Source organism: Muricoccus nepalensis (assembly GCF_006438825.1).
Taxonomy (GTDB): domain Bacteria; phylum Pseudomonadota; class Alphaproteobacteria; order Acetobacterales; family Acetobacteraceae; genus Roseomonas; species Roseomonas nepalensis.
Genome location: NZ_RCZP01000018.1, coordinates 2,501 through 55,480, shown reverse-complemented (window position 1 = coordinate 55,480; position 52,980 = coordinate 2,501). Strand labels below are relative to the sequence as shown.

At 70.6% G+C, this 52,980-nt stretch carries 62 protein-coding genes, 2 tRNA genes and 3 rRNA genes (2 of these 67 only partly in view); 26 read left to right on the top strand and 41 right to left on the bottom strand.

Annotation, left to right across the window (positions count from 1 at the left end):
- The 16 genes from EAH89_RS17325 to EAH89_RS17265 all read right to left on the bottom strand — a co-directional run.
- Nucleotides 1-1,011 carry the 5' portion of a phage portal protein gene (locus EAH89_RS17325; RefSeq protein ID WP_140884965.1) on the bottom strand. Its footprint begins 582 nt before the window's first position, so only the first 1,011 of its 1,593 coding nucleotides appear in the window; its start codon is at nt 1,009-1,011; the stop codon falls past the left edge of the window.
- 10 nt (nt 1,012-1,021) lie between these two features.
- Nucleotides 1,022-1,243: a hypothetical protein gene (locus EAH89_RS17320; RefSeq protein ID WP_140884964.1), complete on the bottom strand. Its 222-nt coding sequence runs from the start codon at nt 1,241-1,243 to the stop codon at nt 1,022-1,024.
- A 3-nt stretch (nt 1,244-1,246) separates the two neighbouring features.
- On the bottom strand, nt 1,247-3,316 hold the full coding sequence (locus tag EAH89_RS17315) for a terminase gpA endonuclease subunit (protein ID WP_161993651.1): 2,070 nt from the start codon (nt 3,314-3,316) through the stop codon (nt 1,247-1,249).
- A gap of 31 nt (nt 3,317-3,347) precedes the next feature.
- Nucleotides 3,348-3,905, bottom strand: coding sequence for a hypothetical protein (locus tag EAH89_RS17310; protein ID WP_140884962.1), 558 nt, complete (start codon nt 3,903-3,905; stop codon nt 3,348-3,350).
- Nucleotides 3,906-4,072: 167 nt separating this feature from the next.
- Nucleotides 4,073-4,690, bottom strand: a complete 618-nt coding sequence (locus EAH89_RS17305; protein WP_206667589.1) for a hypothetical protein — start codon at nt 4,688-4,690, stop codon at nt 4,073-4,075.
- Nucleotides 4,687-5,313, bottom strand: coding sequence for a transcription termination/antitermination protein NusG (gene nusG / locus EAH89_RS17300; RefSeq protein WP_140884961.1), 627 nt, complete (start codon nt 5,311-5,313; stop codon nt 4,687-4,689). Before nusG ends, EAH89_RS17305 begins: the two co-directional genes overlap by 4 nt.
- Nucleotides 5,313-5,495 carry a hypothetical protein gene (locus EAH89_RS17295; protein ID WP_140884960.1) on the bottom strand — a complete coding sequence of 61 codons (183 nt, stop codon included), beginning with the start codon at nt 5,493-5,495 and terminating at the stop codon, nt 5,313-5,315. Before EAH89_RS17295 ends, nusG begins: the two co-directional genes overlap by 1 nt.
- The gene (locus EAH89_RS17290; RefSeq protein WP_161993650.1) at nt 5,492-5,674 is read right to left on the bottom strand and encodes a hypothetical protein; all 183 of its coding nucleotides are present in this window, start codon (nt 5,672-5,674) and stop codon (nt 5,492-5,494) included. Before EAH89_RS17290 ends, EAH89_RS17295 begins: the two co-directional genes overlap by 4 nt.
- Nucleotides 5,675-5,867: 193 nt before the next feature.
- Nucleotides 5,868-7,121 (bottom strand): helicase RepA family protein, encoded by a 1,254-nt coding sequence (locus tag EAH89_RS17285; RefSeq protein ID WP_161993649.1) that lies wholly within the window; start codon nt 7,119-7,121, stop codon nt 5,868-5,870.
- Nucleotides 7,111-7,578: a hypothetical protein gene (locus EAH89_RS31355; RefSeq protein WP_161993648.1), complete on the bottom strand. Its 468-nt coding sequence runs from the start codon at nt 7,576-7,578 to the stop codon at nt 7,111-7,113. The genes EAH89_RS17285 and EAH89_RS31355 overlap by 11 nt, the downstream gene beginning before the upstream one ends.
- A 31-nt stretch (nt 7,579-7,609) precedes the next feature.
- The gene (locus EAH89_RS17280; protein WP_140884957.1) at nt 7,610-7,978 is read right to left on the bottom strand and encodes a RusA family crossover junction endodeoxyribonuclease; all 369 of its coding nucleotides are present in this window, start codon (nt 7,976-7,978) and stop codon (nt 7,610-7,612) included.
- A 2-nt stretch (nt 7,979-7,980) separates the two neighbouring features.
- Nucleotides 7,981-8,352, bottom strand: coding sequence for a GapR family DNA-binding domain-containing protein (locus tag EAH89_RS17275; RefSeq protein WP_161993647.1), 372 nt, complete (start codon nt 8,350-8,352; stop codon nt 7,981-7,983).
- A 29-nt stretch (nt 8,353-8,381) separates the two neighbouring features.
- The gene (locus EAH89_RS17270) at nt 8,382-8,600 is read right to left on the bottom strand and encodes a hypothetical protein (RefSeq protein ID WP_140884955.1); all 219 of its coding nucleotides are present in this window, start codon (nt 8,598-8,600) and stop codon (nt 8,382-8,384) included.
- On the bottom strand, nt 8,597-8,755 hold the full coding sequence (locus tag EAH89_RS31350) for a hypothetical protein (protein ID WP_161993646.1): 159 nt from the start codon (nt 8,753-8,755) through the stop codon (nt 8,597-8,599). The genes EAH89_RS17270 and EAH89_RS31350 overlap by 4 nt, the downstream gene beginning before the upstream one ends.
- Nucleotides 8,752-8,925, bottom strand: coding sequence for a hypothetical protein (locus EAH89_RS31345; protein ID WP_161993645.1), 174 nt, complete (start codon nt 8,923-8,925; stop codon nt 8,752-8,754). Before EAH89_RS31345 ends, EAH89_RS31350 begins: the two co-directional genes overlap by 4 nt.
- A complete protein-coding gene (locus EAH89_RS17265; RefSeq protein ID WP_140884954.1) occupies nt 8,922-9,215 on the bottom strand; it encodes a hypothetical protein in 294 nt (97 codons plus the stop codon). The genes EAH89_RS31345 and EAH89_RS17265 overlap by 4 nt, the downstream gene beginning before the upstream one ends.
- Nucleotides 9,216-9,797: 582 nt before the next feature.
- Between EAH89_RS17265 and EAH89_RS17260 the strand changes: the two genes are divergently transcribed.
- The 17 genes from EAH89_RS17260 to EAH89_RS17195 all read left to right on the top strand — a co-directional run bounded on the left by EAH89_RS17260 (nt 9,798) and on the right by EAH89_RS17195 (nt 17,527).
- Entirely contained in the window at nt 9,798-10,046 is a 249-nt protein-coding gene (locus EAH89_RS17260) for a hypothetical protein (RefSeq protein WP_140884953.1), read from the top strand.
- Between the two features lie 378 nt (nt 10,047-10,424).
- Entirely contained in the window at nt 10,425-10,823 is a 399-nt protein-coding gene (locus EAH89_RS17250) for a helix-turn-helix domain-containing protein (protein WP_161993644.1), read from the top strand.
- 145 nt (nt 10,824-10,968) lie between these two features.
- Complete coding sequence (locus tag EAH89_RS32205) at nt 10,969-11,520, top strand: hypothetical protein (protein WP_206667588.1); 552 nt, start codon at nt 10,969-10,971, stop codon at nt 11,518-11,520.
- A 407-nt stretch (nt 11,521-11,927) separates the two neighbouring features.
- Complete coding sequence (locus EAH89_RS17240; protein WP_140884950.1) at nt 11,928-12,446, top strand: hypothetical protein; 519 nt, start codon at nt 11,928-11,930, stop codon at nt 12,444-12,446.
- Nucleotides 12,446-12,673 (top strand): hypothetical protein, encoded by a 228-nt coding sequence (locus EAH89_RS17235; protein WP_140884949.1) that lies wholly within the window; start codon nt 12,446-12,448, stop codon nt 12,671-12,673. The genes EAH89_RS17240 and EAH89_RS17235 overlap by 1 nt, the downstream gene beginning before the upstream one ends.
- A complete protein-coding gene (locus tag EAH89_RS17230; RefSeq protein ID WP_140884948.1) occupies nt 12,670-12,858 on the top strand; it encodes a hypothetical protein in 189 nt (62 codons plus the stop codon). The genes EAH89_RS17235 and EAH89_RS17230 overlap by 4 nt, the downstream gene beginning before the upstream one ends.
- A complete protein-coding gene (locus EAH89_RS17225; protein WP_140884947.1) occupies nt 12,855-13,058 on the top strand; it encodes a hypothetical protein in 204 nt (67 codons plus the stop codon). Before EAH89_RS17230 ends, EAH89_RS17225 begins: the two co-directional genes overlap by 4 nt.
- On the top strand, nt 13,058-13,216 hold the full coding sequence (locus EAH89_RS31340; RefSeq protein ID WP_161993643.1) for a hypothetical protein: 159 nt from the start codon (nt 13,058-13,060) through the stop codon (nt 13,214-13,216). Before EAH89_RS17225 ends, EAH89_RS31340 begins: the two co-directional genes overlap by 1 nt.
- 20 nt (nt 13,217-13,236) lie before the next feature.
- A complete protein-coding gene (locus EAH89_RS17220) occupies nt 13,237-13,746 on the top strand; it encodes a hypothetical protein (RefSeq protein ID WP_140884946.1) in 510 nt (169 codons plus the stop codon).
- The gene (locus EAH89_RS31335; RefSeq protein WP_161993642.1) at nt 13,743-13,883 is read left to right on the top strand and encodes a hypothetical protein; all 141 of its coding nucleotides are present in this window, start codon (nt 13,743-13,745) and stop codon (nt 13,881-13,883) included. The genes EAH89_RS17220 and EAH89_RS31335 overlap by 4 nt, the downstream gene beginning before the upstream one ends.
- Complete coding sequence (locus EAH89_RS33125; RefSeq protein ID WP_277753852.1) at nt 13,880-14,008, top strand: hypothetical protein; 129 nt, start codon at nt 13,880-13,882, stop codon at nt 14,006-14,008. Before EAH89_RS31335 ends, EAH89_RS33125 begins: the two co-directional genes overlap by 4 nt.
- 1 nt (nt 14,009) lies before the next feature.
- Nucleotides 14,010-14,780, top strand: a complete 771-nt coding sequence (locus tag EAH89_RS17215) for an ERF family protein (protein ID WP_140884945.1) — start codon at nt 14,010-14,012, stop codon at nt 14,778-14,780.
- Nucleotides 14,777-15,457, top strand: a complete 681-nt coding sequence (locus tag EAH89_RS17210; protein WP_140884944.1) for a lambda exonuclease family protein — start codon at nt 14,777-14,779, stop codon at nt 15,455-15,457. Before EAH89_RS17215 ends, EAH89_RS17210 begins: the two co-directional genes overlap by 4 nt.
- Nucleotides 15,457-16,098, top strand: a complete 642-nt coding sequence (locus EAH89_RS17205; protein ID WP_140884943.1) for a 3'-5' exonuclease — start codon at nt 15,457-15,459, stop codon at nt 16,096-16,098. The genes EAH89_RS17210 and EAH89_RS17205 overlap by 1 nt, the downstream gene beginning before the upstream one ends.
- Nucleotides 16,091-16,222, top strand: coding sequence for a hypothetical protein (locus tag EAH89_RS33120; protein ID WP_277753851.1), 132 nt, complete (start codon nt 16,091-16,093; stop codon nt 16,220-16,222). The genes EAH89_RS17205 and EAH89_RS33120 overlap by 8 nt, the downstream gene beginning before the upstream one ends.
- A complete protein-coding gene (locus EAH89_RS17200) occupies nt 16,215-16,487 on the top strand; it encodes a hypothetical protein (RefSeq protein WP_140884942.1) in 273 nt (90 codons plus the stop codon). Before EAH89_RS33120 ends, EAH89_RS17200 begins: the two co-directional genes overlap by 8 nt.
- Before the next feature lie 5 nt (nt 16,488-16,492).
- Nucleotides 16,493-17,527 (top strand): tyrosine-type recombinase/integrase, encoded by a 1,035-nt coding sequence (locus tag EAH89_RS17195; protein ID WP_241667071.1) that lies wholly within the window; start codon nt 16,493-16,495, stop codon nt 17,525-17,527.
- A gap of 53 nt (nt 17,528-17,580) precedes the next feature.
- Here the strand turns inward: EAH89_RS17195 and EAH89_RS17190 are convergent.
- The 7 genes from EAH89_RS17190 to EAH89_RS17160 all read right to left on the bottom strand — a co-directional run bounded on the left by EAH89_RS17190 (nt 17,581) and on the right by EAH89_RS17160 (nt 24,486).
- Nucleotides 17,581-17,656, bottom strand: a tRNA-Glu gene (locus EAH89_RS17190).
- A gap of 69 nt (nt 17,657-17,725) precedes the next feature.
- Entirely contained in the window at nt 17,726-18,367 is a 642-nt protein-coding gene (locus EAH89_RS31330) for a hypothetical protein (RefSeq protein ID WP_161993641.1), read from the bottom strand.
- 151 nt (nt 18,368-18,518) lie between these two features.
- Nucleotides 18,519-20,324: a single-stranded-DNA-specific exonuclease RecJ gene (recJ, locus tag EAH89_RS17180; protein WP_241667069.1), complete on the bottom strand. Its 1,806-nt coding sequence runs from the start codon at nt 20,322-20,324 to the stop codon at nt 18,519-18,521.
- Nucleotides 20,317-21,309 carry a class II fructose-bisphosphatase gene (gene glpX / locus EAH89_RS17175; RefSeq protein WP_140884940.1) on the bottom strand — a complete coding sequence of 331 codons (993 nt, stop codon included), beginning with the start codon at nt 21,307-21,309 and terminating at the stop codon, nt 20,317-20,319. The genes recJ and glpX overlap by 8 nt, the downstream gene beginning before the upstream one ends.
- Nucleotides 21,306-22,592: a homoserine dehydrogenase gene (locus EAH89_RS17170; protein ID WP_140884939.1), complete on the bottom strand. Its 1,287-nt coding sequence runs from the start codon at nt 22,590-22,592 to the stop codon at nt 21,306-21,308. The genes glpX and EAH89_RS17170 overlap by 4 nt, the downstream gene beginning before the upstream one ends.
- On the bottom strand, nt 22,589-23,818 hold the full coding sequence (locus tag EAH89_RS17165; protein ID WP_140884938.1) for an LL-diaminopimelate aminotransferase: 1,230 nt from the start codon (nt 23,816-23,818) through the stop codon (nt 22,589-22,591). The genes EAH89_RS17170 and EAH89_RS17165 overlap by 4 nt, the downstream gene beginning before the upstream one ends.
- Nucleotides 23,819-23,883: 65 nt before the next feature.
- Nucleotides 23,884-24,486, bottom strand: a complete 603-nt coding sequence (locus tag EAH89_RS17160; protein WP_140884937.1) for a hypothetical protein — start codon at nt 24,484-24,486, stop codon at nt 23,884-23,886.
- Nucleotides 24,487-24,604: 118 nt separating this feature from the next.
- Here EAH89_RS17160 and phaC point away from each other — a divergent pair, with 118 nt between their 5' ends.
- Nucleotides 24,605-26,899: a class I poly(R)-hydroxyalkanoic acid synthase gene (gene phaC, locus EAH89_RS17155; RefSeq protein WP_456306508.1), complete on the top strand. Its 2,295-nt coding sequence runs from the start codon at nt 24,605-24,607 to the stop codon at nt 26,897-26,899.
- Nucleotides 26,900-26,914: 15 nt separating this feature from the next.
- On the opposite strand, the gene EAH89_RS17150 is transcribed toward phaC, so the two are convergent.
- The 6 genes from EAH89_RS17150 to rplM form a co-directional block, all read right to left on the bottom strand.
- Nucleotides 26,915-27,562 carry a hypothetical protein gene (locus EAH89_RS17150; RefSeq protein WP_140884936.1) on the bottom strand — a complete coding sequence of 216 codons (648 nt, stop codon included), beginning with the start codon at nt 27,560-27,562 and terminating at the stop codon, nt 26,915-26,917.
- Between the two features lie 97 nt (nt 27,563-27,659).
- Nucleotides 27,660-28,220: a hypothetical protein gene (locus EAH89_RS17145; RefSeq protein ID WP_140884935.1), complete on the bottom strand. Its 561-nt coding sequence runs from the start codon at nt 28,218-28,220 to the stop codon at nt 27,660-27,662.
- A 25-nt stretch (nt 28,221-28,245) separates the two neighbouring features.
- Complete coding sequence (locus EAH89_RS17140; RefSeq protein WP_140884934.1) at nt 28,246-28,770, bottom strand: gamma carbonic anhydrase family protein; 525 nt, start codon at nt 28,768-28,770, stop codon at nt 28,246-28,248.
- Nucleotides 28,767-29,726 carry an N-acetyl-gamma-glutamyl-phosphate reductase gene (argC, locus tag EAH89_RS17135; protein WP_140884933.1) on the bottom strand — a complete coding sequence of 320 codons (960 nt, stop codon included), beginning with the start codon at nt 29,724-29,726 and terminating at the stop codon, nt 28,767-28,769. Before argC ends, EAH89_RS17140 begins: the two co-directional genes overlap by 4 nt.
- 128 nt (nt 29,727-29,854) lie before the next feature.
- A complete protein-coding gene (gene rpsI / locus EAH89_RS17130) occupies nt 29,855-30,355 on the bottom strand; it encodes a 30S ribosomal protein S9 (protein ID WP_140884932.1) in 501 nt (166 codons plus the stop codon).
- Between the two features lie 2 nt (nt 30,356-30,357).
- A complete protein-coding gene (gene rplM / locus EAH89_RS17125; RefSeq protein WP_140884931.1) occupies nt 30,358-30,843 on the bottom strand; it encodes a 50S ribosomal protein L13 in 486 nt (161 codons plus the stop codon).
- A 153-nt stretch (nt 30,844-30,996) separates the two neighbouring features.
- On the opposite strand from rplM, the gene EAH89_RS17120 reads away from it, so the two are divergent.
- The 3 genes from EAH89_RS17120 (at nt 30,997) to EAH89_RS17110 (ending at nt 33,818) form a co-directional block, all read left to right on the top strand.
- Nucleotides 30,997-31,689 (top strand): extensin-like domain-containing protein, encoded by a 693-nt coding sequence (locus EAH89_RS17120; protein WP_140884930.1) that lies wholly within the window; start codon nt 30,997-30,999, stop codon nt 31,687-31,689.
- The gene (locus EAH89_RS17115) at nt 31,686-32,579 is read left to right on the top strand and encodes an NAD(P)H-binding protein (RefSeq protein ID WP_140884929.1); all 894 of its coding nucleotides are present in this window, start codon (nt 31,686-31,688) and stop codon (nt 32,577-32,579) included. Before EAH89_RS17120 ends, EAH89_RS17115 begins: the two co-directional genes overlap by 4 nt.
- A 63-nt stretch (nt 32,580-32,642) precedes the next feature.
- A complete protein-coding gene (locus EAH89_RS17110) occupies nt 32,643-33,818 on the top strand; it encodes a M20 aminoacylase family protein (protein ID WP_140884928.1) in 1,176 nt (391 codons plus the stop codon).
- A gap of 47 nt (nt 33,819-33,865) precedes the next feature.
- Here the strand turns inward: EAH89_RS17110 and EAH89_RS17105 are convergent, their stop codons facing one another.
- The 3 genes from EAH89_RS17105 to EAH89_RS17095 all read right to left on the bottom strand — a co-directional run bounded on the left by EAH89_RS17105 (nt 33,866) and on the right by EAH89_RS17095 (nt 36,066).
- A complete protein-coding gene (locus EAH89_RS17105) occupies nt 33,866-34,633 on the bottom strand; it encodes an SDR family oxidoreductase (RefSeq protein ID WP_140884927.1) in 768 nt (255 codons plus the stop codon).
- A 40-nt stretch (nt 34,634-34,673) separates the two neighbouring features.
- A tRNA-His gene (locus EAH89_RS17100) sits at nt 34,674-34,746 on the bottom strand.
- A gap of 96 nt (nt 34,747-34,842) precedes the next feature.
- Nucleotides 34,843-36,066 (bottom strand): aminotransferase, encoded by a 1,224-nt coding sequence (locus EAH89_RS17095; RefSeq protein WP_140884926.1) that lies wholly within the window; start codon nt 36,064-36,066, stop codon nt 34,843-34,845.
- Between the two features lie 333 nt (nt 36,067-36,399).
- Between EAH89_RS17095 and EAH89_RS17090 the strand changes: the two genes are divergently transcribed.
- Both EAH89_RS17090 and glnA read left to right on the top strand, forming a co-directional pair.
- Nucleotides 36,400-36,738, top strand: coding sequence for a P-II family nitrogen regulator (locus tag EAH89_RS17090; protein ID WP_073139598.1), 339 nt, complete (start codon nt 36,400-36,402; stop codon nt 36,736-36,738).
- A 97-nt stretch (nt 36,739-36,835) separates the two neighbouring features.
- Nucleotides 36,836-38,257, top strand: a complete 1,422-nt coding sequence (gene glnA / locus EAH89_RS17085) for a type I glutamate--ammonia ligase (protein WP_140884925.1) — start codon at nt 36,836-36,838, stop codon at nt 38,255-38,257.
- 75 nt (nt 38,258-38,332) lie between these two features.
- Here the strand turns inward: glnA and EAH89_RS17080 are convergent, their stop codons facing one another.
- From EAH89_RS17080 to EAH89_RS32660, 3 genes are all read right to left on the bottom strand, one after another.
- Entirely contained in the window at nt 38,333-39,763 is a 1,431-nt protein-coding gene (locus EAH89_RS17080) for an oligosaccharide flippase family protein (RefSeq protein WP_241667070.1), read from the bottom strand.
- Nucleotides 39,764-39,954: 191 nt separating this feature from the next.
- A complete protein-coding gene (locus tag EAH89_RS17075; protein WP_140884923.1) occupies nt 39,955-40,953 on the bottom strand; it encodes a glycosyltransferase family 2 protein in 999 nt (332 codons plus the stop codon).
- A 27-nt stretch (nt 40,954-40,980) separates the two neighbouring features.
- A complete protein-coding gene (locus EAH89_RS32660; RefSeq protein WP_140884922.1) occupies nt 40,981-42,861 on the bottom strand; it encodes a glycosyltransferase in 1,881 nt (626 codons plus the stop codon).
- A gap of 528 nt (nt 42,862-43,389) precedes the next feature.
- On the opposite strand from EAH89_RS32660, the gene EAH89_RS17065 reads away from it, so the two are divergent.
- On the top strand, nt 43,390-44,340 hold the full coding sequence (locus tag EAH89_RS17065) for a hypothetical protein (RefSeq protein ID WP_140884921.1): 951 nt from the start codon (nt 43,390-43,392) through the stop codon (nt 44,338-44,340).
- Between the two features lie 40 nt (nt 44,341-44,380).
- On the opposite strand, the gene EAH89_RS17060 is transcribed toward EAH89_RS17065, so the two are convergent.
- Nucleotides 44,381-45,526, bottom strand: coding sequence for a glycosyltransferase family 2 protein (locus EAH89_RS17060; protein ID WP_161993640.1), 1,146 nt, complete (start codon nt 45,524-45,526; stop codon nt 44,381-44,383).
- 426 nt (nt 45,527-45,952) lie between these two features.
- Here EAH89_RS17060 and EAH89_RS17055 point away from each other — a divergent pair, with 426 nt between their 5' ends.
- Nucleotides 45,953-47,167: a glycosyltransferase family 4 protein gene (locus EAH89_RS17055; RefSeq protein ID WP_161993639.1), complete on the top strand. Its 1,215-nt coding sequence runs from the start codon at nt 45,953-45,955 to the stop codon at nt 47,165-47,167.
- A gap of 48 nt (nt 47,168-47,215) precedes the next feature.
- Here the strand turns inward: EAH89_RS17055 and EAH89_RS17050 are convergent, their stop codons facing one another.
- Nucleotides 47,216-48,313 (bottom strand): PAS domain S-box protein, encoded by a 1,098-nt coding sequence (locus EAH89_RS17050; RefSeq protein WP_140884918.1) that lies wholly within the window; start codon nt 48,311-48,313, stop codon nt 47,216-47,218.
- 1 nt (nt 48,314) lies between these two features.
- Nucleotides 48,315-48,746, bottom strand: coding sequence for a PAS domain-containing protein (locus EAH89_RS17045; protein ID WP_206667587.1), 432 nt, complete (start codon nt 48,744-48,746; stop codon nt 48,315-48,317).
- Between the two features lie 191 nt (nt 48,747-48,937).
- Here EAH89_RS17045 and EAH89_RS17040 point away from each other — a divergent pair, with 191 nt between their 5' ends.
- Complete coding sequence (locus EAH89_RS17040) at nt 48,938-50,050, top strand: NHL repeat-containing protein (protein ID WP_206667586.1); 1,113 nt, start codon at nt 48,938-48,940, stop codon at nt 50,048-50,050.
- 122 nt (nt 50,051-50,172) lie between these two features.
- Here EAH89_RS17040 and rrf (EAH89_RS17035) read toward each other — a convergent pair.
- The 3 genes from rrf (EAH89_RS17035) to EAH89_RS17025 form a co-directional block, all read right to left on the bottom strand.
- Nucleotides 50,173-50,287: ribosomal RNA gene (gene rrf / locus EAH89_RS17035) — 5S ribosomal RNA — on the bottom strand.
- A 180-nt stretch (nt 50,288-50,467) separates the two neighbouring features.
- Nucleotides 50,468-50,582 (bottom strand): 5S ribosomal RNA (gene rrf, locus EAH89_RS17030).
- Nucleotides 50,583-50,699: 117 nt separating this feature from the next.
- Nucleotides 50,700-52,980, bottom strand: a 23S ribosomal RNA gene (locus EAH89_RS17025); it runs 479 nt beyond the window's last position.

Here is a 52,980-nt window from a genome sequence, read left to right as displayed (position 1 = left end):
GCCAGAGGGCTGCAGGAACTTGACGTCGCTGCCGATCGGCAGGTTTGCGACCATGCCAGGCCAGAGATCGGCCGGAATAGCACGGTCCGCCACATCCGTTGGCGGGGCCTCTGATCCGATATCCATTTCCATCGGGTTCGCCGTCGTTGTGAAAACACCGAGTAGCGCCTGCACCTTGGCCTGCTCGAGCGTGGCCTCCTCGAATTCCTCCAGTCGTCGAAGCCGCAACAGGATGGTTGCCGCATCTGGCACACCGCGGACCTGGCCGGGGCGCTGGGCATGGGCGCGTACCAGGTGGATCATCTCCGCCACTGGCACCGTGTCGAAGCGTGGTCCGACCGCCGTGTAGTACGCGAAACCGGTTTCCCCGGGATGCTGCCGGAGCAGGCGGTAACCCGTGCGGCGTCCCTGGGCGTCGAAGACAACACCATCCACCACCCGACCCGGCTCTGGCGTTGCCGGGGCGAAGATCGGAGCCACGTCGTCCAGCAGGTCAGGCTCGATGATCTCCAGCTGTAGCGGCACAGCCAGGCCGTCTTGCCGCGCCCGATTGGGGGGCATCCGGACCATGCGGATGAGTGCCTCTCCGGCTTCCACCCGGGTGCGCGCGGCTAGTGCCTGAAGGCCGTAAATGTCCAAGCGCCCATGCAGGTCCGCCTTCGTGCCCCAACGCTCCCAAAGCGCGAGGACCTTGGCGTCGAGCTCCAGGTCGCCAGTCTTGCTTCGCGGCGAAATACCGTAGCCTATCTCATGGGCTACCCGGATCTGAACTGCCCGAGCTCCATAGGAGCCGTCGCGAATGACCTCCCGCGAGCGGCGCCGCAGGTACCGGAGGGCAGGTCCGACCTCAGCATTCGGCCCACGCGCCGAGGCCATCCAGTCCTTCCCTCGGGGCGCTGGCTGCCCCGCCGCGTAGGCCCGCACCACCCGCTCGGTCAGCGCTCGGGCGCGCACGCGCTCCAGTCCGCGTTGGGGCGAGACAGCCGACACCACGCGGTCAAGCCAGTTCATCGACCGGGACTCAGAGGCGGCGCATGCCGACGCGGGTGAAGAACATGCGGGTCACGGCCGGAGCTCCCTGCAGTGCGCCGAGCTCCGCCTCCAGCGCGGCCAGGGTCTTCGGATCGTTCGTATTGTCCCAGCGGGTAGTCATGTCGCCCGCGCTGACGAGAGACACGCCGCTGACCATGCGGGCGCGGACCCGAGCCAGGTCCGCTTCGATCTCCTGCACGGTGCGCGGCATGGCCTATCTCCTGAAGAAGCCCTTGTCCGGCCGATTGAAGTAGCCCGGCCTCGGTGACGGCTTTGTCGGCGCCGGCACAGCCCGGGGCGCCGTCGGCATCCCGGCGACTGTCACCTCGCCCGGCAGTCCGACGAGAGCGTTAGTGTCCCAAGGCGCTGCCCAGCCGGGCGGATGATCCCAGTCAATACGACCCATGCCATGCAGGCGCGCCAGGACATGGGAGCCGACCATCGTGTCGCCCGCCTCGTTGCGCGCGCCTGCGGCTGCCTTCTGCCAGGCACCCGTCGGCTTTCGACGTTCGGCAACAAGCTGCTCGAACCAGCTGTGCGGCGGGCCGGCCTGATCCTTCAGGCCGTCTGGGAAGTGGACGAACCAAGCACCCGGCTCAGCCCGCTCCAGCTGCGCGGCCAAGTCGTCCTTGAACAGGTTCGGGTTGAAGCGAGCGACCGGCACCTGCCCGCGGGCTACCCCGCTCGCTTTCCGATCCTTCCGCACGTCCTCTGGATAGACCACCTGAAGCCGGGCCGCGTTCCTCCCCGGCGCACCCTGCGTCGGCAGAACATCCCAGGCGTCCCGGCCGTCCGCCTTCCCTAGCAGCCGCACTTTGCCGGCCGCGCGCCACCGCATCCAGGCCTCGTAGGCCCGCGACGTAACGCCGGCCGAGCCGCCCAGGTCCATGCCTACTGCTCGGGGCCGCATGAAGCGGCCAGAGCCGTCAGCCAGGGGAAGCGGACGGCGGAGCGCCTCCAGCAGCGCATCCCAGCTCGCTGGGTCCGTCGCGGTCTCGGCGGTCATGCGCTCCGTCCCGAGCACCCAACTCTCGCCGGCAACGCCCCAGCCGCGGCGGATTAACTCGAAGCGGTTAGCCTGCACGTCGGCCCAAGCGGTGATGAAGCGCACCCCGTCCGGCACCTGGTTCAACGTGAGGCCCGCCTCCGCCCGGTCGGCCACCGTGGCCGCGTCGACGCTTCCCACTCGGCGGGTCGGTACGAAGGGGAAGCCCCACTGCTTCACCACAACCTGCCGGAGCGTCTTCTCGTCGCCGAGCCGCTCCATCTCGCGCTCGGCCGAAACCCGCGCGCGGGCGAGGCCTCCGATGCCGCCCAGGATGAAGGGGCTCATGACCCCCACGATCCACGCGCCATAGGTGGAGTGGCGGCGCGGCGTACCGGTCACCCGGCCGTCCTCATCGATGTCCTCGCCGAGTCCTACCCACCGGCCGGCCGCGTTCATGGCCCGGCGCTCGCGGTCCTCGATCAGACCCCCGCAGGTGGGGCAGGCCAGCCGGGTCGCGTCCTGCACCTCGTCCAAGGGCGCGTCGGTTGGGTAGTCCAGCGCCATGAACCGCGACGCCCCCGGGTTGGGGCTACTGTGCGCGCCGCAGCGCGGGCAAGGCCACCACCAGGTGCCGCGGGTGCTGTCCGCGTAAACGGCCATGATGCCGCGCTTCCAGCCGGCCGGGGACATGCCCACCGCCAAGTCGGGGTGCGACATCATCAGCAGGCAGCTGTCTTCGCCGAAGACCTGACGCCGAATGTCCAGCACCGGCTTCGCCTCGCCCAGCTCGGAGAGGTCGTAGTTATCGACCTCGTCAGCCACAATCCGCGGGGCATTCTTGTTGATGAGCGTGTTCTTGCCGAAGGACAGGAACTCGGCCTGCATCACCCCAAAATTCTTGAAGGCCAAGCTGTCGTCAGAAGCGTCGGATCCGATGCGGCCGGCCATCCGCGGATGCGCCCTAATCATGGGCTCGATGCGCTTCTTGACGTACGCCTCAACCCCCGGCTTCGTCTGCATGTACCAGAGAAAGCTGGCCGGATCGGCCTCGACCGTCAGCTGCAGCCAGTTCTCGGCCACCGTCGTCTTGGCGCACTGGCCGGGGCCCGGGATGACCACCGTCGTGTACTCGCCAGAGGTCAGCGCGTCGGACGGCCCCTGGAGGTAGGGCACCCGGGATAGGTCGAAGGGCCTGGCCTCCTCCCCAATCCCGTCCGTCAGCATGCGGTTGCGAGCCGCATAGTCGGAGAGAGCCAGGCGCTCCGGTGGGATCAGCGCCGAGAACGCGTCCAGCACCAGCGCGGTTGAGTCCGCGAAAGGCCCTGGGTCATTCATCAGCGTCGGGAAGCCCCGTCTGCGCCAGGCCGGCGACGAAGGCTCGGAGCTCATCCTCGATAAGGGCGCGCAGGGTGCGCTGCTGGTCCCGCGTCAGGCCTAGCGTCTCGCCTGCCTTCGCAACCAGAGGGCCGGTCAGCCCCCGTCGCAGACCTGTGAGACCACGTGCCAAGGCTACGCGCATCTCAGCGGCAACCAGGAGGCCCCCAGCTTCGGCGGCCATGTCACGCTCCATGCGCAGGACACGCAGGGCCATGAACTTCTGATTCGGCGATAGCTCGCCGTCCGGCCGCGGCAGGTCATCTGCCAAGCGGGCCAGTGCCGCCTCGGCGTCGAACTCCCAGCTGTCGCCGTTACCGTCGCCGCGGCGCAGCACCGGAAAGTGCGGGTCTCGCGCAATCCGCTCATCCAACGTGGTGCGCGAAATGCCGGCCTCGCGGCAGAGGTCCCGCTTGTTCAAGATCCGCGGCTGCGGCTCTGCGGGGGGCAGCTGAGGCGGCGACGAACGGCGCTGGCGCTTCGGCGCCTCAGCCGCGAGCGCGGCGCTCATCGGTCACCTCAATGTTGTTGTCCAGGGCTTTTAAAATCGGACGCTATCGACAGCCGCGGCGCGAAATACCCGCGGAAGCTCGGTTTGGCAGGAAGGACCCATGAACGTTCGCTGCACTGCACAATGCTGCATATCGGCAACACGTACCTTCGCTGCATTGCGGCGAGCTACCTTCGGGCGGTCGCGAGCGCTTTGGTAACCGCCTCGCGGAAGGCTGGCGCCAGATTGGCTTTGATGACCTGCACCGCCCGGGCGCGGAAGCCGAAGCGCGGCTCGTACTTGGTCTGATCCTCAAAGCCGATGAGCAGCTTGGGAGCCACCCTAGCGCCCTGCCGGCCTTTCGGTCTGGCTGGACGTTGCCAGATGCCCCCTACCCCGCCGATCTGCCCAACTAAGACGTCCTTGCGGCCCTTCATGCGCGACAGCGCGTTGCGCGGCAGATTGCCGTAGACGTTCTTCGCGGCGCCGACGGGCATGACGATGGCGCGCTTGGCCGGCTTGCGGACACCACCGGTCTCCTCGATGGCGAGGTAGCCGGCCTGGATGGGACGAACGAAGACGGCTGCGGTTGGCTCGGCCTTGGTGGCTGGTTGGACCGCAATGCCACGGGCGGTGAACGGCGTGGGCTTGTCGAAGACGGAAGGCAGCGCCGCCTGCTCCGCAAGCTGCGCCCTCTTGACCACGGTGGTCAGGGCCAGCGCGGTCACGAAAGGCAGCTGCTTGACGGCATCACCGAGCATGCGGCGTGCCGAGGCAACGTCGGCGATGGCTGAGACCTGGATCATGGCGCCACCAGGCGCACGTCTTCGCTCAGCATCTCGACATCCACCTCGCGACCGAACATCCGCAAGCGGAGGCCTACCTTCGCAGCGTCAGCCCACTGCACGTAGGGCGTGAAGCCGGCGTAGGGGCCGCGCTGGATCTGAACCTTATCGCCCGACGAGTACTCAGCGACCGGCCCGGTCGTTGGTGCGAGGGCCGCCTCGACATGGTCCAGGATCTTCTCGACCGTACCCCGCCGAGCTGGTGCCGGCCGATCACCGTTCAGGAAGAGGCGGTGCACGCCCCTGGTGTGCATCAGGCGCCGCCAAGGGGCGGTCTCGGGGTCGAAGGCGGCGAAGAGGTAGCGCGGCACCAGAGGCGCGGCCACGAAGCGACGTCCGCGGTAGAAGATCCCTGAGGGGACGAAGATGGTGAAGTTCTGCTCGCGGGCTTCGCGGGCGGCTAGGCGCTCCGCACCGAGGTGGCTCTGAAGGCAGAACCAGCGGGGGCCACTATGGCTACCGCACTCGAGGTGCATATCTGCACCCGAGTGGCTGTCGACGGCGAGCTTTAGCGCCTCGCGCCGAGCCGCGTCAAGAAGCTGTGCGCGGGTCGGGGGGAAGGGGCCAGAGCGGATGCGGGCCATCAAGCGCTCCTACGCAGCGTCACACGCGACACGCCAGCCACCCGCAGCAGCCCCATGACCGGCCAGTCTCGGAAAGCCTTCAGGCTGGCCTCCAGCTCCTCCTGGGAGGTGATGAGGGAGGTGGTGCTCGCGACGGGCCCGTCCTTCGAGGGCCGGGTGACATGGATGACCCAGCCTGTCATGCGCCCTGCTCCAGGTCGCCCTGCCTCATTTTGCGGGCCTCGGTCACAGTCGCCTTCTCGGTGGTGGCCTCAATGCGCCCATCGATGATGAGAGCAACGCGGCCGCCGGTTCCGAAGGGCTGTACGATGGCACCCTGCTCGAGCAGCTCGGCGATGCGAGCGATGCGGGAGAGGTCCATCATTCCACCCTCAAAATGCGCCGTTCGTGCGCCGATCTCCGCGCCGTTCTCCCCTCGGGGCGGCAGGCTGCGCCGTTGAGTTTCGCCGTTCCCCCCGGCCCTAAAGGGCCGGAGGAACGGCGCAACGGCGCAAGCCGCCCCTCGGTGGCCTCAAGTGCGCCGTTCGTGCGCCGTTCGGCGCGCCGTTCCGACTTCATAATGTCGGCCTCTTCGCGTCATTCACGACCACACAGGACAGGCTCTTGCGCTGGATCGGATCCTTGTAGGTGTCGGTCTCGAGCAGCCGGTTGGACGTCCAAGCCTTGATGACCTTGGTGGCCTGCTCCTCGGTCATCCCGTGCTGGCGCATGAGAACGCAGCCAGCCCACCGCCCCGCATCAACCGCACCACCGGCCTTGCTGGCCGTGAACTGCTGGCCCCGGCCAGGCCCCTCCGCGATCAGGTCCAGCACAGCATTGCAGTCCTGGGGTGAGAGGTCCTTCAGGAGGGCGGGAGGCTCCCATGCCGCCAGCGCCTGGACGTCGTCACCCTCGGGGTATTCCGGAGTGCCGTTCCCTAGGTTGACGTTGGCGAGCTCGAACCAGCGGGCTTTCTCAGACGGTGGAGCGATGCTGGCGCGCCCCTCGTCCAGTCGGACGTACCGCCGACGCTGGCCCTCCGGGATGCCGAAGCCGGAGGCCTCATCCGGCGTCATAGCCGTCAGCGTAAAGGCAGCTCGGGCGGCGCTGGTCAGAGCGACTGCGCCACGGGCGCTCTCGATGTCCCCGGCCACGGCGCCCTTGCGGGTGTGATGAATCAGGAGAACGGCGCACCCCGCCTCGTTAGCGATCTCGGCCCAGGCCCGGGCCGCAGCGTTGATGTGAGGGTTGCTGTTCTCTTCCAGCTCGTGGCTGTTGACGAAGGGGTCGACCACGATGAGGCCAGCGCCAGTCCGGCGGACCTCCTCGATCACAGCCTGCTTGTCCGGATAGACAATCGTGACCCCGTCAACGTCGAGAGAGGCCAGAACCAGCCGCCGCTCCCGGCCATGGGCAGCGTGCACCCAGCCGCGCAGTTCCCGATCAATGTTCACGCCGTGGTGGAGACAGAAGGCGGCGATGCGCCGGTCGAACTCGTCTTCGGGATCCTCGAGGTTGCAGTAGATCACCGGGGACCGAACGTGGACCCAGTCGCCGATCGTGCCGCGCCCGCGCGCAATGGAGCATCCGACCCCGAAAGCCCATGAGGTCTTACCGACGCCGCCGGGCGCGACGGTCACTGTGATGACGCCCTTCGCCAGGATCTTCCCGTATATCCACTGCCGAGGCGGGATAGAGGCGGGATCGCGCAGGCTCGCTGGGCGCACCCTGAAGGGCAAGGGGTCGGGCTCGACCCGGATGCCAGGCGCTGGCTGGCCAGTCATCTTCGCCCGCATCCCCGCGTAGCTGCTCAGGAAGTCATCGGGCATTGCGGCGGCGCCTCGCGGGCTGGCGGCGCAGCCACCAGGCCACCTCCTCGTTGATGATCGCGCGCACCTCATGGCCCAGCAGCGGGGGCGTGCGGCCGCGGCGCGTATCGGCCCCGTGCGCAAGGTTCTCTTCATCGGCGCGCCGCACGATGACGTCGGGCTCGGCCCACTCCATGATGAGGCCGCCCACCGCCTTCCGGATGGCGCGCTCCGCCTTGCTCCGCGCCAGCTCCCACCGTAGGGCCGCATCATTGACGGCCCAGGCGCAGTCCAGCCGCAGCTGCGTGTTAGCGACCTCCTCGGCCTCCGGGTAACCGCGCGCCACGCACAGGCGCCGAAGACCTCGCCACCCGTCCTCGCGCTCGATCGCCCCAACGGCAACGAGGAAGCCGTAGGACGAGGCGAGAGCCTCGAAATCAGGCGGCCGGTTGCTCACCGCGGACACCTCGCCGGCCATCCCGGATTGTCGTTGGCGGCGCGCAGCGGAATCACGACGCCCAGAGCTCCACGAGAAGGTGCCCCGGCTCGCGGGAAAGGTCGCGGCGCACGGTGATCAGCTCGCACGCCAGGTCGTTCTTCACGACGCCGGCGAGCTGGAGGAGGTCCTCGGTCGCCTTGATGTTGTTGGAGAGGTCACGCTGGCGCTGCTTAGGCACGGTCAGCCGTAGGCGATAGGTCCCCTCGATGCGGTCGGCCGCCGATTGCTGCGCAACCGCCGCGGTGGCTGCCTCTCGCCAGCGGTTATACTCCGACGTGCGGACCCGCCGGGGCTTGCCGGCAATCGAAATCTCACGGAACAGCCGGTTCGCGCTCGGCGGCTCCGGCAGCACCAGGGTGATGTCCGCAGAGCCATCCATGGTCAGGCGTGCATCGAGGCGCGCGCGGCCTCGCCCAGAGGGGATGTGATGAAGTCGCCGAGGGCTCGCTCCATCAGCTCCAGTGCCGTCTCGGTCGCCTTGCGGGCGGCCCGCTGGGTATCGTCCTCGAAGTGGCGCTTCAGGAGGAGCGTCAGAGCCTTGCGGTCGAAGCCAGCGCCCTGCGCCTCGTCGAGCACGTCCTTCACGCCCTTGGCCGCATCCCGCCGCTGATCCTCCAGGACGATGGCGCGATCGAGGAACTGGCGTAGGTCGGCGTTAGCGCCCACCCGGTTCATCGCGTCGGTGACGTCGATCTCCTCGCCCCCGGCGATGGACACGCTCGTGCGAATACCATTGGAACCCCGACGGCCCATGGCTGATCTCCTTTGGCGGGTTGAGGCGCTCATGCGAGCAGGCACCAGTCGCAGCGCAGCCCGGGCTCGCGCGGGAAGAACTCGTCGCCGCAGACCTCACAGGCGAGCGGGCGAAGGAAGACGGCCCGGGTCTCGCTGCGATGCACGACGGTGAAGGGGGCGCCAGGAGCCTGGGCGGGGGTACCCGAGGGGGTGGCTCCTGGCGCAGCCGGGCGCGAGGGGGCGCCCAGCATCTTGAGGCCGCTCACGACGCCGTCTCGCGTTGCCGCACGACCCACTCCGCCACCTGGGCAAGCGGCGCGTCGGTGGCGGCGGCGATGTCGCGGCCGCTCTTGCCGCTGGCGAGCAGCTGCTGGGCCAGCTCGAGATCCTCGAAGCAGGAGAACGGGAACGGAGAGCTCACCGAAGCTTCTCCTGCTCGGCCTTCTCGGCCTGCTCGGTCAGCAGCCGGGCGAACCACTGGATCAGCTCGGCCTGGCGCGTCTTCTCCTTGGCCACCGCGCGAACCTCATCGGCCCACGCCAGCAGGGTGCGCACCTCGGCGCGAAGTTCCGACGGGGTCTTCCCTGTCATCGATGCGTCTCCAGTCGGGCGCGGATTTCCGCTGCTTCGTTGTCGAGAACCGCCAGACGCTGGCGGATGACTTCCAGTTCGGCCTCCCGGAGGCGATCCATCTCGTAGGCTTCGATGCGGCGCGCCCGCTCGTAGAGCATCTCGCGAGCACGGGAGGGCTTGGCGCCGATGACCTCGGCCGCGTGGAACAGGCCACGCTTGGTGCCGTGGACGCTGACAAAGGCCCGCACGATGCGGGCGGCCTCCGCCAAGTAGTGGGAGGACTCCGCCTGCGCGGCAGTGGCGGCCATCAATGGTCTCCATCCATGGTGTGGGCATGGACGTGACGATCACTGAACGGATGCAGCGTAGTGTGGGCGGGGGGTTGCAGCCCCTCGCCCTTCGCTGCCTGGACAGCCTCGACGGCCTGGGCGCGCGAGAGACCGGCGCGCCGGTACTTCAGATAAAGCGGACCGCACACCGCATAGACGCCGCGGGGCGTGTCAGGGCGCCAGGTGCGCGGCCGACGTGGCCCAAGATCGACGCCCTGCTTGCGAGCCTTGCTGATGGCGAGGCGGACCGCGGCATGGGAGGCGCCGACGCGCCGCGCGATCTCTGCCCCAGCCACGTCAGCGCGGTAGAGGGCGAAGGCCGCCTCATGGTCGAAGGTCCGGGGCCGACCCCTGCCCCGGCTCACCGCAGCACCGCCCAGGCGATGAGGCCGACGATGATCCAAAGCACCGCACTGAGCAGGAGGGTGAGCTGCAGGCCATGGAAGAAGGRGGGGGTGGGGGCGGGGCGCACGTCAGCCCCCCGGCTCGGCGGCCGGCGCGTTGCCGCACCGACTGCCGTCCTTCACCATGCTATTGCCGAGACCAGCATGGAGAAGCTGAATGGACAACGACGAGCTGCGGCAGCGTCTCGACGTTGCGCTCGGAGAGTCGTTGCTCGCGAGCGTGCTACTCAGCGGGCTAATCACGTCTCTCACGAAGAAGGGCGTTCTAACCGTCGAGGAGCAGAAGGACCTGCTGGATGGTCTTCTAATTGTCCTGGAGCGGACACGCGGCAGCGCGCAACCGATCGATCGCCCAGCCATCGACCACGCTCGAGTTCGTGTCGAAGGTCTGCTGAAAGCGCTTTGAGCCACCGGCCCCGTCGTCGAGGAATGAAGTTTCGACCCCAGAGTGCGGGTCGGCCGCCCCTTCTGATCCAGCAGCGCGCGCATCAGGCGGCCACCTCGGTCGAGGGGACCGTGACCTCTGGTGCGCCACAAACAGGCGCCGGCTTGAACATCTCCGCGAGGTCAGGCCGCAAAGCGGCGGCGGCGATCCCGGTAGTCTCAACAACCGCAGGAAGGTGCCGGGCTGGCACCTCCTTCCACATGCACACCGCAGCACGAGACAAGCCGAGGGCAGCCGCCACCCGAGCCATGGCACCACGGCGTGATCGAAGAAGGGCCATTCCAGTCATGATCTATGCTTAGCGTCCCTGAGCAGGACAGCGCAAGAACTTTGCTCAGTGTGAGTGAGCGTCAGTCCTGGCACGTTCGCGGTATGGAGCTAAGCGATCTGATCCGCAGCGAGCGGACCAAGAAGGGCTGGACTCAGCGAGCCCTAGCCAAGGCTCTTGGGCTCAGCGCGGGTGCCATCGCCCAGTGGGAACTAGGCTCCACGAAGCCTTCCCCGGCCAATCTCATAGACCTCTGCAACCTGTTCGGACTCTCCGCCGCCAGCTTCTTCGCACCGGGCGCCGCCTACCACGGGCACATTGTGCAAGACCCCGAGGAGATGACCCTGGTGACGCACTGGCGGCGGCTCCGACCTCCTGAGAGAGACTTGTTTCTGCGGATGCTGAAAGGGGCAGGCACCGCCGTCGACGGTCACGATGATGGTCCGAAGCCGGCGCGGGAACGCAATTAGCTGTGTCCCTGAACCGACCTCGCTCATTGATTAGACCTCCGCGAATCATTCCTGGCCGGGGTAAGCCTGACAGAAACAGAACGGGAACATCAAGGGTTGCATTCCTATATTTTGAGACGCGGGCGTGACTTGCGAGCACCCCTGAATGGGTAATGTCGATCTAGCCATCACATGCGTCGTTCTGATTGTGCTCGTTATTGTAAGCTACGGAGCGGCCTACCTTGTCCACCGAAGTGGAGGCTCTCTAGATAGGAAGTTCTATCAAAGTCAGGCCAAGGCACATGCTGTCACCTTTACTATGTTCCTTGGGGTCAATACCCTAATATGGGGGTCTAGCATAATCAGCATCGCCATAGCGGCAGCTACCTACCTGATGGGGTTGGCGGTTGTTGCTGTCATGACGATCCTCTTCCTAAGGCCAAACCCAGGACAGGCGTTGGTCGAAGCTGTCGATCCCCCGCCAAGGTCAGTCAGGCTCGAGCAAACGAAGTTGCTGGCCAATGCGTTGGATCGTGCAAGCACGGCCTGTTTCACAGTGGGTGTCGCAACTCCTCTAGCGGGGTACCTATATAGGATCGCCAGCGTGTATGACCGGGTCGAGACAGCCGAGCTGGTGCTTCTGCTTACGGCCTGGCTGACGGCGTGTGGTATCTTTCACCTTCTAGCGCGGCGGGTTTTGAGGGGAGTGGCAGAATGAGTTCCTTGTTCATCCTGGCGCTGGTCACGCCTCTTGCAGCTGCCGCTCTGGGCTGGTTGGCGGTGGTGCTTCACGAACGATCGTCGCGGGCGTCGGCGGAGGCTCGCAAAACGGCAAGTTAGCGCCGAGTAAGCATCGTCGCTGGCCAACCCCGCCCGCTTCGGCCGGCGGGGTTTTTCGTGCCCGGTCTGCTCAGCGTCGCTTAGCAGAATTCACTTGCAACACGATCTTGCTTAGCGATACTGAGCGGATTCCGCAGGCATCCCGCCGCGGCCGAGGGAACCACAATGGATCGCCCCGACACTCACGACCTCCCCTCGCCGCTTGAGACGGTACTGGGCGGCCTGCTGTTCGCTGGCTGCGTGCTGGTGCTCGTCTTCGCCTTTTTCGCACTCGGCGCCTGAGCCATGGCCTGGATCGACATCCTTCCGAACGCTCGTGGCGGCCGCATCACCGGCGCTGGCCCTCGCATCACGGTGGGCCGCCGCGTCCACAAGAATGGCTCCTCCAGCATGGTGGTCGGCATCAGCGGCCCGCTACTCGCCGAGCTGAGCTGGCCGCAGGTCGGCAAGCTGCGCGTCCAGCACGACCCGGAGACGGGTAAGCTGCGGCTCTCGGCAGGCGGCGAGGTGAAGACCCGCAGCACGGGCGCGAAGGCCACGGGTGCCTCTCTCGCCTTCAGCTGGGCGCTGAGCTCCGACGCCAAGCGCGCTGAGGTCGCCCCGCACGTCATCGAGGACGGAGCCCTGATCGTCACCCTGCCCGCCTGGGCCGCTCCGCAGCGGTCAGGCATGGCAGGCGCTCAGGCCGCGCGAGACGCTGCCCTGGCGAAGCTGGGCACGCCGCCCTCCACTCCTCGTGCGCCGTACCTTCCCATCTCTGACCGCGTGAAGGATCCGGCCGCCCTCGGCGGGAGGCGGGGCTGATGCTCACCCTTCTCCCCACCTGGGAGCCCGTGGCGCCCGTCCGCCCGGTGCCGTCACGCGAGCAGGCCGTCTGGCTCGCTGCGCTGGCCGCCGAGCAGGCCGCGCTGAGTGCCGCCCACGCCCACGAGCTCCGCTCCGAGGGCAAGCCGCGCGCCGCCGCCTTGGCCGACGCCGATGCCGAGCTCGCCCGCGGCACCGTCGACATGCTGCAGGAGCTGGCGTCTTGAACGCCGCCCCTCGCTTCCCCTCCGCGCTCCCCTCCCCCGAGCAGCTCCGCGACTGGGCCGCCGGCGAGCGCACGATCTTCGAGGCGGTCCAGGCCGAGCGCGATGAGCGCGACCGCGGCCTGGACATGCTCGGCCGTGGGCGCCGCCGGCGTCGCGCCGAACGGCTGGTGGGAGAGGGCGCATGAGCGACCTTTTCCCTGAGGCCCTGCCGGACCTCGCCGCTCAGGTGAAGGAGGTCCGCCGCGAGATCGCACAGCGCGAGCGGGCGTACCCCCGCTTCGTCTCCAACGGGATGCTCAGCCAGGCCGCTGCCGACCGGCAGATGACCGTGATGCGCGCCGTCCTCCACACCCTCACCGACCTGCAGAACCAAGGAGGCACGTGATGGCCGTCGTCATCTGGACGGGCTTTGTGGCCATGTCCTGCCTCAGCATCGCCTTCGACCTAGTCGAGCCCCGCGCCGAGGTCGGGCGCCTTGCCTGCGCCACCCTGGCCATCATCCTCTGCTGGGTCGCGCCTCGCGTGACGGGATGGCCCCTGTGACGACTGGGTGCACATGGACCATGGTGCGGGGCTGCCTGCGCTGCGTCGACGGTGTCAGCCGCAACATCCCGCGCGACGACTGCCGGGTGACCGGCAAGGGGTATGCGACCCCCGACGACCTGTGGGGTTCCCTGCCCCGTGCGCCCATTGGCCCTGTCGCTGCGGCGCCCGCGCCCGGGCTGTACGCTATGCCGGAGGGCGGCTGGGTGTATGGCTTGCCCGGTGACTACCCAGGCGCGCCGGGCAGCTTCGGTGGGTTCTACGGCGGCGCGGTTTGGGTGCACGACGCGCACACCGGTGAGTGGGTCGAGCACGACGCGCCGACGCCGTTGCCGGTGGGCTTTACGCCCCTTCTCAGCGGACCCCGGCTGGAGGTGCCCGTCCCGATCGGCCACGGCACGCCAATGCCCGGCATGGTTCAGCCTCCGCCGGAGGTGCCCGTCCCGGTTCCCGAGCCCGCAGCCGCTGCCGTGTTTGGCTTGGCGCTGGCTGTCTTCATCGTCGTTCTGGCACGGAGGAGCCGCACATGATGTGGGCGACGTCCATCACCCTTGCTTGGCTTGCTTGGGGAACCATCAAGCCGCCGTACAAGAACAACGTCGCGGAGATCTTGATGGGCGCTTGGCTGCTCGCCTGCGCCTACGCCATCTGGGACCGCATTCCATGATCCCGCCGAACAACCTGACCTGGGGCGAGATAACACTGGCCGCCATCTTCGCCTTGCTCAGCAGCGCCACCCTGCTCGGCGTGGTGTTCTTCGCCGCGGTCATTCTCGGCGTGGTGGGTGTCTGACATGGGCGAGGTGACCACCACGAAGGACCAGCTGCCGGCAACGACCGAGCAGCCGTCCATGCTCAACTTCATCGCCACGGCGCTGGAGCGGCCGGAGATCGACGCCGACAAGCTGGACAAGCTCCTGCAGATGCAGGAGCGCGTCATGGACCGGGACGCGAAGATGCAGTTCACCGCGGCCAAGCATGCCGTCCAGGCCCAGGCGCCTCGCGTCAAGCGGAACGGCACGATCGACCTGGGCGAGGACAAGACGACGCGGCAGAAGCGCGGCTCCATTCCCTTCGCCACCTTCGAGGACGTCGATGCCGTCCTTCGGCCCCTGATGAGGGAGCACGGGCTGAGCGTGTCCTTCAGCATGAAGCCGCGGGAGGGCGGACTCATGGTGGTGGCGGAGCTGTCGCACGCTGCCGGTCACTCGGAAACCTACGAGTTCCCCATCATCTCCGATGGCGGGCCAGGCCGGAACGCGCTGCAGGCCATCGGCTCCGGCTTCTCCTACGGCAAGCGGTACGCGCTGGAGGGTATCTTCAACATCGTCCGCGAGAGGGCGGATGACGATGGCAAGGCCGGCGGCCAGCGCTTGATCACCGACCAGCAGAAGGACGAGATCGTCGGCCTGCTGCAGGAGACCGGGACTGACGTGCGCCGCTTCCTCGACACCCTCGGTGGCGTGGCGACGGTCGACGACATGGACCAAGCGGTCTTCCCCGTGGCGCTCAACCTGCTGCACCAGAAGCGGGCGGCCGCAGCACGCAAGGGTGGCGCTTCATGATCGAGCACACCGTCCAACAGGGCACGGCCGAGTGGCTCAAGCTGCGCCTCGGCGTCGTCACCGCCAGCGAGGTCCACTGCATCATCACGCCGAAGACGGGGGACCTCTCCGCCTCCGCGCCGGCCTACGCCTACCGGCTGCTGGCCGAGAAGCTGCTGGGTGAGCCCCTGCAGAGCCTGGAGGGGCTGGAGTGGGTCGAGCGCGGCAAGGAGCTCGAGCCCGACGCCGTGCGAGCCTACGAGTTCCTCCAGGAGGTCGAGACGCGGCAGGTCGGCTTCATCACCACCGACGATGGGCGGATCGGCGCCTCGCCGGACCGCCTGTGGGTGGGCAAGGCCTGGGGCGTGGAGATCAAGTGTCCGGCCCCTCAGACGCACATCGGCTACCTCGTGGACGGCTGGCATCTGAAATACCGGCCGCAGGTCATGATGCAGATGCTGGTGGGCGAGCTGGAGGGGGTGGACCGGTACTCCTACCACCCGAGGATGCCGCCCGCCCTAGAGCGCACGCCGCGCGACGAGCGGTACATCGGCAAGCTGCAGGCGGCGCTGGATGGCTTCCTGGAGATGCTGGACGCCATGGAGGCCAGGGCGCGCGCCTCCGGGCACTTCGAGGAGCGGAAGCAGCTGCAGACGGTCGCAGAGGCGGCCTATGCCGACCGGCTGGAGGAAGCCTGATGGCCATCCTGTTTTACGACACCGAAACCACCGGCCTGCCCGACCGGCACCTCCCACTCAACCACCCGAAGCAGCCGCACCTGGTGCAGCTCGCCTGCCTTCTCACGGACGATGACGGGACCGAGCGGGCCTCCCTGAGCATTGTGGTCAATCCTGGCGTCCTCATCCCGCCGGAGGTCTCGGCCATCCACGGCATCACGGACGCGATCGCGGACCAGTTCGGCGTCGCCAGCAACACGGCCGTCGCCATGTTCGACCGTCTGGCCGAGCGAGCCAGCCTGATCGTCGCCCACAACATCCGGTTCGATTGGGCGCTGATGGAGACCGCCTGGGCGCGCCTGCCGAAGCCGAGGAGCCTGGAGGAGGCGCATGGAGCTCGCCGGCGGGTCTGCACGATGGAGGAGGCCTGCCCCATCGTGAACCTGCCGCCGACCGAGCGCATGCGGGCGGTCGGCATGAACCGGCCGAAGTCGCCTAAGCTGGAGGAGTGCATCCAGCACTTCTTCGGAGAGCGGCTGGACGGGGCCCACGACGCCCTGGTCGACGTTCGGGCCTGCGCGCGGGTGTTCTTCCATATCCGGACTCTGCGCGATGGTGCCGGTGCCCAGCGCCACCTGACGCGGGAGGGCGCCGATGCCTGACGTCCAGTTCGCCTCGGCGCATGTGAAGGCGACCCTCCGCGAGGGCGCACCGGCGGCCGAGCTCCGCGAGCTGCTCGCCTGGATCCAGCAGCGGCTCGCCAAGATGGAGGGGCGCAATGCCTGATGGCGGCCACTCCTTCACCCCGCGCGGCTTCACGGCCGCAGGGGCTGCCTATTACGTGGGGATGGGTGAGGCCGGCTGGCTGGCCGAGGTGAAGGCCGGCAAGGCACCCCAGCCGGTCTACCCGACGCCCCGTCGCCCGGTTTGGGCGAGGGAAGACCTCGACCTGTTCATGGACGTGCTGACCGGCCGGGCCGCTGCGGTGGATTGGCTGGACCCCCGGAGCTACCGGCGGCAGGCTCCGGCGGAGACAGCCCAGGGGTGGTGACCGCCATGCAGGTCCGGGTGCGCTACGTCCGCGCCTACCGCGACAACCGCGGCAAGGAGCGCATCTACTATCGCCGCCCCGGCCAGCCCCAGGTGAAGCTCCGCGGGCCGCTCGGCTCCCCGGCGTTCCTGGAGGACTACAACCGGGCCCATGCCGCGTCGCAGCCGCCCACCCTCCGGGCACCGCTCTCGGGCAGCCTGGAGGCCCTGTCGCTGCTGTGGTTGGCGTCGCCGAAGTTCCAGGCGATGGCCCCATCCACCCAAGCCGTGCAGCGCCGCATCCTCGATCGGCTGCGGAAGGAGCACGGCCACCGAATTGTGCGGGACGCAACGGAGCGGGATGTCCGCCGGCTGGTGCAGGAGCGGCAGGACACGCCGGCCGCCGCCAACCATGTCCTCCGCCTCCTGCGCGGCTTGTTCGCCCATGCCGTCAAGGAGAACTGGCGGACCGACAATCCAGCCAAGGGAGTGGAGCGGCTGGCCGAGCGGCAGAAGGGCCACCCCGACTGGCCGGACGAGGAGATCGCCCGCTACCGCGCTCACTGGCCAGTCGGCAGCAAGCCCCGCCTCGCCTTCGAGCTGCTAATCCAGACCGCTCAGCGGAAGGGTGACGTGATCGGCCTTGGCCGTCAGCATCTCCGTTCAGGAGGCACCCTCCTGCGCTTCCGGCAGGAGAAGACCGGCACCGACATGACGCTGCCGGTCACGCCCGACCTGGCGGCCTGCCTGTCCCTCCTGCCAGACGGGCAGATGGTCTTCCTGCTGACCGAGGCCGGCGCGGCCTACTCGCGCAACGGCTTCTACAACTCGTTCCGCGATTGGTGCGACGAGGCCGGTATCCCGAAGGGGTACTCCCCGCACGGCCTCCGCAAGGCGCGCGCCCGACTGCTGGCCGAGGACGGCGCAACGGCGCACGAGATCGGCGCCTGGACCGGCCACAAGACACTCGCCGAAGTGGAGCGATACACTCGCGCGGCCGACCAGGAGCGCATGGCCCACGCGGCTCTTGCAAAGGCGAAACCGAGAACGGGAAATGGCTAGCCGATCCCAGGAATTGGCTAGCAGCCAGCAAAATCAGAGCTTTGAGGGGGATGTGGCGTCCCGTACGGGATTCGAACCCGTGTTGCAGCCTTGAAAGGGCCGCGTCCTAGGCCTCTAGACGAACGGGACAGGCCGGACCGCGCCGAAGCGGCGCGCGTGCCGTGACTACAATGCCAAGGTGCCCCCGTCCAGCACCCGTCACAGGGCCAGCGGCGCGTCCGGCGGAACCAGCGGGCTGCGCGGCGACGGCACCGAGGCCGGGGCGGCTGGCCCCTCGCCGGGGTGCGCCCCAGGGGACGCCGAAGGGCCGGCCGGCGGCGGGTCGGCCCGGACCGGGGCCTCCACGACCGAGGGCGCCTGCCCCGGCGGGCGGGGGGCGGCCGGGTCGGGCACCGTGTAGTCCGGCACGATCCGCGCCTGCGCGCCCGCGATCACGAGCACCTTCTGCCCGATCGGCAGCGGCGGCACGTCGCGCTGGGTGACGTTGACCAGCTCGCCGTTCGTCCGGCGCACAATGTACTCGGTGCCGCGGTTGTCGTTCACCGCGCGTTCGGTCGCGGTGCCCAGCAACCCGCCGATGAGGCCGCCCCCCACCCCGGCCAGGGCCGAGGTCAGGTTGCTGCCCGCGGCCGCGCCGCCGACGATCCCGCCCGCCGCGGCGCCCACCGCGGCGCCCGTCGCGCCGTCGGCCGAGATCGCCACCTCCCGCGCGCCGATGATCACGCCCTGCTGCACCGGGTTCACCTGCTGCACGGCCCGCGTGGCGTAGGTGTCGGCTGAGTAGGTGTTGCCGCAGCCGGCCAGCAGCAGCAGGGGGAGAAGAAATCGGCCTGAGGGCATGGGCACTCCGCGATGGGCCAGGGCGGTGTCTCGGGGCGGCGTGCCGGGCGCGGGGCACCGGGCCCCGCCCGTCCAGGGGGAAACCCCGCCGGTCCGCCGGGGCCCGGCGCCGAGTTAAGGCCAGGCGCGCCCCGGAACAACCCGAAACCCCTCAGGCCGGCGCCGCGTCCTGCACATGAAGGCAGGTGGAGACCTCCCCGTTCCAGCTCTCGGCACGCAGCACGCCGCAGAGATGGAGCGGCACGTTGCGCGGGCCGAGGAGAAGCTCGGCCAGCGGCCCCTCCTTGGCCCGGAAGCACACGGCCTTGAGGCGCCCTCCCCCCTCCCCTTCCAGGAAGAGGCGGATGGTCGCGCCCTCCTTGCCCACGCGGTCCGCGCGCACCACCCGGGCGTGGCGGAGCGCGAAGACGGGCTCCTCGTTGCCGGTGCCGAAGGGGGCGAGGCGGGCCACCTGCTCGGCCATGGCGGTGTTGGCGGCGGCAACGGTCAGCGTCCCCTCCACCACCAGCGCCGCCGCCCCCGGCAGGTCGGCGGCGCGCGCGAGCCGCTCGCTCAGGAAAGCCCGCACCTCCTCCAGGCGCCCGGCCCTGAAGGAGAGGCCGGCCGCCATGGCGTGGCCGCCGCCGGTCTCGAGCAGCCCCGCCTGCCGCGCGGCGATGACGGCCGCCCCGAGGTCGAGGCCGGGGACCGAGCGGCCCGAGCCCTTGGCCAAGCCGTCGGCCAGGCCGGCGACGATGGCCGGCCGGTTGAAGCGCTCCTTCACCCGGCCGGCGACGATGCCGACCACGCCGGGGTGCCAGCCCTCCCCCACGATGAGCAGAACGGGGTCGCCCGCGGCCGCGGCGGCCTCGGCAAGGCGGAGCGCCGTCTCCATCACCCCGGCCTCCACCTCCTGCCGCCGCCGGTTGGTGCCGTCGAGGCGCTCGGCCATGGCGCGGGCCTCGAGCGGGTCCTCCTCCAGCAGGAGGCGGAGCGCGAGGTCGCTCTCCCCGATCCGGCCGGAGGCGTTCAGCCGCGGGCCCAGGGCGAAGCCGAGCGAGTGCGCACTGGGCACGTCCTTCACCCCCGCCACCTCCAGCAGGGCCGCGATGCCGGGCCGCCCGCGCCGGGCCATCACGCGCAGCCCCTGGGCGACGAGCGCGCGGTTCAGGCCGGTGAGGGGCATGACGTCGCAGACCGTCGCGGTCGCCACGAGGTCCAGCAGGTCGAGCAGCGGCGGCTCGGCCCGCCCCTCGAAGTGGCCGGCCTTGCGGAGGTGCCGGTGCAGGGCCACCGCCGTCATGAAGCAGATCGCGCCCGCGCAGAGGAAGCCGAGGCCGGAATCGCAGTCCAGCCGGTTGGGGTTGACCGTCGCCAGGATGGGCGGCGGCGGCCCCTCGGCCTTGTGGTGGTCGAGCACCACGACATCCGCCCGCCCCTCCGCCGCCGAGAGCGCTGCGGCGGCGGAGATCCCGCAGTCGACGCAGACGATGAGCGTCGCGCCGGCGTCGCAGAGCGCGGCGATGGCAGGGGCGTTGGGGCCGTAGCCCTCCTTGATCCGGTCCGGCACGTAGTGGGTGACGGAGGCGCCGAGGTCGCGCAGCACGCGGGTCGTCAGCGCGCCCGCGCAGGCGCCGTCCGCGTCGTAGTCGGCGAAGACCGCGACCCTCTCCCCCGCGCGCACGGCCTCGGCCAGGCGGGCGGCGGCGCGGTCCATGTCGCGCAGGCAGGAGGGGTCGGGCATGGCGGCGCGGAGCCGCGGCTCGAGGAACTCCGCGGCCCCTTCCACCCCCACGCCCCGGGCGGCGAGGAGGCGCCCCACGAGCTCGGGCACCGCGAGCCGCTGGGCAATGGCGAGGCCCGTGCGCGCGTCGCCCGCGCGCCAGACCCAGCGGCGCCCGGTGGCGCTGCGGGTGACGCCGAGGACCGCCTCGGCCGCGGCGTCGGGGCCGCCGTCCGGGATTGGAAGGTCAGGCAACGAAGAGGTTCGGCTTGATGGCGAAGTTGTGGTGCCCCTCGATGTAGCGGACCGTGCCGGTCTTGCTGCGCATGACGATCGAGTGGGTGATGGCGCGGTTGGCCGTGCGCTGCACGCCGCGCAGCATGGCGCCGGTGGTGACGCCGGTGGCGGAGAACATCACGTCGCCCCGTGCCATATCCTCGACCCCGAAGATGCGGTCGGGGTCGGTGATGCCCATGGACTTCGCGCGCTCGCGCTGGGCGTCGTCCTCGTAGATCAGCCGCCCCTGCATCTGCCCGCCGATGCAGCGAAGCGCCGCCGCGGCCAGCACGCCCTCGGGCGCGCCGCCCCAGCCGATGTACATGTCCACCCCCGCCTCGGGCTGCGAGCAGGCGACCACGCCGGCCACGTCGCCGTCGGGGATGAGCATGATGCGCGCCCCGGCCTCGCGGCAGGCCCGGATGATGTCCTTGTGGCGGTCGCGGTCGAGCGTGCAGACGACCAGGTCCTCGATCGCCGACTTCTTCGCCTGGGCGAGGTTGCGGAGGTTCTCCTTCGGGCTGGCGTCGATGTGCACGACGCCGTCCGGCAGGCCGGGGCCGACCGCGATCTTGTCCATGTAGATGTCGGGCGCGTGCAGGAAGCCGCCCTTCTCGGCGACGGCGAGCGTCGCGATCGCGTTGGGCATGCCGCGGGCGCAGATCGAGGTGCCCTCCAACGGGTCCACCGCGATGTCCACCTCGGGGCCGCCCGAGCCGACCTTCTCGCCGATGTAGAGCATCGGCGCCTCGTCCATCTCGCCCTCGCCGATCACGACGGTGCCGGTGATGGCGACGCTGTCGAAGGCGCGGCGCATGGCGTCCACCGCGGCCCCGTCCGCGCTGTTCTTGTCGCCGCGCCCGATCCAGCGGGAGGCGGAGATCGCCGCCGCCTCGGTCACGCGGACGAGCTCCATGGCAAGGTTGCGGTCGCTCTGCAGCGGCGCGTCGGGGTTGATGCTCATGGCGTTTCGATCCGGATGAGGGCGGGGGGTTCGAGAACGGCGTCGAGCGCCGCGATGCGGGCGAGCGCCTCGCGCATCGCGACCTCGCGCGCCTCATGGGTGGTGACGACGACGGGAACCGCCTCGCCGGGCGCGCGGCCGCGCTGAAGCATGGATTCGAGGGAGATCCCGGCGTCGCGCAGCGCGCCCGTCACGTCCGCGATCACGCCGGGGCGGTCCACCACCATCAGGCGGAGGTAGTAGGCGCCCACATGGCGCTCCATGCCGACCGAGGGCAGGGCCGAGAAGGATTCCGCGCCCCAGACGGGCGTGTGGCGGCCGCGCGCGATGTCGATGAGGTCCGACACAACCGCGCTGGCCGTCGGCCCCGCGCCGGCGCCACGGCCGACCAGCACCACGCGGCCGACATGGTCGCCTTCGGCCACCACCGCGTTGAAGACGCCGTCCACGGTCGCGACCGGGTGGCTCGCCGGCACCATGCAGGGGTGCACGCGCGTCTCCACCCCCGCCTCGGAGCAGGAGGCGATGCCGAGCAGCTTGATGCGGTAGCCGAGCTCCTCGGCGAGGCGGATGTCGAGCGCGGAGACGGCGCGGATGCCCTCCACGTGCACCGCGCCGAAGTCCACGGGCCGCCCGAAGGCGAGCGCGGCCAGGATGGCGAGCTTGTGCGCGGCGTCGATGCCGTCCACGTCGAAGGTCGGGTCGGCCTCGGCGTAGCCGAGCTTCTGGGCCTCGCTCAGCGCCTCCGCGAACTCCCGCCCGCGCTCGCGCATCTGCGTCAGGATGTAGTTGCAGGTGCCGTTGAGGATGCCGGTCACGCGCGTGATGCGGTTGGCGGCCAGTCCCTCGCGGATGGCCTTGATGGCGGGGATGCCGCCGGCCACCGCCGCCTCGAAGGCGAGCGGCACGCCGCCCTTGGCCGCGGTCTCCGCAAGCTCGGCGCCGTGGATCGCCAGCAGCGCCTTGTTGGCGGTCACCACCGGCTTGCCGGCCGCCAGCGCCGCGCCGATCAGCGCGCGGGCCGAGCCCTCGCTGCCGCCGATGGTCTCCACCACCACGTCCACCGCGGGGTCGTTGGCCAGCGCCACGGGGTCGTCGTACCAGCGCAGCCCGTCGAGGCCGATGCCGCGGTCGCGCGTGCGGTCGCGGGAGGAGACGGCGGTGACGGCGATGCGGCGGCCGGCGCGGGCCGCGATGATCTCCGCGTTGCCGCGCAGCAGGCCGAGCACGCCGGCGCCGACCGTGCCGAGGCCGGCGACCGCGACAGCAAGGGGACGGGTCATGCGCGGACGGCGTCCTCTTTCACGGCCTCGTCGATGGCGGGCGCGGCGTTGTCGCCCTGCAGGAAGCTGCGGATGCCGCGCAGGCCCTGGCGGATCCGGTGGTTGTTCTCGACGAGGGCGATGCGGACATGGTCGTCGCCGTGCTCCCCGAAGCCGATGCCTGGCGCCACCGCTACCTTCGCGCGGGCGAGCAGCAGCTTGGAGAACTCCACGCTGCCGAGATGCCGGAAGCGCTCGGGGATCGGCGCCCAGATGAACATGGAGGCCTCCGGCGAGGGCACGTCCCAGCCGGCCCCGCGCAGCCCCTTCACCAGCACGTCGCGCCGGTCCTTGTAGAGGGCCCGCATCTCCGCGATGCAGTCCTGCGGGCCGTTCAGCGCGGCCGTCGCCGCCACCTGGATCGGCGTGAAGGCACCGTAGTCGAGGTAGGACTTCACCCGCGTCAGCGCCGCGATCAGCTTCGGGTTGCCCACCGCGAAGCCCATCCGCCAGCCCGGCATGTTGTAGGTCTTGGACATGGAGGTGAACTCCACCGCCACGTCCTTCGCGCCCTCGACCTCCAGCACGGAGGGGGGCGGCGTCGCGCCGTAGTAGAGCTCCGCGTAGGCGAGGTCGGAGAGGATGTAGATCTCGTGGCGGCGGCAGAAGGCCACCAGCTCGCGGTAGAACTCGATGCCCGCCACCAGCGCCGTCGGGTTGGACGGGAAGTTCACGATCACGGCCGTGGGCTTGGGCACGGAATGCCGCACGGCGCGGTCGATCGCCCGCAGCATCTCGTCGTCCGGCGTGTAGGGGATGGAGCGCACGGAGGCGCCGGCGATGAGGAAGCCGAACTGGTGGATGGGGTAGGAGGGGTTCGGCACGAGGATGGTGTCGCCCGGCGACGAGATCGCCTGGGCGAGGTTCGCCAGCCCCTCCTTGCTGCCGAGGGTTGCGATCACCTCGGTCTCGGGGTCGAGCTTCACGCCGAAGCGGCGGGCGTAGTAGGCGGCGTGGGCCTTTCGCAGGCCCGGGATGCCCTTGGAGGCGGAGTAGCGGTGCGTCCGCGGGTCCTGCACGGCCTCGATCAGCTTCGCCACGATGTGCGGCGGCGTCGGGCTGTCCGGGTTGCCCATGCCGAGGTCCACCACGTCCTCTGCCGCCCCGCGCGCCTTGGCCTTGGCCGCGTTGACCTCCGCGAAGACGTAGGGCGGCAGGCGGCGGATGCGGTGGAACTCGTCGGTCATGGGGTGCTCGGTGATCTGGCTTGAGAGACGGGGCGCGGGAGGCGGGGCGAGGATAGCGGGCGCGGTCAGCGGCCGCGAGGCGCGATGGAGGGAAAGCTGGGCGGCGCCGCGAGATCGGGGGCGGCGGGCGCGGTGAGCGCGGGCGACGGCCCCTCCGGCGCAGCCTCCTCGATCACCGGCGCCGCGGTCCCGGGCACCAGCAGCGTCGCGGGGCCCGTGCCGATCCGGGGCGCGGGGGCCAGCCGGGCGGGGGCGGGCGGCGCGGCGGGCACCGCGGCCAGGCCCTCGGTCGCCGGGCGGTCCGGGACGGGGGCGCCGGGCGTCAGCGGGGTGGCGGCCGCGGCGCGGTTCGCGGCGAGGCTCGCGGAGAGGTCCGCCCGCGCGCTCGAGGGCCCGCGGGAGGGGCGCTGCGGCACGGTGGCGAGGTTCGGGCTCGGCCGGTCCATGCCCGGCGGCAGGGGGCGGCTCTCCAGGGCCTCCCCGCTGATCTGGCGATAGAACTCGCGGGGCGACTCGCCGGGGGAGCCGACGCAGCCGCCGAGGAGGGCGGAGGCGAGCAGGACGCGCGCGAGCCCCCGGCCGGGGCGCGCTTGTCTCGCCGGACCCGGGTCCCTAGCTTCGACGTACCGGCCGGCATCCGGCCGAAACGGCATGGCCCTCTCGCGCATCGCACGCTCCTCTCCACCGGGGGTTTGCCGCAGAATGGCGGCCGGCGGAAGCCACGGAACGAGAGCCAGGAAGGCCAGCCCGGCCAGGCGGTCAGGTCGGCAGGGATGAGGACGCAGCATGAGCCAGAAGCGTAAGAGCGGCCGGACCCCGTCAGAGGTGGCGCAGTCCGGGGCGGAGGCGCTCGGCGCGACCACCCAGGGCAGCCCGCCGGCGCCCGTCCTGGCGAAGCGCCCCCCCCGGGGCGAGTGGGCGAAGGCGCCCGTCGCGCAGGCCGAGAAGGTGCCGCCCGTGACCCCCCCCTCCCCCCGCAAGGCGAAGGCGCCCGCCCTCGCGACGCCGGAGGCGCCGCGCGCCCCGATGGTGCTGGCCCACCCGCCCGGCGCCCCGGTGCCGGCGGCCGAGCCCGCGGCGTCGCGCATCGCCATGGCCGTCGCGGCCTCCTCGCCCGTGCCGGCCGCCGCGCCGGGCAAGGTCGCGCGCCCCGCCGCGGAGGTGTCGAAGCCCCCCGCCGCGGCGCCGGCGGAGGCCGCCGCTCCCGAAGCCAAGCCCGAGCCCGCCGCGCCGCAGCCCGCGGCCGCCGCCCCGGATCCCGCGGCGGCCAAGGGCGTGCCCGCCCTCGCCGAGGCGCCCAACTTCCGCCTGCCCGACCCCGCCGTCGTCAGCCGCACCATGGCGGACGTGGCCGAGCGCGGGCAGCGGCTGGTGGCCGAGTTCCTCCGCCGCCAGGGCCAGGGCGACGGCCGCCCGGCCACCGACCCGCTGAACATCGGCGGCGCCTTCCTTGAGATGACGACCCGCCTGATGTCCAACCCCGCCCGCCTCGTGCAGGCGCAGATCGGCTTCTGGCAGGACTACCTCACGCTCTGGCAGAACACCGCGCGCCGCATCATGGGCGGCCAGGCAAGCCCCGTGATCGCCGAGCGCCGCGGCGACAAGCGCTTCAAGGACGACGCCTGGCGCGAGAACGAGGTCTTCGACTTCATCAAGCAGTCCTACCTGCTCTCGTCCCGCTACTTCACCAACGTGGTGCACGGGGCGGAGGGCCTGCCGCCGAAGACCGCCCAGAAGGTCGACTTCTACACGCGCCAGTTCGTCGACGCGATGAGCCCGACCAACTTCTGGATGACCAACCCCGAGGTCCTGCGCAAAACGGCGGAGACCGGCGGCGAGAACCTCCTCAAGGGCCTGTCGAACCTCCTGTCGGACCTCGAGCGCGGGCACGGCAAGCTCCGCATCAACATGACCGACGAGAGCAAGTTCAAGATCGGCGAGAACATCGCGGTCACGCCGGGCAAGGTCGTCTACCGCAACGCGCTGATGGAGCTCATCCAGTACACGCCGACCAACGACAAGGTCCTCAAGCGCCCGCTGCTGATCCTGCCGCCCTGGATTAACAAGTTCTACATCCTCGACCTCCGCCCGAAGAACTCCTTCGTCCGCTGGGCGGTCAGCCAGGGCCACACGGTCTTCGTCTGCTCCTGGGTGAACCCCGACGAATCCCTCGCCGAGATGGGGTTCGACGACTACATGCGCCTCGGCCCCTACGCCGCGCTCGACGCCATCGAGCAGGCGACGGGGGAGCGGCAGGTGAACGCCATCGGCTACTGCCTCGGCGGCACGCTGCTCGCCTCCACCCTCGCGCACATGGCCAAGACGGGCGACGACCGCGTCGCCTCCGCCACCTTCTTCACGACCATGCTCGACTTCGAGGAAGCGGGGGAGCTCGGCGTCTTCATCGACGAGGAGCAGCTCCAGGCCATCGAGGCGAAGATGAGTCAGCGCGGCTTCCTCGAGGGGTCGGAGATGGCCGACACCTTCAACATGCTGCGCGCCAACGACCTCATCTGGTCCTTCGTCGTGCAGAACTACCTTCTCGGCCAGGAGCCCTTCCCCTTCGACCTGCTGTTCTGGAACGGCGATTCCACGCGCATGCCGGCGAAGATGCACTCCTTCTACCTTCGCCGGATGTACCAGCAGAACGACCTCGTGAAGCCCGGCGGGATCGAGCTGGACGGGGTCTCGCTCGACCTGCGTGACGTCAAGCTGCCCACCTATGTCCTGGCGACGCGCGAGGACCACATCGCCCCCTGGAAGAGCAGCTACCGGGCGACGGGCCTCTTCTCCGGCCCGGTCCGCTTCGTCCTCGCGGCCTCCGGCCACATCGCGGGCGTCGTGAACTCGCCGGACAGCGGCAAGTACAGCCACTGGGTCAACGAGGGGCCCTCCCCCCAGCAGCCCGGCGACTGGTTCGAGGCGGCGACGGAGCTCGCCGGCTCCTGGTGGCCGGACTGGCAGCGCTGGGTCGTCGCGCAGGACCGCACGATGGTGCCCGCCCGCCAGCCCGGCGAGGGCGCCCTGCCGGCGCTCGAGGACGCGCCCGGCAGCTACGTGAAGGTGATGGCCGGGGACTGAGCCCCGGCCGGCGGCCTAAAGCCCGAAGGGGACGGGCCCCCGCCCTCCCCGGTCGGCCGGCACGGGCGTGTCGAAGTCCGCGCCCCAGCCGTTCACCTCGTCGAGCGCCCGCACGCGCTCCGCGAGGAAGGCGGTCGAGATCTCGCCCTGCGGCAGCGGCCCGGGGTCCGCGAGGCGGAGCAGCGCCGCCTCTCCCCCGCGCGGGAAGAGAGCGCGCGGCAGGGCGGCCGCAGCCCCCGCCCGGTCTCCGCGGGCGAGCGCCCGGTGGGCGCCGGCCAGCGCGGCCGCGAGGCGCGGCGAATCGGCCAGCGGGTCGGCGCCGAGCGCGCCCCGCATCTCGTCCCGCGCCAGTGCGATGCCGCCGCGGGCCTCGGCCGGCACTGGCTGCCAGCGGGGAGTGTTGAGCTCGACCGCCATCCACTCCATCAGCCCCGCCGCCCGCGCGACCCGCGCCGGCTGGTCCCTCAGGCCGTCGCTGGCGCCCAGCATGTCGCTCGCCATAGCGTTCACGGCCGCGCGCCCCGGCTCCTCGCCGGGCGGGAGGAGGCCGGGCGGGACGGGCCAGGCGACGTTCGGCCGCCGCAGCTCCGCGCAGCCGCCAAGCCCCCCCGCCGCGAGGAGGGCGGGCCAGGAAAGGGTGAGAAGGGCGCGGCGTCGCGTCATCGGGTGATCCAGGGCCATGGCGGCCGCAGGATGCCCCGCCCCGCGCCGCCCGTCACCCGGAGCCGGCCCGGAAGCGGGTTCAGAAGCTGGTCTGGCCTCAGCGAAGCTCGTCGTCGTCGCTGCGGCCGAACTCGATGTCCCGCTGCGCCCGCCGCGTCGCCAGGTTGGCTTGGGGCAGGCGTCCGATCGTGCCGAGGCGGGCGAGCGTGTCGGGGGCGAAGACCGGGGGCGGGAGGGCCGCGGTCGCCGCGGCGGCGTCGCCCCGCGCCAGCGCGGCCGCCGCGGCCTCCATGCCGTTGATCACCGTCGTGCCGGGGGCGTCGGTCTGGATGCCGAGGGCGCGGCGGACCTCGTAGCGGGCGGCCAGCAGCGAGGCCGCGGTGCCGGCGCTGAAGTTGAAGAAGCTCCGGTCGGCGCCGACGAGTAGGGTGGTCCATTCCAGCCGGCTGACCGCGACCGCGGCGTCGGCCGGCTTGCCCAGCAGGACGCCCGCGTTGCCGAAGGCCTCCGCCGCGCCGTTGATGGCGTTGCGCACCGGCGTCTGCCCGCCCTGCCCCGCCAGCGGCGGCACGGGCGGCGGCGGGTCCGAGGAGGGCACCGCGCAGGCGCCGAGCGCCAGGGGAAGGCCAAGGGCCAGGGCGAGGGCGGTGCGTCTCATGGCTCATTCTTCCCCTTCGGGGCCTCTACTCGAGGCTGGCCCGGTGTTCCTTCGACAGCTCGGCGTAGTGCGGCGCGGTCCGGTCCCACCCGGCCCGCTCCTCCGCAGACATGGTGCGCACCAGCTTGGCGGGAGCCCCCAGCCACAATTCGTTGCGCCCGATCCGCTTGCCCGGCGGCAGCAGCCCGCCCGCGCCGAGCATGCCGCCCTCCTCGATCACGGCCTTGTCCAGCACCGTCGCGCCCATGCCGACGAAGGCGCGGTCCTCCAGCGTGCAGGCGTGGATGATGCAGGCGTGGCCGACCGTGACGTCCGCCCCGATCACCGCCGGCATGGTGCCGGCGTTGACGTGGATGATGGTGCCGTCCTGGATGTTGGTGCGGGCGCCGATGCGGATGAAGTTCGTGTCGCCGCGCAGCACGCAGCCGTACCAGACGCTCGCGTCCTCCCCGAGCTCCACGTCGCCGATCACCGAGGCGGTGGGGGCGACGAAGGCGCTCGGGTGGATCACCGGCCACTTGCCCTTGAAGGGAAAGAGCGGCCCGCTCACGCCGCGCGCTCCAGGCTGGCGGCGCCCTCGAGGCCGAGCATGAGGTTCATGTTCTGCACCGCCGCCCCCGAGGCGCCCTTGCCGAGGTTGTCCAGCCGCGCGACCAGCACCGCCTGGCCCCGCGCCTCGCTGCCGTAGACGCGGAGCTCCACGAGGTTGGTCCCGTTCAGCGCCTCCGGCTCCAGCTTGCCCGCCGGCTCGGCGGGCACCACGCGCACGAACTCCTGCCCGGCGTAGTAGGACGAGAGCGCGGCCTCGAGCGCGGCCGGCGAGGGGCGGCCGTTCAGCAGGTCGAGGTGAAGGGGCACGGAGACGAGCATGCCCTGGCGGAAGTCACCGACGCTCGGCACGAAGATCGGGCGGCGCGAGAGGCCGGAATAGTGCTGCAGCTCCGGCAGGTGCTTGTGCTCGAGGCCGAGGCCGTAGAGCTCGAAGGCGGGCGCGTCCCCGGCTTCCTCGAAGGCCGCGATCATCGCCTTGCCGCCGCCGGAGTAGCCGGAGACCGCGTTCACGGCGACGGGGTAGTCGGCCGGCAGCAGCCCGGCCTCGACCAGCGGGCGCAGCAGCAGGATGCCGCCCGTGGGGTAGCAGCCGGGGTTGGCGACCCGCGGCGCGGCGGCGATCCGCGCGGCCTGGCCGGGCGCGAGCTCGGGCACGCCGTAGACCCAGTCCGGGTCCACGCGGTGGGCGGTGGAGGCGTCGAGCAGCCGCGGCGCCCGGTCGCCGAGCCCGGCCGCGACGGCGGTCGCCTCCTTCGCGGCGGCGTCGGGCAGGCAGAGGATGACGAGGTCCACCTCGGCGAAGAGGTCGCGCTTGGCGGCGGGGTCCTTGCGGTGCTCGGGCGGCAGGGAGCGGAGGACGAGGTCGGATCGGCCCTGCAGGCGCTCGACGATCTGCAGGCCGGTGGTGCCGGCCTCGCCGTCGATGAAGACACTGGGAATGCTGCCTTGGGCCATCGTGCTCTCCTCGGAGAATCGGATTGGGGCGTGGAGGGGCTGGAAACGCAAGAGGGGCGGCCCTTGCGGGCCGCCCCTCCGATAAGCAGTCCTGCGCAGGACCGGCGTGGCGCCGGACCCGCCCGGCGTCAGCGCTTGCTGAACTGGAAGGAGCGTCGGGCCTTCGGCTTGCCGTACTTCTTCCGCTCGACCACGCGCGGGTCGCGCGTCAGGAAGCCGGCCTTCTTGAGGATCGGGCGCAGGCCCGGCTCGTAGTTGGTCAGCGCGCGGGACAGGCCGTGGCGCACCGCGCCGGCCTGGCCGGAGAGGCCGCCGCCGACGACCGTGCACATCACGTCGAACTGCTGGTAGCGGTCGGCCACCAGGAAGGGCTGGGCGATCAGCATGCGCAGCACCGGGCGCGCGAAGTACTTCGAGGCCGGCTTGTCGTTGATCGTGACCGTGCCCTTGCCCGGCATGATCCAGACGCGGGCGATGGCGTTCTTGCGGCGGCCGGTCGCGTAGGCGCGGCCCTGGGCGTCGCGCTTGGGCTCGCGGGTGATCGCGGCCTCGGGGCTGGCGGGCGTGCCGGCGACGAGGTCCTTGAGGTCGGCCAGCGAGGTGCCCGTGGTGGTGGTCTGCTCGCTCATGCTCAGGCGGCCTTCTTCGCAACGGCGAGATTCTTGCGGTTCATCGCGCCCACGTCCAGCGCCTGGGGCGACTGGCCGGCATGCGGGTGCTCGGCGCCGGCGTAGACGTGCAGGTTGCGCATCTGGGCGCGGCCGAGGTTGTTGCGGGTGATCATCCGCTCCACGGCCTTCTCGAGCACGCGCTCGGGGAAGCGGCCCTCGAGGCCGGCGCGGATGCTGCGCCCCTTGATGCCGCCGGCGTAGCCGGTGTGCCAGTAGAAGATCGACTGCTCCGCCTTGTTGCCGGTCACGCGGACGCGGCGGGCGTTGATGATGACCACGTGGTCGCCGCAGTCGACATGCGGGGTGAAGGTCGGCTTGTGCTTGCCACGGAGGCGGTCCGCCACGATGGCGGCGAGGCGGCCGAGGACGAGGCCGTCGGCGTCGATGAGGATCCAGTTCTTCTGGACCTCCGCCGGCTTGATCGAGCGGGTCTGGGTTTGCAGCATGATCCGTGTGTTCAGTCAGAAAGGTGGCGCGCCCTATCGCCCGCCGCGCCCGCCGGGTCAAGGAAAAGATTGTGGTATCATGATACCACAGGCACGGATGGCGCCTGACAGGACCGCCGCGCAGCGGCCCGGCCGCCCCGGAAAGCGCCGCCCATGAGGCGCCACCCGGCCCTTCTCGTCCTCCTGCTGGCGGCGGCGCTGCTCGCCCTCCTGCCGCGCGCGATCCTGCTTCCCCCGGCCTGGGACCCGCGCACGCCGCTCGACCTGCGCGAGCCGCCCGGCCTGCTCGCGCGCTACAAGCTCTCCCGCATGGCGCGGGAGCCGGGCCTCTGTGCCGCCTCCTTTGCGCTCTCGGGCATCCCGCTCCACCCCCTGCCCCCGCAGCCGATGCGCGACGGGTGCGGCATCGCCGACCCGGTCCGCCTGGCCAGCGACCTCCGCTTCCTCCCAGGCCCGCCGGTGGTGAACTGCCCGATCGCCGCTGCCTGGGCTCTCTTCGAGCGGCACGGGCTGCAGCCGGCGGCGCGGGCGACGCTGGGCGAGCGGGTCGCGGGCGTGCGGCACCTCGGCACCTACAACTGCCGGAACGTCGCCGGCGCGGAGGGCGGGCGGCGCAGCCAGCACGCGACGGCCAACGCGTTCGACATCGCCGGCTTCACCCTGGCGGACGGCCGCGCGGTGGGCCTGCCGCGGGACTGGGAGGCGCCCGGCCCGGCCGCCGCCTTCCTGCGCCGCGCGCGGGACGAGGCCTGCCGGGTCTTCGCGACCGTGCTCGGCCCAGACTACAACGCCGCCCATCGCGACCACTTCCACCTCGACCGCGGGGGCTGGGGAACATGCCGATGAGCCCGGAACCCACGAAGGCGGAATCCATCGCCGTGATCGGCGCCTCCGGCCGGTCGGGGGTCGCCCTCTGCCGGGCGCTGTCGGCCGCGGGCCTCGCCGTCCGCCCGGTGGTGCGGGACGCCGGCCGCTGGGCCGCGACCGGCCTGCCCGGGGCGCCCCGCCTGGCGGACCTCCGCGACGGGCCGGCGCTGCGGGCCGCGCTGGCCGGGGCGGCCCGGGTGGTCTCCTGCGCCCACGCCCGCCACGCGCCGGCCATCCTGGCCGCGGCGCCCGAGGGCGCGCCGCTCGTGCTCATGGGCAGCACGCGCCGCTTCTCGCGCTGGCGGGACGACCACGGCGACGGCGTGCGCCGGGGCGAGGCGGCGCTGCTGGAGAGCGGCCGGCCCGGCGTCATCCTCCACCCCACCATGATCTACGGCGCGGAGGGGGAGGACAACGTGCAGCGCCTGGCCGCCCTGCTGCGCCGCCTGCCCCTGGCCCCCCTGCCCGGCGGCGGGGCCGCGCTGGTGCAGCCGGTCCACCAGTCCGACGTCACGCGCTCGCTCCTGGCCGCGCTGCGGCGGGACTGGGCGGCGCCCGAAGCCGTGGTGGTCGCCGGCCCCGCGCCGCTCCACTACGCCGACTTCCTGCGGGCGGTCTGCCGCGCCGCCGGCTTCGCGCCGCCGCGCGTGGTGCCCCTCCCCCTCGCGCCGCTGCTCGCGCTCGCGCCCCTGCTGCGGGCCGTGCCCGGCCTGCCTCGCATCCGCGGCGACGAGCTGCGCCGCCTGACCGAGGACAAGGCCTTCGACATCGGCCCGATGCGCGAGCGGCTCGGCGTGGACCCGATCGGCCTCGAGGAGGGGCTCGCCCTGACCTTCGCCTGGCGGCCCGGCGGCGAGGGCCGGGGCTGAGGGGCTTGGCACCGCGCCCCCGCCCGATCACGATCCGCGCCGCTCACCACCCCCGGAGTTTCCATGCCCGTCATCAACCGCATCGCCGAGTTCCAGGACGACATGACCGCCTGGCGCCGCGACTTCCACCAGCACCCCGAGCTGAACTTCCAGGAGGTGCGCACCGCGGGCATCGTGGCGGAGAAGCTCCGCGAGTTCGGCTGCGACGAGGTCATCACCGGCATGGCGACCACGGGCGTCGTCGGCGTCATCCGCGGCCGCGGCGAGGGCGGGGCGATCGGGCTCCGCGCCGACATGGACGCGCTGCCCATCCACGAGGAATCCGGCGTCCCCCACGCCTCCCTCACGCCCGGCGTCATGCACGCCTGCGGGCATGACGGGCACACCGCCATGCTGCTCGGCGCCGCGCGCTACCTCGCCGAGACCCGGAACTTCTCCGGCACCGCCTACATGATCTTCCAGCCCGCCGAGGAGATGGGCGGCGGCGGCGAGGTGATGGTCAAGGAGGGGCTCTTCGAGCGCTTCCCGATGGACCGCGTCTTCGGCCTGCACAACTGGCCCGGCGCGCCCGAGGGCACCTTCCTCTGGCGCGTCGGCCCGGTGATGGCGGCGGTGGCGGACATCCGCATCACGGTCACCGGCAAGGGCGCGCACGGGGCCATGCCGCACCAGGGCAACGACCCCATCGTCATCGCCTCCCAGATCGTCACCGCCTTCCAGTCCATCGTCGCCCGCAACGTGGAGCCGGTGGAGGCCGGGGTCATCACCATCGGCAAGATCGAGGGCGGCATGGCCTTCAACGTCATCCCCGAGGTGGTGAACCTGCGCGGCACCGCCCGCTGGTACCTGCCCGAGGTCGGCGACATCCTCGAGAGCAAGGTGCGCGCGCTGGCCACCGGCATCGCCGCCGCCTACGGCGCCGAGGCCGAGGTGCATTTCGACCGCATGTACCCGGCGACCATCAACGAGGAGGCGAGCACCGCCCTGGCCGCCGAGGCCGCGCGCGCGGTGGCAGGCGACGCGAAGGTGGAGCGGCTCGCCAAGCCCACCATGGGCGGCGAGGACTTCTCCTTCATGCTCAACGCCAAGGATGGCGCCTACCTCATGCTCGGCGCCGGGCGCACGGCGGCGGACCCGCAGGTCCACCACCCCCGCTACGACTTCAACGACGCGGTGATGCCGCTCGGCGCCTCCTGGTGGGCGACGATGGTAGAGCGCCAGCTTCCCCGCCGCGGCTGACCCGCGCCCCGCCCGCTGCCCCGCATTGCGGCGGCGGGCGCCCCCCTTCAGGGAACGGGCGAGAGGCCGCCGTCGACGTTGATGGCGGTGCCCGTGACGTAGTCGCCCGCCCCCGAGACGAGGGCGAGCGCCATGGCGGCGAACTCCTCCGCCCGGCCCATGCGCCCCATCGGGATGGCGCGGCCCGCGTCGCGCATCCACTCCTCGTAGCTCTGCCCCTGGGGGTCGGCCGCGTGGCGGCGCACCCACTGGTCGCTGTCGATCTTGCCCACGAGGAGGGCGTTCACGTTGATGCCGAGCGGCGCCCCCTCCCCCGCCAGCACCTTCGTCAGCGCGAGGCCGGCGGCGCGGGAGACGGCGGTCGGCGCGCCGCCGGCGGGCGGCGCCTTGGCGCCCGTGTTCAGCACGTTCAAAACCCGCCCGAAGCGCCGCGCCGCCATGCCCGGCCAGGCGAGGCGCGTGAGGCGGATGGCCGCGAAGAGCTTGAGGTCGAGGTCCGCCTGCCACTCGGCGTCGGTGAGGCCCGCGAAGGGCGCGCGGCGCGAGGTGCCGGCGTTGTTGACGAGGATGTCGACGCCGCCCAGCCCCGCCTCGGCGGCGACGAAGGCGCGCTCGCAGCCTTCCGCGGTCGCGAGGTCGGCGGAGACGGCGACGCTGCCCGGCAGGGAGGCCGCGGCCTCGGCGAGCGGCCCCTCCTCCCGCGCGGCGAGGGCGACGCGGGCGCCAGCCGCGGCGAAGGCGCGCGCCATGGCAAGGCCCAGCCCGCGCGATCCGCCCGTGACCAGGGCGCGCTTGCCGTCGAGGGAGAGATGCAAGGCGGTCCTCCGCGGGTCCGAAACCGGGCGGAGGGGAATGGGCGACCTACGGGGCTCGAACCCGTGACATCCACGACCACAACGTGGCGCTCTACCAACTGAGCTAAGGCCGCCATATCGCCGGAACCGAGGGTTCCGGCGGCCGGAGCCGCCGTCCTCGGCCGGCCGCGCGGTTTAGGGTGCCGGACGCCCCCCCGTCAACCGGGCTGTTAGCCGGCCGCGCGCACGCCCACGCCGGAAGCGTCCCGCGCGCCCTTCCAGGCGGCCAAGCGGCCGAGCGCCTCGTCGAGCACGGCGTCGTCCTTGCAGAAGGCGAAGCGGGCGTAGTGGGTCGGCGCCCCCTCCCCGGCGTAGAAGGCCGAGACCGGGATGGCCGTCACCTTCGCGGCCTCGGTGATGTGGCGGCAGAAGGCCACGTCGTCCCCCGCGAAGCCCAGCGGGCGGAAGTCGGCGGTCACGAAGTAGGAGCCCTGGGTCGGCAGCACGCCGAAACCGAGCGCCGAGAGCCCCGCCGCCAGCCGGTCCCGCTTGGCCTGCAGCGCGGTGGACAGGCCCGCGAAATAGGCGTCGTCCATCCCCAGCCCGACCGCGACCGCCCGCTGCAGGTTGGGCGGCGTCGTGAAGGTCAGCAGCTGGTGCGCCTTGGCCACGTTGGGCGCGAGGGACTTGTCGGCGGTGATGTAGCCGACCTTCCAGCCCGTGAGGCTGAAGGTCTTGCCGGCGCTGCCGATCCGCATGCAGCGCTCCCGCATCCCCGGCAGGGTCATCAGCGGGATGTGCGACCAGCCGTCGAAGGTCAGGTGCTCGTAGACCTCGTCGCAGACCGCGTAGGCGCCGTGGCGCTGCACGAGGTCGGCGACGAAGGCGAGCTCGGCCGCCGTGAAGACCTTGCCGGCCGGGTTCATGGGGGAGTTGAGCAGGATCGCCTTCGTCCGCGGCCCGAAGGCGGCGGCCAGCTCCGCCCGCGGCAGCTCCCACTTCGGCGGCGTCAGGCGCACGAGCTTCGGCACGGCGCCGAGCATCCGCACCACCGGCAGGTAGGTGTCGTAGAGCGGCTCGATCAGCACGCACTCGTCGCCGGGGTCCAGCACGGCCATGAGGCAGGCGGTGATGGCCTCCGTCGCGCCGGAGGTGACCACCACCTCCGACACCGGGTCGATCTCGAGGCCGTAGAAGCGGCGGTTCGCCTCCGCGACCGCCCCGCGGAGCTCGGGGACGCCGGTCAGCGGCGGGTACTGGTTGCGGTGGTCGAGCAGCGCCTCGGCCGCGGCGCGCAGCACCGGCTCCGGCCCCTCGTAGTCGGGGAAGCCCTGGCCGAGGTTGATCGCCCCGTGCTGCACGGCCAGCGCCGACATGACGGTGAAGACCGTGGTCCCGGTGGAGGAGAGAAGCGCGTTCTGGGGCTTCAGCGGTGGGTTGGCGGTGGCGTTCATGCTCGGCCTGGACGTTCCGGATGGGGTCGCGGCGCGGGGTCCGCGCGGGTCGGGCCCGGGAGGGCGCCGGCGAGGGCACCCGGAAGGGTCTACCCGCATGATGGGGCGCGCGGGGGCCGCGCGCAATCGCGCGAGGGGAATTTGCCGCTTTTCTAGGCATATTGCCCCGCCCGCCCCGCCCTCCGGGACGGGGCTTCCCAGAATCGGTTCGCTGCGGCATTGCCCGCGCGGCACGGGCCGTGCAACGTCCGCCGGCCAGCGGCCCTCGCCAGGGGGACGCGGCCAAGACGCGGGAGGAGCGGGGTGCACCGCGCCCCGCGGGATACGGAGCCGATGAAAAAGATCGAAGCGATCATCAAGCCCTTCAAGCTCGACGAGGTGAAGGACGCCCTGCACGAGATCGGTCTGCAGGGCCTGACCGTGGTCGAGGCCAAGGGCTTCGGCCGCCAGAAGGGCCACACCGAGCTCTACCGCGGCGCGGAATACGTCGTCGACTTCCTGCCCAAGGTGAAGATCGAGGTGATCTGCTCCGACGACTTGGCCGAGCGCGCCGTGGAGGCCATCACCGCCGCCGCGCGCACGGGGCGGATCGGCGACGGGAAGATCTTCATCACGGACGTTCAGGACGTGGTGCGGATCCGCACCGGCGAGCGCGGCGAAGAGGCCGTGTAGCAGCTTTCCCGCCCGCTGGCCCGAGGGGGCGCGGGCGGGCCAGGCGGGGCAGGAACGCCTCCGCAAGTTTAACGCTCAGCTCAACAGGGGCCATTCAATGGCGAATGACAAGGAAAGCGTCTCCAAGGTGATGGAGATGATCAAGGAGAACAGCGTCGAGTACGTGGACTTCCGGTTCACGGACCCGAAGGGCAAGTGGCAGCACACCGCCCAGCACGTCTCCACCATCGAGGAGGACACCTTTTCCGAGGGCATCATGTTCGACGGCTCGTCGATCGCCGGCTGGAAGGCGATCAACGAGTCCGACATGATCCTCATGCCGGACACGCTGAACGCGTGCATGGACCCCTTCAGCGCGAAGCCGCAGCTGATCCTCTTCTGCGACATCATCGAGCCCTCGACCGGCCAGCTCTACTCCCGTGACCCCCGCGGCACGGCGAAGAAGGCCGAGGCCTACCTCAAGTCCTCCGGCATCGGCGACACCGCCTTCTTCGGCCCCGAGGCCGAGTTCTTCGTGTTCGACGACGTGAAGTTCGGCACGGGCGGCAACTACGGCCACTACAAGCTCGAGAGCGGCGAGGGCCCGGGCGCCTCCATGAAGGACTTCCCCGAGGGGAACATGGGCCACCGCCCCGGCGTGAAGGGCGGCTACTTCCCGGTCAACCCCGTGGACTCCGAGGTCGACCTCCGCGCCGAGATGCTCTCCACCATGATGGAGATGGGCGTCCTCGGCGAGAAGCACCACCACGAGGTCGCGCAGTCCCAGCACGAGCTCGGCACCAAGTTCGGCCCGCTGATCACCCAGGCCGACCACATGCAGATCTACAAGTACTGCATCCACAACGTCGCCCATTCCTACGGCAAGACGGCGACCTTCATGCCGAAGCCGATCTACGGCGACAACGGCTCGGGCATGCACGTCCACCAGTCCATCTGGAAGGATGGCAAGCCGCTCTTCGCCGGCAACGGCTACGCGGACCTGTCCGACCACGCGCTGTGGTACATCGGCGGCATCATCAAGCACGCGAAGTCGCTGAATGCCTTCACCAACCCGCTGACCAACTCCTACAAGCGGCTGATCCCGGGCTTCGAGGCCCCCGTGCTGCTGGCCTACTCGGCCCGCAACCGCTCCGCCTCCTGCCGCATCCCCTACGCGACGAGCCCGAAGGCCAAGCGCGTCGAGGTCCGCTTCCCGGATCCGGGCGCGAACCCCTACCTCGCCTTCGCCGCCATGCTCATGGCGGGGCTGGACGGCATCAAGAACAAGATCCATCCGGGCGAGCCGATGGACAAGGACCTCTATGACCTGCCGCCGGACGAGCTGAAGGGCATCCCGACCGTCTGCGGCTCGCTCCGCGAGGCCCTGCAGTCCCTCGAGGCCGACCACGAGTACCTGCTGACCGGCGACGTCTTCTCGAAGGACCAGATCGAGAGCTACATCGAGCTGAAGTGGCAGGACGTGTACCGGTTCGAGCACACCCCGCACCCCGTCGAGTTCGAGATGTACTACTCGGTCTGATCCCCGGATCAACGAGGCCTTCGGGGGCGGCCCGCGTCGGAAGACGCGGGCCGTTCCTTTTTGCGGCCGCCCCTCTCAGGCCGGGCGGAAGCGGGCGAGGAGGCGCATCCCCTCGTCGAAGAGCGGGTGCCGGAGCGCCCGGAGCGTGACGAGCCATCCGAGGACGCCGACGCCGATCGCCGTCGCCACGAGGGCGATGGGGGTCGTCGCGGCCCAGCCATGCGCGGCCATCACCATCGCGGCCGGCAGCACCGCGACCCCCGTCAGGAAGCCGCTCCGCGAGAGGATGGGCACGTAGTCGGCCCAGCGCGTCTCCGTCAGCCGCTCCACATGGGAGCGGTAGAGAAGGATGGTGAAGACCGTCTCGAGAAGGCGGGCGGCCGCCGCGGCGACGATGCTGACGAAGCAGCCGGCGGTGAAGAGCAGCAGGCCGACCGGGGCGCGGATGAGCTCGTAGCGGCTCTGCCGCGCGGTCTCGTGGCACACCACCAGGATCTCCCCCGTCATGGCCATCGGCACCCAGAGCGCCATGGAGACGCAGAGGATGGAGAGCGGGAGGGCCGAGGCCGTCCAGTTCGGCCCGTAGAGAAGCGTCATCGCCGGGCCGGAGACCACCGCGAGCCCGATCAGCATGGGCCAGAGGACGGCCGTCAGGTTCCCGACGATGCCCAGGTAGGGCTCGCGCAGCGACCGCCCCTGCCGCCGCTGCTCCGCGAAGTCCACGAAGAGGACGCGCATGAGGACGACGTGCAGGTTCTCCCACAGCATGCCCGTGACGCCCGAGGCCCGCGTGTAGAGGCCGAGCGCCTCCAGCCCCAGCACCCGGCCGAGGACGATCTCCGAGACGCGGTTCGCCAGGAGGTTGACGCCCGAGATCGTCAGCATCTGGGTGCCATAGCGCGTGACCTCGCGCCACTGGTCCAGCCCGAGGCGGAGCGAGACGTGGCGCCAGCCGATGGCGTTGGTCAGCACCATGGCGACGACGGCGCTGATGATCTGCCCGTAGGCAAGGCTCATGTAGCTGTGCCCGGCGAGGGCAAAGCCCAGCACCGCCAGGTTCGCCGTCCCGTAGCGCGTGACGTTGATGAACGCGACGGAGCGGAAGTCGCCGCGCCGCTCGATATAGGCGCCCGGCAGGATCTCGAAGATGTTGAGGAGCGGCACCACCACCATGGCGAGGAGCAGGCGCTGCACGCTCGGGTCGCCCAGCAGCGCGCCGCCGAGCTGGGCAAGGCCGGCGATCGCCAGGGCGACGAGGACCGCGAGCGCCGCGTTGATGGTGAAAACGGTCGCCACCAGGGGCGGGGCCAGGTCCGGCGCCCGGACGATGTAGCCCTGCAGGCCGAGGGAGCGGATGGTCGAGAGCAGCCCGACGATCGCCACGGCCACCGCGAAGACGCCCATGTCGTAGGGGGTCAGCAACCGGGCGACGACCACCATGACGCCGAACTGAAGGACAAAGAGGCTGCCCTGGCCGAGACTCATCCAGGCCAGGCTGCGCCGCACGGAGACCAAGGAAGCTCATCCTTTCCGACCACGGCCTCCCCGGCCTGCCGGCGAGCCAGGGCCCGGCGCGCGCCCGGCTTCGGTTCGGAGCCGAGAGGAAATCCCGTGCGGCGGGGATAGCGTCGAAACGACCGGAGGGAAAGTAACAGGCTTGTTGTTGCCCGGCGCCCGCCCGCGCCGTGCCGGCTGGGCTACCGCAGCCGGCTGATCCGCTGCAGCTCGAGCTGCTCCCCCGTGCTGTAGCGCGCGAAGCCCGCTGGCCTCGCCGCGCGGGGGGCGCGGAGCAGGCGGAGGAAGAGCGAGAACTCCCCGAACTCCCGCGGGTCGGTCATCAGGGCGCGCAGCGCGAAGCCGAGGCCGCGGACGGGGCGGCCGTTCAGCGCGTTGTTCATGGCCACGTCCTTGTAGGAGGCGTAGGCCTGCCAGCGGAGCTCCCGCCGCGCCGCCCGCAGCAGCGGGTCGCGCCGCGCCGCCTCGATTCCCTCCACCGCCCGGCGCGACAGCCGCCGCGGGGAGCGCATGAGGCTCTCCCCCTGCCGCCGCAGGACATAGGTCGGGGCCTCGACGTAGTCGATCGGCGCGAGGGTGGAGGCGCGCAGGCAGAGCAGCCAGTCCTCGCCGTAGAGAAGGCGCGGGTCGAAGCCGCCGGCCTCCTCGAGAAGCGCCTTCTGGAACAGGCTTGAGCCGAGCGGGTGCCAGGCCCCCACCAGCGCGCGGGTGGAGGCCGGCGCCACTAGGCGCTGGGCGCTGGCGCCGGCCTCGGCGGGCGCGCAGTCCTCCGTCAGCAGGCGGCTCGGCGTGGTCCGGTCGCCGGGCAGCAGCGTCGTGAAGGCGCCGCCGATCCAGCGCGAGTCCGGCCGCTCCCGTAGCACCGCCTCGGTCTGGTCGAGCTTGCCGGCCGGCCAGAGGTCGTCGGAGTCGATGAAGCCGATCCAGTCATGCGCCGCCCGGGCGATGCCGGCCGAGCGCGCGGCCGAGGGCCCGGCGTTGCGGGGCTGGTCCACCACCAGCACGCGCCCGTCGCGCGCGGCCTCCCGAAGGGCCGCCCCCGTCGCCGGGTCGGTCGAGCCGTCGTTGACGAGGACGAGCTGGATCTCGTGCTCCCCTTCCTGGCCCAGCACCGTCCCGATAGCGGAGGCCAGGACGGAGGGCCCGGTGTTGAAGACCGGGCAGATGACCGAGACCTTCACCGCCCCGCCCTCCCGGCCGCCGCGCCGTCAGCCACGCGGGGGCAGCCCGAGATAGGCGCGCCAATGCGCGACCGAGGTGATCCGCGGCCTCTCCCGCCGCCACTCGGCGCGCAGCCCCGGCGCGGCCCGGTAGAGCGCCCGCACGGCGCGCAGGCCCGCGCGGAGAAGGGTGCGGAACCGCGCCCGGTCCCGCCGGAAGACCGGCAGCTCCCGGTCCCAGTAGGTCTCGAGAGCCACCGCGTCCGAGCCGGGGATCCGGTACCAGATGAGGTCGCGCACCGGCACCCGGCGGGGCCGCGCCTCGGGGCCGGTGGGCGCCGACCAGTTCCGCCAGAGGGCCTTCACCAGGGCGGTGCCGTGCCGGCGGCGCGACCGCGGCACCTCGGCCAGCGAGGCGTCCCAGAGCACCCTCTCCCGCGGCACCGACCCCTCGGGGTGGAGGAGCCGCAGCTCGCCGAGGGAGGCGTGCAGCGCCGCCGGGTCCTCGTCCAGGATGGCGGGACCGCGCAGGAAGTCCTCCACGCCCCGGATCACCAGCGCCGCCGCGTAGTAGCGGTAGGTCAGCAGGTAGGTCATGAGCTGCGAGAGAACCTGCGTCGCCGCGTGCCGGGGCGCGAAGTTCATGTGCAGCGCCGCGCAGATGAGGGTGTTGCGCGTCTCGTAGTAGATCTGCCAGCCGTTCCGCTTCATGTAGAAGGGCTCGTGCCAGATGCTCACCCCCGGCAGCGGCACGGTCGGGACCCCCGCGTCGTGCAGGCGCAGGCCCCATTCGAGGTCGTCGCCCCGGATGAAGCAGGGCAGCGGCATGCCGTGCTCGGCGACGAGGCGCTTGGGGAAGGCGAAGCACCACCAGCCGTTGTAGTGCATGGCCTGCACCTCCAGCAGCCCCGCCAGCACCGCGCGCGAGCGCAGGTCGAGCTGGTGGCTCAGCGCGTGGACGGCCCAGTTGTCCCGCACGATCGCGCCGCCCTCGTAGAGGGTCGTCGGGCGGATGCCGTCCAGCATCTGGCCGCCGAGGCACTCCTGCCCCTCCGAGACCGCGAAGAAGGACGCCATGCGGAGAAGGCTCTCCGGCTCGAGCCGGACGTCGTCGTCGATGAAGGCGACGTGGGTGACCGCGGGATCGTCCAGCGCCTCGAGCAGGCCCCGGCCGAAGCCGCCGGCGCCGCCGAAGTTCCCCTGCTCCACCACGCGCAGCACGCCCTCGAGGCGCGCGGCCTGGGGGGCGATCCCCGGGTGGCCGAGCAGGCCCGGGCGCCCCTGGTTCACCACGAAGACCCGCTCGAGCCCCCTCCCCTCCGCGCGCAGCTCGGGGTCGCCGGCGACCTCGGCCAGCACCTTGGCGAGGTCGTCCTCGCGGTTGAAGGTGCAGATGACGACGGCGAGCCCGACCGGCCGCGGCGCCGCGCCGGGCGCGAGCCATTCCGCGGAGTGCAGCACCGCCGGGCCGTCCAGCGCGGTCAGCTCGAACCAGACCATCCCGGCCTGGCGGAAGTTCGCGGCGTCCTGGGGGATGGCGATCTCCGCCCGCCCCTCCGCCGTGCCGTCGTGGAGGAGCATCGGCTCCTCCCCGTGGGTCGTCAGGCGCCAGAGCATCAGCCGCGCCCGCCCCTCGACCTCGACCGACAGGCTGAAGGCCGTGAGGGGGGTGTGCCGCCGCCAGTGATGCTCGAAGAAGGCGCCGAAATAGGTGTCGAAGGCGGCGGTCGCGCCGGCCTCGACCCGAAGCCCGCCGCGCGCGCCGGGGGCGACGGCCTCCGGCGCGGGGCGCCCGTCGCGCCCGGCCCGCCAGTAGAGGTCGCGCAGCGCGGCCGGACGGTCCAGCGGGACGCGCTGCAGGCGGAGCGCGCCGCCCGCGCTCCCCGCCTCCATCGCCCCGCTCCGCTCCTCGGTCGTGTCCAACGCCATCCTTGTGCCCTTGCTCTCCCCCTCGCCGCCCGGGAGTTCCCGGGCCGCGAAGCGGGTGTTCCGTCGCCGTCCGGCGTGTGATCCCGTGCCCCTGCCCGGCCTTGAAGGTCGCCGTGCCCGCTGCCGGATCAATCCCGCGCCCGGCGCTTCGTTGCATCTTCCAACACAGGCCGCGCCGCCCAGGACCCGCGGGGGGCCGCGAAGGCGGCGCGCCGGGACGCGATGGACACCTCAAACAACGCCAGCCGCCGGGGGTGAAGCCTCGAAATGCTCGCGGCGCCGCCGAAAGGATCACGATACCGTAGGCGGGCGCCTTCACCTGCCGGGCGGCCGAATGTTTCGACCCTGCCCTCCGGTTTTTGATCACCGGGCCCGCGGGCGCCACGTTATAGCTTCGCCGCTCCGCCTCGCCGCCCGGGCCCATCGCCCGCGCTCGCCGCGCGGGACGGGGTAAGGGCGCCCGCGCGGGCCGCCCCGGGGCCGGGGCAGCAGGGCACCGGCCGTTCGATGACGAGGATCCTCCCCAGCATGGCCATGAAGGCGCCCGGCGAGAGCCGTTTCGCGGTGTTGTTCCGGACCCACTTCTGGGACGACTTCGCGGAGCGCCAGTACAGGCGCCTGGTGGAGCGCTCCCGCGGCGGCGAGGTCTTCATCCTCGTCGACGAGACGAACGGGGCGGTCCCCATCCCCCACGACAACGTCGTCCGCTACACCGAGAACGACCTCCTCGCCCTCGGCCTGGCCAAGGCGGGGACGGGCAACTTCCTCTGGTTCAACGGGGACTACTCGCTCTACGTCTTCTTCGAGCGCTTCCCGGACTTCGACCACTACATCATGGTCGAGTACGACGTGGCCGCGAACCGCGACATGGGCGAGATGGTCGCGCGCTCCGTGGAGAAGGGCTACGACTTCATCGGCCTCACCACCGTCCACCCCGACATCGGCTGGAACTTCACGGACGGCTGCCTCGACCTCTACCGGCTCGAGGACATCCAGCAACGGCTGATCTGCATCGCGCTCTTCTCCCGGGCGGCGGTGTCCCATCTCTTCGCGCGAAGAAAGGAGCACTCCCGGGCCTTCGAGCGCGGCGAGATCCGCCGCTGGCCCTTCTGCGAGGCCTATATCCCGACGGAGCTCGCCCTCGGCGGCTTCCGGATGGGGGAGCTGTCGGAGTTCGGGCCGCTCGACCACTACGAGTGGCGCCCCTCCTACGTCGAGACCGACCTCGGCGAGATGACGGGCCAGGCCTTCGTCCACCCCGTGCTCGACCCGAACCGCTACATCGTCCACACGATGAAGCACCTCTGGCCGCCCGAGAACTACTTCATCCCCGGCAGCAAGGTGCGCCGCCGCATCCGGCGCGTCCCCTCCTCGGTCTACTGGCCCGTCCTCTCCAAGGCCCTGAAGGAGCGGGTGACGGAGAGCTGGAGGAAGCGCGTCCTCCGCAAGCCCGCCGCGAAGGCCCTGACGCGCACCTGAGGGCGAGCCGGTCCCGCGGCGCCCCGCGGGGACCCCGGGGTCAGGCCGAGGCCGCGCCCAGCCGGGCCAGGCGGTGGCGCAGGGTGTAGGACGCGACCCGCCCGACCGCGCTCCCGAGCAGCGAGGCCGGCAAGAGCGTCACGAGGTCGCGGAAGCGCCGGTTGTACAGGAGCTTCGTGCCGAGGGAGACGAGCTCGTTCCGAAGGACCGACGCGTTGCCCCGGTGCAGCCGCCGCCAGTTCCGCGTGATCGTGCGGCGGACGAAGCTGCAGTCGGCCGGCGCGAGGAAGTAGGGCCGGTAGGCCGCGACCTCCACAAGCTTCGCCGCGACGGCGAGGCGGAGGTAGTCGCGCTCCTCCCCCGCGAGCTGCGACCCCGCCACCACCAGCATCTCCTCGACCGTCTCCGCCGCCTCGTACTCGGCCAGCCGCTCCGCCGGGAAGGACAGGTCCGGGCGCCCCTGCTCGCGACGCAGGCTGGAGAGGGCCGAGAGCTGGGAGTTGACCGCGCTCACCCGCCCGTTGAGCGGCGAGCGCCCCGTGATGCTGCCCGCGTGGATCGTGTAGTCGCCCATGATGGCGGGGATGGTGTGCAGCCGCCCGATCTCCCGCAGGCGCCAGTAGAGATCGGTATCCTCCGCGTAGAAGACGTGCCGGTAGCCCCCGACCGCCTCCAAGGCCTCGCGCCGGGCGAGGAGGAAGGGGTGCATGAGGTAGGGCTCACGCGAGGGGAACCAGCGCGGGTCCGCCTCCGCCGGCGGCGCCGGGCGCGAGAGCGTGCCCAGGAACCGCCCGGTCTCGTCGACCTGGCGCGCGTAGGCGCTGACCGCCACGCAATCGGGGTTCGCGTCGAGGTAGGCGACCTCGGTCGCCAGGCGTTCCGGAAGGGAGAGGTCGTCGGAGTCCTGGCGCGCGACATAGGGGGCGCGGCAGAGCGACAGCCCCTCGTTGGCCGCCCCGACGATGCGCCGGTTCACGGGCTGGCGGACCAGCTCGATCCGCGGGTCCCCGGCGGCGAGGCGCGCCACGATGACGGCGGTGTCGTCGGTCGAGGCGTCGTCGACCACGATGATCCGGATGTTGCGAAGGCTCTGCCGCTGGAGGGAGGCGATCGAGCGCTCGATGGTGCGCGCGCTGTTGTAGGCCGTCATGACGACGTCGACGACGGGCGGGCACGGCACATCCATGCGGGAAAATTCCTGATTTTGTTTGATCCCCCCACAACGTCCGCCGCCCCCGGAGGTTATTCGATCGCTTGGCGGAACGCGTGAACGGGGGCACTGGTGGAATTGCGGCATTCCGAAGGGATCGATACGGGAGGCTGGGCGAGCCGCACCACGCCTGGGCAACCGCCGGACAGAAGCGGTTCCAACCCATCCCGCCCGGCGAGTGGGCCGGAGAGTGCAATCGCCCAAATCGAGCGACGGATCGCAGCCCGCGCCACCGGCGATGGCAGCGAGGTTATCAAGGTGCCACACCAACACGTCAGTTGTTCGGGGATGGATTTAGCCGTTAACACCCCCAGCTTGGCGCAACAGACGGCTCGGCGAGCCTCATGGCAGACGCCCGGCGTCCGGGATGAAGGTCGGGCCGGAACTGGAGCTGAACTTTTCGTGAGCACCGAACGTCCGTCCCTTCTGGCTGTCTGCACGACGGCCCCGTGGCCGGTGACGAACGGCTACACCCTCCGCGTCTTCCACCTCCTGCAGGAACTGTCGCGCGTCTGGTCGATCACGCTCGTCTCGCTCCCCAGCGAGGGCGGCGAGCCGCCCCCGTTTGACCTCGAGCGCTTCATTCCTTACCAGCTCGAGGGCACGGTCCACGCCTATCCCTGGCGCTTCGACCAGCAGCCGCTGAAGGCCGCGATCGACCAGGCGATCGAGCTCTCCCGCCCCCGCCGCGCGGTCGTCTGGCGTGGCGCGGAGGGCGCCTGGTTCGACGCGCCGCAGCTGCCCGCCGGGGTCGTCGACCTCATCGACTGCGTGCCCCTCGACCTCTGGAGCGGGTTCCTGATCGACCCGGACCTGCGCGGCCGCTACCGGAAGCTGCGGGAACTGGGCGTGTCCGCCTACTACTCCCGCCGGACGGTGAAGAGCTTCTCCTCGGTCATCTGCGCCGGCGAGCGCGACGCCGCCTGGCTGCGCTGGCTCGGGCGTGAGGAGAACGTCCACGTCGTCCCGAACGGCGTCCTGCTGCCGGAGCGGGGAGCCGGGGGCGCGCGCGCGCCGCAGCCGACGCTCTCCTTCATCGGGACCCTCGACTTCGAGCCGAACGTCGACGCGGCGCTCTTCCTCGCGCGCGACATCTGGCCGCGCGTGCGGGCGGCACGCCCCGACGCCCAGTTGCTGATCGCGGGGCGGAACCCCACGCCCGAGATCCTGGCGCTCCGCGCCGTGGAGGGGCTCGACGTGCTGGCGAACGTGCCCGACATGAACGCCGTGCTCGCCCGCTCCTGGCTCTCGATCGCGCCGATGCGCGGGGGCGTCGGCGTGAAGAACAAGGTGCTGGAAGCCTGGGCCGCCTCGCGCCCGGTGGTGCTGACGCCCCTCGCGGTGAACGGTCTCAAGGTTCCCGAAGGGCATGAGGACCTCGTGCAGTCCGGCGCGGCGGAACTCGCGGAGGCCGTGATCCGCCTCTTCGATTCTCCCGACCTTGCCGCCCGAATGGGCGATGAGGCGCGCGCCCATGTCGGCCAGCACTACGCGTGGCGCAACCTGACCGGCGACTTCGACCACCTCCTGCGGCACGCCGTGGCCGATGACCTGACGCACCGTAACCACGGCTTCGGCCGGTCCTTCAACGCCGAGCTCCTGCCCTCCGTCGCCTAGCGCCTCCGGCCCGCGCCCTTCCTTGCCAAGGCGACCAAGGGCCGGCGGTCACCCGACCGTCGCGGCCCTCACCCGCTCGGCCACGCGCGTGCCGAACTGGGTCATGAAGACCGTCCGCACCGCCTGGGTCGCGCGGGCGAGGGTGAGGTTGTGCTGCGCCGGCTCTCCCTCCGCGAACCAGACGATGAAGCAGTCGTTCTTGCCGCGCTTGAGGATGTCCGACGGCCCGAGCATCGGCTTGATGATTGCCTCCGTCAGCATCATCGCGCGGGACGAGATGTGCGCCCAGTCGGCGCCGATGGCCTTGCTGATCGGCGCTAGGCTGATCGTCCGCACCTGGCTGACCCCCTGGACGCAGGTCCGCGCCGGCACGCCGCCCTCCAGCGCGCCGCGCGGCAAGGGGTGCGGGGCGAGGGTGATCACCCGGAGGTGCTTCGACTCCGACTCGTCGAGCAGCGCCGAGTTCATCGTGGCGGTCAGGCGGGTGCCATCCTTCGCGACGAGCTCGATGTCGACCTCGTAGGGCTTCCCGTCCAGCGCCTGCTGCATCCGCGCGGCCTCCGCGGCGCCGGAGGGATCGGGCGGGAGAAGGGCGTCGATGTTCAGGCCGACAAGGCTCTTCGCGTCGTAACCGATGAGATTCTGGAAGGCCATGTTGGTCAGCAGGATGAAGCCGTCGGCCCGGTTGATCACGACCGGGGTCGTCAGCCGCATGAAGACGGAGGCGAGAAGGCGCTGCGCCTCCGTCCGCCGGACCACCTCCCGCCGCGCCTCCGTCAGGTCGGTGATGTTCTGCACCACCGCCATCAGGGTCGTGTCGTTGATCTTGTTGATGTCGAGCATGAGGATGGTGCGCGAGCCCGGCACCGCCAGCTGCATCTGGTCGAAGATCTGCCCCGCCGGCGACTGGAACCGCTCGACATGCGAGCGCAGGTCGGGGGCCACCGTCGCGAAGAGGCGGTAGAGGTCCGACATGTCGCCGTCCGCGGCCAGCGGGATCAGCAGCTGCGCGGCGGTTGGGTTCGCCATGTCGATCGTGCCGTCCGGGCGGAACTTCACGATCCCGACCGGCGCCAGGTAGAGGAACTCGATCAGCGCCTCGTAGGCGGATTGAGCCTCGGGCTCTAGCTCTGCGGTCTCCGACATGTCAGCTCCGCCTCTCCACGACCACGTACATCCGCTTCGCGTCCTGCCGTTTGAGCAGGCGGAGCTTCACCCGTTGCGGCGCCATGCGGAGCGTGAGGACGTAGTCGATGATCGCGTCGATCTCCGCCTCCTCCGCGAAGCGCCCCGCGACCATCGCGTTGTTCATGCAGGGCGCGACGCTCGTGAAGAAGTTCCGTCCCACGACGCGGCCGGGCGTGAGGCCGGCGAGCTTCCCCTCCATCGCGTTGTAGTGCTCGACCGTGGCGTCGAGCGACATGGAGATGACGCCGAAGGGGAGCGAATCGAGTTCCGCCGCGGTCGCCGTCGAGAGCCAGTCGAACAGGCCGGGATCGGCCGTGCCCGCCGGCGGCGCGCGAAGGCCGCCGTCCTGGGCGGCCGGAACGGAGAGGGCGTCTTGGGTGGAAAGGCTCATCAAGGGTTCCCCGTCATCTCCGGACGGGACGTTCCGGAACGCCCGCCACCAGGGCCCATGATGCGCGGGAAGCCTGTCGAAACGGTGAACGGCGCGGCGGCCGGGGCAGGATGGCGCGCTTGACCGGGCGGGGGCCGCGGGGGGAGCCTCGGCGGCGAAACGGGGCAGGACGCCCCGGGGAGGTCCCGTCCGTGCTCCACCGCCTCGTCCTCGCCTGCGCCGCCCTCGCCGCGCTGGCCGCCGCGCCGCCATGCCTCGCGCAGGCCCCGCCGGCGCCGACCTACCAGGTCGATCCGCACTGGCCGAAGACACTGCCGAACAACTGGGGCATCGGCCAGGCGGCCGGCGTGGCCGTGGACCGGCGCGACCACGTCTGGGTCGTCCACCGCCCGCGCACCATGACGGAGGACGAGCGCGGGGCGACGCTGGTGCCGCCCCGCTCCGAGTGCTGCGTCCCCGCCCCTTCCGTCATCGAGTTCGACCCGGACGGCAACGTCGTGCAGGCCTGGGGCGGGCCCGGCCACCATCCGTCCTGGCCGGCGAACGAGCACGGCATCTACGTCGACGCCGCCGACAACGTCTGGGTCGCCGGGAACGGCAACAGCGACCACGTCCTGCTGAAGTTCACCCGCGACGGCTGGTTCCTGCTGCAGATCGGCGTCACCGGCGAGACGGGGGGCAGCAACGACACGCAGCGCCTCGGCCGTCCCGCCGACGTCGAGGTGGACCTCGCCACGGACGAGGTGTTCGTCGCCGACGGCTACCAGAACCGGCGCGTGATCGTCTTCAACGCCACGACCGGCGCCTACCTGCGCCACTGGGGCGCCTATGGGCGCCCGCCGCCGGCCGACGCCCCCCTGCCCGCCTATGTCGCGGGGCAGTCGCCCTCCGCGAGCTTTGCCAACCCCGTCCACTGCGTGCGCCTGGCCCGGGACGGCCTCGTCTATGTCTGCGACCGCGGCAACGACCGGATCCAGGTGTTCCGCCGGGACGGCACCTTCGTGCGGGAGATCCTCGTCGCCACCTCGACGCTCGGCAGCGGGTCGGTCTGGGATATCGACTTCCTGCCGGATCGCGCTGAATCGGTCCTCCTGGCGGCGGATGGCTCGAACAACACCGTCTGGCTGCTCGCCCGCGAGGCGGGAGAGATCATCGGCCGCTTCGGCCGCAGCGGGCGGAACGCGGGCGAGTTCCACTGGGTCCACAACATGGCCGTCGATAGCCGCGGCAACGTCTTCACCACGGAGGTGGACACGGGCAAGCGCGCGCAACGCTTCCGCCTCGTGTCGCAACTGCCGCGCTGATGCGCCTCAAGCGCGGAACCCCCGCTGGCTTGCGCCGGCGGGGGTTCTGCGGTGCGCCGGGCTTGGGCCGGACGCGGTGTTCTGGGGTAAGGTGAGTTGTATCGAGACGTTCCAGTCGGGTGGTCTGGCGCCGACCGACTCTCCCGTGTCTTAGGACACAGTACCATAGGCGCAGGGTGGTTTCACGGCCGAGTTCGGGATGGGATCGGGTGTGGCACACTCGCTGTAGGCACCAGGCCACCGGGCCGGAACGTCTGATGGTGTTCCCCTGGTGAGGGGGAGGATGGCGAGGTGTGAGGGGGTAGCGCGTTGGTGCTGCGTGCGGCGAGGGTTTGGGCCCTCACGCGGCGTGTGTTGAGGAGTTCGATCGGGCGATTAGGACCGCTCGGCTGCGCTTGTTACCAAGCTTCCANGGTGGTCTGGCGCCGACCGACTCTCCCGTGTCTTAGGACACAGTACCATAGGCGCAGGGTGGTTTCACGGCCGAGTTCGGGATGGGATCGGGTGTGGCACACTCGCTGTAGGCACCAGGCCACCGGGCCGGAACGTCTGATGGTGTTCCCCTGGTGAGGGGGAGGATGGCGAGGTGTGAGGGGGTAGCGCGTTGGTGCTGCGTGCGGCGAGGGTTTGGGCCCTCACGCGGCGTGTGTTGAGGAGTTCGATCGGGCGATTAGGACCGCTCGGCTGCGCTTGTTACCAAGCTTCCACCTGCGGCCTATCAACGTGATGGTCTATCACGGCCCTTGGGGAGACCTCGTCTTGAGGCTGGTTTCCCGCTTAGATGCCTTCAGCGGTTATCCGTTCCGCACTTAGCTACCCGGCGATGCCACTGGCGTGACAACCGGTGCACCAGAGGTGCGTCCATCCCGGTCCTCTCGTACTAGGGACAGATCCTCTCAAGTCTCCAACACCCATGGCAGATAGGGACCGAACTGTCTCACGACGTTCTAAACCCAGCTCACGTACCGCTTTAATCGGCGAACAGCCGAACCCTTGGGACCTGCTCCAGCCCCGGGATGCGATGAGCCGACATCGAGGTGCCAAACCTCCCCGTCGATGTGGACTCTTGGGGGAGATCAGCCTGTTATCCCTAGAGTACCTTTTATCCGTTGAGCGATGGCCCTTCCACGCGGGACCACCGGATCACTAAGGCCGACTTTCGTCTCTGCTCGCGCTGTCGCGCTCGCAGTCAGGCGGGCTTGTGCCTTTGCACTCAACAGCCGATGTCCGACCGGCCTGAGCCCACCATCGCGCGCCTCCGTTACACTTTGGGAGGCGACCGCCCCAGTCAAACTGCCCACCAGGCAGGGTCCCGACCCCGGCTAACGGGGTTCGGTTAGACGCCAGAAAGGCACAGGGTGGTATTTCAAGGTTGCCTCCACCAAGGCTAGCGCCCCGGCTTCATCGGCTCCCACCTATCCTACACAGTCCCTTCCTGGCGCCACTGCCAAGCTGCAGTAAAGGTTCATAGGGTCTTTCCGTCTGACCACGGGTACCCCGCATCTTCACGGGGAATTCAATTTCGCTGAGTCCATGCTGGAGACAGTGGGGAGGTCGTTACGCCATTCGTGCAGGTCGGAACTTACCCGACAAGGAATTTCGCTACCTTAGGACCGTTATAGTTACGGCCGCCGTTTACCGGGGCTTCAGTTCAAGGCTCTCACCTCTCCCTTTAACCTTCCGGCACCGGGCAGGCGTCAGACCCTATACGTCATCTCTCGATTTCGCAGAGCCCTGTGTTTTTACTAAACAGTCGCCACCCCCTGGTCTGTGCCACCCCACAACGCTTGCGCGCCATGGGGTCTCGCTTATCCCGAAGTTACGCGAGCAATTTGCCTAGTTCCTTCAGCATGGTTCTCTCAAGCGCCTCGGTATACTCAACCAGTCCACCTGTGTCGGTTTCGGGTACGGTCCATAATCCCAGTGCTGTTTCCTGGACCCATCCACCTGCCCCCTCAATCCAATAAGAGGAGACCGCGCTTCAAGGTCGTCACATCTGGGGGGCCAGGGAATATTCACCCTGTTTCCATCGGCTACGGCTGTCGCCCTCGCCTTAGGGGCCGGCTCACCCTGCGCGGATTGGCCTTGCGCAGGAACCCTTGGACTTTCGGCGAGAGGGGTTCTCACCCTCTTTGTCGCTACTCATGTCCGCATTCGCACTTCCCATACCTCCAGGACCGGTCACCCGTATCCCTTCGCAGGCCTAGGGAACGCTCCGCTACCGCTACGCGATCCGCTAGGATCGTCGTAACCCACGTCTTCGGCTCGTGGCTTGAGCCCCGTTACATTTTCGCCGCAGAACAGCTATTAGACCAGTGAGCTATTACGCTTTCTTTAAAGGATGGCTGCTTCTAAGCCAACCTCCTGGTTGTTTTGGCCGTCCCACATGCTTTCCCACTTAGCCACGAATTAGGGGCCTTAGACGGTGGTCTGGGCTGTTTCCCTCTCGACAATGGACCTTAGCACCCACTGTCTGTCTGCCAGGCTATACTCACCGGCATTCGGAGTTCGGTAGGGTTTGGTAGGGCTTTGGGCCCCCCTAGCCCTTCCGGTGCTCTACCTCCGGCGGTAAACACCTGACGATCTACCTCAATAGATTTCGCGGAGAACCAGCTATTTCCGAGTTTGATTGGCCTTTCACCCCTAGCCACAGCTCATCCCCGACTTTTTCAACAGGCGTGGGTTCGGCCCTCCAGTGCGTGTTACCGCACCTTCAGCCTGGCCATGGCTAGATCACTCGGTTTCGGGTCTCATGCCGGCAACTCAAGCGCCCTTGTCAGACTCGCTTTCGCTGCGCCTACACCTCACGGCTTAAGCTTGCTGCCAACACGAACTCGCGGACCCATTATACAAAAGGTACGCCGTCACCCCAAAGCTCGCGCCCAGGGCTCCGACTGCTTGTAAGCGTTCGGTTTCAGGTCTCTTTCACT

Coding starts and splice junctions, on each gene's coding strand:
- EAH89_RS17320 (WP_140884964.1), bottom strand. CDS start 1,243: ATGCCGCGCACCGTGCAGGAGATCGAAGCGGACCTGGCTCGGGTCCGC.
- EAH89_RS17310 (WP_140884962.1), bottom strand. CDS start 3,905: ATGAGCGCCGCGCTCGCGGCTGAGGCGCCGAAGCGCCAGCGCCGTTCG.
- EAH89_RS17305 (WP_206667589.1), bottom strand. CDS start 4,690: ATGATCCAGGTCTCAGCCATCGCCGACGTTGCCTCGGCACGCCGCATG.
- nusG (WP_140884961.1), bottom strand. CDS start 5,313: ATGGCCCGCATCCGCTCTGGCCCCTTCCCCCCGACCCGCGCACAGCTT.
- EAH89_RS17295 (WP_140884960.1), bottom strand. CDS start 5,495: ATGACAGGCTGGGTCATCCATGTCACCCGGCCCTCGAAGGACGGGCCC.
- EAH89_RS17290 (WP_161993650.1), bottom strand. CDS start 5,674: ATGGACCTCTCCCGCATCGCTCGCATCGCCGAGCTGCTCGAGCAGGGT.
- EAH89_RS17285 (WP_161993649.1), bottom strand. CDS start 7,121: ATGCCCGATGACTTCCTGAGCAGCTACGCGGGGATGCGGGCGAAGATG.
- EAH89_RS31355 (WP_161993648.1), bottom strand. CDS start 7,578: ATGGCCGGCGAGGTGTCCGCGGTGAGCAACCGGCCGCCTGATTTCGAG.
- EAH89_RS17280 (WP_140884957.1), bottom strand. CDS start 7,978: ATGGATGGCTCTGCGGACATCACCCTGGTGCTGCCGGAGCCGCCGAGC.
- EAH89_RS17275 (WP_161993647.1), bottom strand. CDS start 8,352: ATGGGCCGTCGGGGTTCCAATGGTATTCGCACGAGCGTGTCCATCGCC.
- EAH89_RS31345 (WP_161993645.1), bottom strand. CDS start 8,925: ATGACAGGGAAGACCCCGTCGGAACTTCGCGCCGAGGTGCGCACCCTG.
- EAH89_RS17265 (WP_140884954.1), bottom strand. CDS start 9,215: ATGGCCGCCACTGCCGCGCAGGCGGAGTCCTCCCACTACTTGGCGGAG.
- EAH89_RS17260 (WP_140884953.1), top strand. CDS start 9,798: ATGGACAACGACGAGCTGCGGCAGCGTCTCGACGTTGCGCTCGGAGAG.
- EAH89_RS32205 (WP_206667588.1), top strand. CDS start 10,969: ATGGGTAATGTCGATCTAGCCATCACATGCGTCGTTCTGATTGTGCTC.
- EAH89_RS17240 (WP_140884950.1), top strand. CDS start 11,928: ATGGCCTGGATCGACATCCTTCCGAACGCTCGTGGCGGCCGCATCACC.
- EAH89_RS17235 (WP_140884949.1), top strand. CDS start 12,446: ATGCTCACCCTTCTCCCCACCTGGGAGCCCGTGGCGCCCGTCCGCCCG.
- EAH89_RS17225 (WP_140884947.1), top strand. CDS start 12,855: ATGAGCGACCTTTTCCCTGAGGCCCTGCCGGACCTCGCCGCTCAGGTG.
- EAH89_RS31340 (WP_161993643.1), top strand. CDS start 13,058: ATGGCCGTCGTCATCTGGACGGGCTTTGTGGCCATGTCCTGCCTCAGC.
- EAH89_RS17220 (WP_140884946.1), top strand. CDS start 13,237: ATGGTGCGGGGCTGCCTGCGCTGCGTCGACGGTGTCAGCCGCAACATC.
- EAH89_RS31335 (WP_161993642.1), top strand. CDS start 13,743: ATGATGTGGGCGACGTCCATCACCCTTGCTTGGCTTGCTTGGGGAACC.
- EAH89_RS33125 (WP_277753852.1), top strand. CDS start 13,880: ATGATCCCGCCGAACAACCTGACCTGGGGCGAGATAACACTGGCCGCC.
- EAH89_RS17215 (WP_140884945.1), top strand. CDS start 14,010: ATGGGCGAGGTGACCACCACGAAGGACCAGCTGCCGGCAACGACCGAG.
- EAH89_RS17210 (WP_140884944.1), top strand. CDS start 14,777: ATGATCGAGCACACCGTCCAACAGGGCACGGCCGAGTGGCTCAAGCTG.
- EAH89_RS17205 (WP_140884943.1), top strand. CDS start 15,457: ATGGCCATCCTGTTTTACGACACCGAAACCACCGGCCTGCCCGACCGG.
- EAH89_RS33120 (WP_277753851.1), top strand. CDS start 16,091: ATGCCTGACGTCCAGTTCGCCTCGGCGCATGTGAAGGCGACCCTCCGC.
- EAH89_RS17200 (WP_140884942.1), top strand. CDS start 16,215: ATGCCTGATGGCGGCCACTCCTTCACCCCGCGCGGCTTCACGGCCGCA.
- EAH89_RS17195 (WP_241667071.1), top strand. CDS start 16,493: ATGCAGGTCCGGGTGCGCTACGTCCGCGCCTACCGCGACAACCGCGGC.
- EAH89_RS31330 (WP_161993641.1), bottom strand. CDS start 18,367: ATGCCCTCAGGCCGATTTCTTCTCCCCCTGCTGCTGCTGGCCGGCTGC.
- glpX (WP_140884940.1), bottom strand. CDS start 21,309: ATGAGCATCAACCCCGACGCGCCGCTGCAGAGCGACCGCAACCTTGCC.
- EAH89_RS17170 (WP_140884939.1), bottom strand. CDS start 22,592: ATGACCCGTCCCCTTGCTGTCGCGGTCGCCGGCCTCGGCACGGTCGGC.
- EAH89_RS17165 (WP_140884938.1), bottom strand. CDS start 23,818: ATGACCGACGAGTTCCACCGCATCCGCCGCCTGCCGCCCTACGTCTTC.
- EAH89_RS17160 (WP_140884937.1), bottom strand. CDS start 24,486: ATGCGCGAGAGGGCCATGCCGTTTCGGCCGGATGCCGGCCGGTACGTC.
- phaC (WP_456306508.1), top strand. CDS start 24,605: ATGAGCCAGAAGCGTAAGAGCGGCCGGACCCCGTCAGAGGTGGCGCAG.
- EAH89_RS17150 (WP_140884936.1), bottom strand. CDS start 27,562: ATGACGCGACGCCGCGCCCTTCTCACCCTTTCCTGGCCCGCCCTCCTC.
- EAH89_RS17145 (WP_140884935.1), bottom strand. CDS start 28,220: ATGAGACGCACCGCCCTCGCCCTGGCCCTTGGCCTTCCCCTGGCGCTC.
- argC (WP_140884933.1), bottom strand. CDS start 29,726: ATGGCCCAAGGCAGCATTCCCAGTGTCTTCATCGACGGCGAGGCCGGC.
- rpsI (WP_140884932.1), bottom strand. CDS start 30,355: ATGAGCGAGCAGACCACCACCACGGGCACCTCGCTGGCCGACCTCAAG.
- rplM (WP_140884931.1), bottom strand. CDS start 30,843: ATGCTGCAAACCCAGACCCGCTCGATCAAGCCGGCGGAGGTCCAGAAG.
- EAH89_RS17120 (WP_140884930.1), top strand. CDS start 30,997: ATGAGGCGCCACCCGGCCCTTCTCGTCCTCCTGCTGGCGGCGGCGCTG.
- EAH89_RS17115 (WP_140884929.1), top strand. CDS start 31,686: ATGAGCCCGGAACCCACGAAGGCGGAATCCATCGCCGTGATCGGCGCC.
- EAH89_RS17110 (WP_140884928.1), top strand. CDS start 32,643: ATGCCCGTCATCAACCGCATCGCCGAGTTCCAGGACGACATGACCGCC.
- EAH89_RS17095 (WP_140884926.1), bottom strand. CDS start 36,066: ATGAACGCCACCGCCAACCCACCGCTGAAGCCCCAGAACGCGCTTCTC.
- EAH89_RS17090 (WP_073139598.1), top strand. CDS start 36,400: ATGAAAAAGATCGAAGCGATCATCAAGCCCTTCAAGCTCGACGAGGTG.
- glnA (WP_140884925.1), top strand. CDS start 36,836: ATGGCGAATGACAAGGAAAGCGTCTCCAAGGTGATGGAGATGATCAAG.
- EAH89_RS32660 (WP_140884922.1), bottom strand. CDS start 42,861: ATGGCGTTGGACACGACCGAGGAGCGGAGCGGGGCGATGGAGGCGGGG.
- EAH89_RS17065 (WP_140884921.1), top strand. CDS start 43,390: ATGGCCATGAAGGCGCCCGGCGAGAGCCGTTTCGCGGTGTTGTTCCGG.
- EAH89_RS17060 (WP_161993640.1), bottom strand. CDS start 45,526: ATGGATGTGCCGTGCCCGCCCGTCGTCGACGTCGTCATGACGGCCTAC.
- EAH89_RS17050 (WP_140884918.1), bottom strand. CDS start 48,313: ATGTCGGAGACCGCAGAGCTAGAGCCCGAGGCTCAATCCGCCTACGAG.
- EAH89_RS17045 (WP_206667587.1), bottom strand. CDS start 48,746: ATGAGCCTTTCCACCCAAGACGCCCTCTCCGTTCCGGCCGCCCAGGAC.